At 60.1% G+C, this 57,671-nt stretch carries 48 protein-coding genes and 5 pseudogenes (1 of these 53 running past the window's edge); 29 read left to right on the top strand and 24 right to left on the bottom strand.

The annotated features are described in order from the left end of the window. From ADIAG_RS21170 to ADIAG_RS21165, 3 genes are all read left to right on the top strand, one after another. Nucleotides 1–243, top strand: the 3' end of a protein-coding gene (locus ADIAG_RS21170; protein WP_007273177.1) for an IS481 family transposase. The gene continues 1,143 nt to the left of window position 1, outside the view; the window shows 243 of its 1,386 coding nt (coding positions 1,144–1,386); the start codon falls outside the window, past its left edge; it ends in the stop codon at nucleotides 241–243. A gap of 341 nt (nucleotides 244–584) precedes the next feature. Next, a complete protein-coding gene (locus ADIAG_RS19485) occupies nucleotides 585–1,223 on the top strand; it encodes an IS1595 family transposase (RefSeq protein WP_235045973.1) in 639 nt (212 codons plus the stop codon). 565 nt (nucleotides 1,224–1,788) lie between these two features. After that, nucleotides 1,789–3,342 carry a glycosyltransferase family 61 protein gene (locus ADIAG_RS21165; protein ID WP_235045972.1) on the top strand — a complete coding sequence of 518 codons (1,554 nt, stop codon included), beginning with the start codon at nucleotides 1,789–1,791 and terminating at the stop codon, nucleotides 3,340–3,342. Nucleotides 3,343–3,519: 177 nt separating this feature from the next. Here the strand turns inward: ADIAG_RS21165 and ADIAG_RS21525 are convergent, their stop codons facing one another. From ADIAG_RS21525 to ADIAG_RS19470, 3 genes are all read right to left on the bottom strand, one after another. Beyond that, entirely contained in the window at nucleotides 3,520–4,002 is a 483-nt protein-coding gene (locus tag ADIAG_RS21525; protein ID WP_152426239.1) for a hypothetical protein, read from the bottom strand. A gap of 164 nt (nucleotides 4,003–4,166) precedes the next feature. After that, a complete protein-coding gene (locus ADIAG_RS19475) occupies nucleotides 4,167–4,457 on the bottom strand; it encodes a hypothetical protein (protein WP_007273173.1) in 291 nt (96 codons plus the stop codon). A 403-nt stretch (nucleotides 4,458–4,860) separates the two neighbouring features. Next, the gene (locus tag ADIAG_RS19470) at nucleotides 4,861–6,045 is read right to left on the bottom strand and encodes an integrase catalytic domain-containing protein (RefSeq protein ID WP_007273172.1); all 1,185 of its coding nucleotides are present in this window, start codon (nucleotides 6,043–6,045) and stop codon (nucleotides 4,861–4,863) included. A gap of 301 nt (nucleotides 6,046–6,346) precedes the next feature. On the opposite strand from ADIAG_RS19470, the gene ADIAG_RS20595 reads away from it, so the two are divergent. The 8 genes from ADIAG_RS20595 to mutM all read left to right on the top strand — a co-directional run bounded on the left by ADIAG_RS20595 (nucleotide 6,347) and on the right by mutM (nucleotide 16,182). After that, nucleotides 6,347–6,991 carry a helix-turn-helix domain-containing protein gene (locus ADIAG_RS20595; protein ID WP_007273171.1) on the top strand — a complete coding sequence of 215 codons (645 nt, stop codon included), beginning with the start codon at nucleotides 6,347–6,349 and terminating at the stop codon, nucleotides 6,989–6,991. Between the two features lie 402 nt (nucleotides 6,992–7,393). Further along, nucleotides 7,394–10,288, top strand: a complete 2,895-nt coding sequence (locus tag ADIAG_RS20590) for a bifunctional glycosyltransferase/CDP-glycerol:glycerophosphate glycerophosphotransferase (RefSeq protein WP_007273170.1) — start codon at nucleotides 7,394–7,396, stop codon at nucleotides 10,286–10,288. 227 nt (nucleotides 10,289–10,515) lie between these two features. After that, entirely contained in the window at nucleotides 10,516–11,964 is a 1,449-nt protein-coding gene (locus ADIAG_RS19455; protein WP_007273169.1) for a stealth family protein, read from the top strand. 62 nt (nucleotides 11,965–12,026) lie between these two features. Then, nucleotides 12,027–13,637: a class I SAM-dependent methyltransferase gene (locus ADIAG_RS19450; protein ID WP_007273168.1), complete on the top strand. Its 1,611-nt coding sequence runs from the start codon at nucleotides 12,027–12,029 to the stop codon at nucleotides 13,635–13,637. Between the two features lie 185 nt (nucleotides 13,638–13,822). Further along, complete coding sequence (locus tag ADIAG_RS21160) at nucleotides 13,823–14,344, top strand: YceD family protein (protein WP_407636059.1); 522 nt, start codon at nucleotides 13,823–13,825, stop codon at nucleotides 14,342–14,344. Between the two features lie 2 nt (nucleotides 14,345–14,346). Continuing rightward, the gene (rpmF, locus tag ADIAG_RS19440) at nucleotides 14,347–14,550 is read left to right on the top strand and encodes a 50S ribosomal protein L32 (RefSeq protein ID WP_007273166.1); all 204 of its coding nucleotides are present in this window, start codon (nucleotides 14,347–14,349) and stop codon (nucleotides 14,548–14,550) included. A 9-nt stretch (nucleotides 14,551–14,559) separates the two neighbouring features. Next, nucleotides 14,560–15,261 (top strand): ribonuclease III, encoded by a 702-nt coding sequence (gene rnc / locus ADIAG_RS19435; protein ID WP_043476196.1) that lies wholly within the window; start codon nucleotides 14,560–14,562, stop codon nucleotides 15,259–15,261. A gap of 3 nt (nucleotides 15,262–15,264) precedes the next feature. Further along, complete coding sequence (gene mutM / locus ADIAG_RS19430; RefSeq protein ID WP_007273164.1) at nucleotides 15,265–16,182, top strand: bifunctional DNA-formamidopyrimidine glycosylase/DNA-(apurinic or apyrimidinic site) lyase; 918 nt, start codon at nucleotides 15,265–15,267, stop codon at nucleotides 16,180–16,182. Nucleotides 16,183–16,209: 27 nt separating this feature from the next. Here the strand turns inward: mutM and ADIAG_RS19425 are convergent, their stop codons facing one another. Then, nucleotides 16,210–17,028, bottom strand: coding sequence for a serine hydrolase domain-containing protein (locus ADIAG_RS19425; protein WP_007273163.1), 819 nt, complete (start codon nucleotides 17,026–17,028; stop codon nucleotides 16,210–16,212). Between the two features lie 137 nt (nucleotides 17,029–17,165). Between ADIAG_RS19425 and smc the strand changes: the two genes are divergently transcribed. Both smc and ADIAG_RS20585 read left to right on the top strand, forming a co-directional pair. Further along, a complete protein-coding gene (gene smc, locus ADIAG_RS19420) occupies nucleotides 17,166–20,750 on the top strand; it encodes a chromosome segregation protein SMC (RefSeq protein ID WP_007273162.1) in 3,585 nt (1,194 codons plus the stop codon). Between the two features lie 148 nt (nucleotides 20,751–20,898). After that, nucleotides 20,899–22,311, top strand: coding sequence for a glycosyltransferase family 2 protein (locus ADIAG_RS20585; protein ID WP_007273161.1), 1,413 nt, complete (start codon nucleotides 20,899–20,901; stop codon nucleotides 22,309–22,311). Between the two features lie 83 nt (nucleotides 22,312–22,394). Here the strand turns inward: ADIAG_RS20585 and ADIAG_RS19410 are convergent, their stop codons facing one another. Beyond that, a complete protein-coding gene (locus ADIAG_RS19410) occupies nucleotides 22,395–23,654 on the bottom strand; it encodes an MFS transporter (RefSeq protein ID WP_007273160.1) in 1,260 nt (419 codons plus the stop codon). Nucleotides 23,655–23,690: 36 nt separating this feature from the next. Here ADIAG_RS19410 and ftsY point away from each other — a divergent pair, with 36 nt between their 5' ends. The 3 genes from ftsY (at nucleotide 23,691) to ADIAG_RS19395 (ending at nucleotide 26,788) form a co-directional block, all read left to right on the top strand. Further along, nucleotides 23,691–24,878, top strand: a complete 1,188-nt coding sequence (ftsY, locus tag ADIAG_RS19405) for a signal recognition particle-docking protein FtsY (protein ID WP_007273159.1) — start codon at nucleotides 23,691–23,693, stop codon at nucleotides 24,876–24,878. A 243-nt stretch (nucleotides 24,879–25,121) separates the two neighbouring features. Continuing rightward, nucleotides 25,122–26,453, top strand: coding sequence for an ammonium transporter (locus tag ADIAG_RS19400; RefSeq protein ID WP_007273158.1), 1,332 nt, complete (start codon nucleotides 25,122–25,124; stop codon nucleotides 26,451–26,453). Continuing rightward, nucleotides 26,450–26,788 (top strand): P-II family nitrogen regulator, encoded by a 339-nt coding sequence (locus ADIAG_RS19395; RefSeq protein ID WP_007273157.1) that lies wholly within the window; start codon nucleotides 26,450–26,452, stop codon nucleotides 26,786–26,788. Before ADIAG_RS19400 ends, ADIAG_RS19395 begins: the two co-directional genes overlap by 4 nt. 315 nt (nucleotides 26,789–27,103) lie before the next feature. Here the strand turns inward: ADIAG_RS19395 and ADIAG_RS19390 are convergent, their stop codons facing one another. The 5 genes from ADIAG_RS19390 to ADIAG_RS19370 form a co-directional block, all read right to left on the bottom strand. Continuing rightward, nucleotides 27,104–28,147: an NAD-dependent epimerase/dehydratase family protein gene (locus ADIAG_RS19390; protein WP_007273156.1), complete on the bottom strand. Its 1,044-nt coding sequence runs from the start codon at nucleotides 28,145–28,147 to the stop codon at nucleotides 27,104–27,106. Continuing rightward, nucleotides 28,144–30,732, bottom strand: coding sequence for an alpha/beta fold hydrolase (locus ADIAG_RS19385; protein ID WP_007273155.1), 2,589 nt, complete (start codon nucleotides 30,730–30,732; stop codon nucleotides 28,144–28,146). Before ADIAG_RS19385 ends, ADIAG_RS19390 begins: the two co-directional genes overlap by 4 nt. Further along, nucleotides 30,729–31,754 carry a 3-oxoacyl-ACP synthase III gene (locus tag ADIAG_RS19380; protein ID WP_007273154.1) on the bottom strand — a complete coding sequence of 342 codons (1,026 nt, stop codon included), beginning with the start codon at nucleotides 31,752–31,754 and terminating at the stop codon, nucleotides 30,729–30,731. The genes ADIAG_RS19385 and ADIAG_RS19380 overlap by 4 nt, the downstream gene beginning before the upstream one ends. A 399-nt stretch (nucleotides 31,755–32,153) precedes the next feature. Next, the gene (locus ADIAG_RS19375) at nucleotides 32,154–32,906 is read right to left on the bottom strand and encodes a hypothetical protein (RefSeq protein WP_007273152.1); all 753 of its coding nucleotides are present in this window, start codon (nucleotides 32,904–32,906) and stop codon (nucleotides 32,154–32,156) included. 176 nt (nucleotides 32,907–33,082) lie between these two features. After that, a complete protein-coding gene (locus ADIAG_RS19370; protein ID WP_007273151.1) occupies nucleotides 33,083–34,501 on the bottom strand; it encodes a glucose-6-phosphate dehydrogenase in 1,419 nt (472 codons plus the stop codon). A gap of 115 nt (nucleotides 34,502–34,616) precedes the next feature. Here ADIAG_RS19370 and ffh point away from each other — a divergent pair, with 115 nt between their 5' ends. The 3 genes from ffh (at nucleotide 34,617) to ADIAG_RS21745 (ending at nucleotide 37,773) form a co-directional block, all read left to right on the top strand. Then, entirely contained in the window at nucleotides 34,617–36,167 is a 1,551-nt protein-coding gene (ffh, locus tag ADIAG_RS19365; protein ID WP_007273150.1) for a signal recognition particle protein, read from the top strand. Beyond that, a complete protein-coding gene (locus ADIAG_RS19360; RefSeq protein ID WP_007273149.1) occupies nucleotides 36,157–37,374 on the top strand; it encodes a hypothetical protein in 1,218 nt (405 codons plus the stop codon). The genes ffh and ADIAG_RS19360 overlap by 11 nt, the downstream gene beginning before the upstream one ends. A gap of 234 nt (nucleotides 37,375–37,608) precedes the next feature. Beyond that, complete coding sequence (locus tag ADIAG_RS21745) at nucleotides 37,609–37,773, top strand: hypothetical protein (protein WP_161623982.1); 165 nt, start codon at nucleotides 37,609–37,611, stop codon at nucleotides 37,771–37,773. A gap of 209 nt (nucleotides 37,774–37,982) precedes the next feature. Here the strand turns inward: ADIAG_RS21745 and ADIAG_RS19355 are convergent, their stop codons facing one another. The 6 genes and pseudogenes from ADIAG_RS19355 to ADIAG_RS21140 form a co-directional block, all read right to left on the bottom strand. Continuing rightward, entirely contained in the window at nucleotides 37,983–38,285 is a 303-nt protein-coding gene (locus tag ADIAG_RS19355; RefSeq protein ID WP_007273147.1) for a DUF4193 family protein, read from the bottom strand. Between the two features lie 217 nt (nucleotides 38,286–38,502). Beyond that, complete coding sequence (locus ADIAG_RS19350; RefSeq protein ID WP_007273146.1) at nucleotides 38,503–39,627, bottom strand: glutamate--cysteine ligase; 1,125 nt, start codon at nucleotides 39,625–39,627, stop codon at nucleotides 38,503–38,505. A gap of 1,308 nt (nucleotides 39,628–40,935) precedes the next feature. Then, nucleotides 40,936–41,820 carry a DUF2382 domain-containing protein gene (locus tag ADIAG_RS19345; RefSeq protein WP_007273144.1) on the bottom strand — a complete coding sequence of 295 codons (885 nt, stop codon included), beginning with the start codon at nucleotides 41,818–41,820 and terminating at the stop codon, nucleotides 40,936–40,938. Nucleotides 41,821–41,969: 149 nt separating this feature from the next. After that, nucleotides 41,970–42,509, bottom strand: a pseudogene (locus ADIAG_RS21520) (hypothetical protein). A gap of 244 nt (nucleotides 42,510–42,753) precedes the next feature. After that, complete coding sequence (locus ADIAG_RS19335) at nucleotides 42,754–42,951, bottom strand: hypothetical protein (protein ID WP_007273141.1); 198 nt, start codon at nucleotides 42,949–42,951, stop codon at nucleotides 42,754–42,756. A gap of 217 nt (nucleotides 42,952–43,168) precedes the next feature. Then, nucleotides 43,169–43,553: pseudogene (locus ADIAG_RS21140) on the bottom strand (manganese catalase family protein); the annotation flags it as partial. A 449-nt stretch (nucleotides 43,554–44,002) separates the two neighbouring features. Here ADIAG_RS21140 and ADIAG_RS19325 point away from each other — a divergent pair. Further along, entirely contained in the window at nucleotides 44,003–44,320 is a 318-nt protein-coding gene (locus tag ADIAG_RS19325) for a DUF6457 domain-containing protein (RefSeq protein ID WP_007273139.1), read from the top strand. A 62-nt stretch (nucleotides 44,321–44,382) separates the two neighbouring features. On the opposite strand, the gene ADIAG_RS19320 is transcribed toward ADIAG_RS19325, so the two are convergent. Then, nucleotides 44,383–46,716, bottom strand: a complete 2,334-nt coding sequence (locus ADIAG_RS19320) for an FdhF/YdeP family oxidoreductase (protein ID WP_007273138.1) — start codon at nucleotides 46,714–46,716, stop codon at nucleotides 44,383–44,385. A 947-nt stretch (nucleotides 46,717–47,663) separates the two neighbouring features. Between ADIAG_RS19320 and ADIAG_RS19315 the strand changes: the two genes are divergently transcribed. The 4 genes and pseudogenes from ADIAG_RS19315 to ADIAG_RS22715 form a co-directional block, all read left to right on the top strand. After that, nucleotides 47,664–48,395: a GAF and ANTAR domain-containing protein gene (locus ADIAG_RS19315; protein WP_007273137.1), complete on the top strand. Its 732-nt coding sequence runs from the start codon at nucleotides 47,664–47,666 to the stop codon at nucleotides 48,393–48,395. 17 nt (nucleotides 48,396–48,412) lie between these two features. Next, nucleotides 48,413–48,688, top strand: coding sequence for a hypothetical protein (locus ADIAG_RS19310; protein WP_007273136.1), 276 nt, complete (start codon nucleotides 48,413–48,415; stop codon nucleotides 48,686–48,688). Then, a complete protein-coding gene (locus tag ADIAG_RS19305) occupies nucleotides 48,689–49,408 on the top strand; it encodes a GAF and ANTAR domain-containing protein (protein ID WP_007273135.1) in 720 nt (239 codons plus the stop codon). Between the two features lie 522 nt (nucleotides 49,409–49,930). After that, nucleotides 49,931–50,509, top strand: a pseudogene (locus ADIAG_RS22715) (GAF and ANTAR domain-containing protein); the annotation flags it as partial. A gap of 214 nt (nucleotides 50,510–50,723) precedes the next feature. Here ADIAG_RS22715 and ADIAG_RS19300 read toward each other — a convergent pair. From ADIAG_RS19300 to ADIAG_RS19295, 3 genes are all read right to left on the bottom strand, one after another. Continuing rightward, a complete protein-coding gene (locus ADIAG_RS19300) occupies nucleotides 50,724–50,948 on the bottom strand; it encodes a helix-turn-helix domain-containing protein (RefSeq protein ID WP_007273131.1) in 225 nt (74 codons plus the stop codon). A gap of 187 nt (nucleotides 50,949–51,135) precedes the next feature. Beyond that, nucleotides 51,136–51,312, bottom strand: coding sequence for a hypothetical protein (locus ADIAG_RS21740; RefSeq protein ID WP_007273130.1), 177 nt, complete (start codon nucleotides 51,310–51,312; stop codon nucleotides 51,136–51,138). Nucleotides 51,313–51,350: 38 nt separating this feature from the next. Next, nucleotides 51,351–52,196 carry a manganese catalase family protein gene (locus ADIAG_RS19295; RefSeq protein WP_007273129.1) on the bottom strand — a complete coding sequence of 282 codons (846 nt, stop codon included), beginning with the start codon at nucleotides 52,194–52,196 and terminating at the stop codon, nucleotides 51,351–51,353. Nucleotides 52,197–52,526: 330 nt separating this feature from the next. Between ADIAG_RS19295 and ADIAG_RS21735 the strand changes: the two genes are divergently transcribed. Further along, entirely contained in the window at nucleotides 52,527–52,682 is a 156-nt protein-coding gene (locus ADIAG_RS21735; protein WP_007273128.1) for a hypothetical protein, read from the top strand. 463 nt (nucleotides 52,683–53,145) lie between these two features. Here the strand turns inward: ADIAG_RS21735 and ADIAG_RS20575 are convergent. Beyond that, nucleotides 53,146–53,463 (bottom strand): annotated as a pseudogene (locus ADIAG_RS20575) (hypothetical protein); the annotation flags it as partial. An 86-nt stretch (nucleotides 53,464–53,549) separates the two neighbouring features. Between ADIAG_RS20575 and ADIAG_RS19285 the strand changes: the two are divergent. Continuing rightward, a pseudogene (locus ADIAG_RS19285) lies at nucleotides 53,550–53,855 on the top strand (recombinase family protein); the annotation flags it as partial. A 126-nt stretch (nucleotides 53,856–53,981) separates the two neighbouring features. Here the strand turns inward: ADIAG_RS19285 and ADIAG_RS19280 are convergent. Together ADIAG_RS19280 and ADIAG_RS19275 are read right to left on the bottom strand one after the other, a co-directional pair. Continuing rightward, nucleotides 53,982–54,236: a hypothetical protein gene (locus ADIAG_RS19280; RefSeq protein WP_007273125.1), complete on the bottom strand. Its 255-nt coding sequence runs from the start codon at nucleotides 54,234–54,236 to the stop codon at nucleotides 53,982–53,984. Between the two features lie 113 nt (nucleotides 54,237–54,349). Further along, complete coding sequence (locus tag ADIAG_RS19275) at nucleotides 54,350–54,670, bottom strand: MerR family transcriptional regulator (protein WP_007273124.1); 321 nt, start codon at nucleotides 54,668–54,670, stop codon at nucleotides 54,350–54,352. Nucleotides 54,671–54,837: 167 nt separating this feature from the next. Here ADIAG_RS19275 and ADIAG_RS19270 point away from each other — a divergent pair, with 167 nt between their 5' ends. From ADIAG_RS19270 to ADIAG_RS19265, 3 genes are all read left to right on the top strand, one after another. Continuing rightward, nucleotides 54,838–55,260 carry an Hsp20/alpha crystallin family protein gene (locus tag ADIAG_RS19270; RefSeq protein WP_007273123.1) on the top strand — a complete coding sequence of 141 codons (423 nt, stop codon included), beginning with the start codon at nucleotides 54,838–54,840 and terminating at the stop codon, nucleotides 55,258–55,260. Between the two features lie 247 nt (nucleotides 55,261–55,507). Then, nucleotides 55,508–55,897 carry a J domain-containing protein gene (locus tag ADIAG_RS22710; RefSeq protein ID WP_083874325.1) on the top strand — a complete coding sequence of 130 codons (390 nt, stop codon included), beginning with the start codon at nucleotides 55,508–55,510 and terminating at the stop codon, nucleotides 55,895–55,897. Nucleotides 55,898–55,910: 13 nt separating this feature from the next. Then, on the top strand, nucleotides 55,911–56,276 hold the full coding sequence (locus tag ADIAG_RS19265) for a hypothetical protein (RefSeq protein ID WP_007273122.1): 366 nt from the start codon (nucleotides 55,911–55,913) through the stop codon (nucleotides 56,274–56,276). Between the two features lie 436 nt (nucleotides 56,277–56,712). Here the strand turns inward: ADIAG_RS19265 and ADIAG_RS22480 are convergent, their stop codons facing one another. Continuing rightward, a complete protein-coding gene (locus tag ADIAG_RS22480; protein WP_268744260.1) occupies nucleotides 56,713–57,063 on the bottom strand; it encodes an ice-binding family protein in 351 nt (116 codons plus the stop codon). Nucleotides 57,064–57,671: the final 608 nt, after the last annotated feature.

Below are 57,671 nucleotides of genomic sequence, written 5' to 3'. Positions count from 1 at the left end.
AAGGCCTATTCCAACGGTGTCGTCAACATCGGACGAACCATATTCTCCCTGACCGCATCGATGAGCGGACGAACCGTCATCGCGAGCTGGGATGAGGACGGCGTCATCTTCGCCAACACCGAAGGGGAAGTCGTTGCCGATTATGCCTGGCCGCCGAAAGGCACGGCCTACGTCGGCATCTCCAAGTCCCGCCCGGTCTTTGGCAAGGACCAGAACCTCGGGCAACTGTCACCGAAGTCCTGATACATCAACCGTCACCGGTGTCCTGAGGCAGAACTGTCACCGATCTCCTGAGACATCACATTTCGGGACCCGTCTCACATTTTAAGACAAACTCCCGTGTCCAGGGCCTTGCCGCTTCCCAACACGCCATAAGCCACCGATTGCCAACCGCCGACAAGGGCTTGACGTCGACGGCGGAAGCTTAACTTCACGGCATTGGGGATAGTTCCAATCGTGGTTCAGTTCGGAGGAAGACTGCCGGGACTACCTGGAATGTGCGGCTGGCCCGAGGGATTCGTGTGCCTGAGATGCTCGAATTTAGGTGGCTGGCGCCTGTGCGATGGACGCTTTCGGTGCATGACATGCTAGAACTGCTGCTCCGTGACCGCCGGAACCATTTTCGACAAGACACGGACGCCGTTGACACTCTGGTTCCGTGTCTGCTGGGAATTCGCGACGGCGAAGAACGGTGTCTCAGCGCTGGCCGTGCAGCGGGAACCGGGATCGGCTCCTACCAAACCTCTTGGGCGATGCTGCACCGGCTGAGGCAGGCCCTGGACCCTCCCGGGTGGGACCTGCTGTCGGGCACCGTCGAGGATGATGAGACGTTCATCGGCGGCATGGAGCCGGTCCTGACCGGCGGGCGCGCCCGAGGGAAGTCACTGGTGTGTGTCGCGGTCGAGGTGACACCACCGAAGGGGGCTGGTCGATGCCCGATGGCAATGATCGAGGATGCATCGGCACGGACTCTTCGCCACTTCATCACGGCCCGTGTCGAATCCGGGGCCACGGTGATCACCGACGGTTGGACCGGATACCTGGGCATCGGGAGTATGGGACACGTTCAGGTCCGCCGCAGCCAGCATGCGGCAACGGTATGCGGTGAATACCCCGGTGGCCTCCTGCCCTGCGTCCATCGGGTCGACGCGAGCGGGTCAAGCGGTGGCTGCTTGGCACGCATCAGGGAGCGGTCGAGCCGGCGCACCTTGTCAGCTATCTGAACGAAATCGTGTTTCGGTTCAATCGCCGGACTTCCCGCAGCCGGGCTCCTGTTCTCGCGCGTTCTGGAATTTACCGTCGAGCATGATCCAGTCCGCTATCGGAAGCTTGTCCAGCACCAGCGGTCCCTCGATATTTCACCACTGCAGTCGCATGCCACTGGTCATCCGCCGAGCCCGGATCGCTCGGCTATCCGCAGGCCCTGGAGAACCGAGTCTGTCAGAGTGGAGAGCCCAGAACATTCTAACCAAGAGACGAATTCACCGATTCAACTTGAAGCAACCTAACCGCTCGGTGGTCATCTGCACTCTGTCAAGGAGCCGGCTCAGGGTTCCTCAACCGACAGTCTTGGACTTCTTGGGTGACCTCAGAATCACCGTTGTGGTGTAGGAATCGAGTAGCCACAGAAGGGTACCGGACATATATTCCAGACGTCAGGCCACGCTAATCCGAACTGGGTGAAACGCGAAACTGCGCGTCATCCGATAAGCTGGACCGGTGATCGATTTATTACCAAATGGAAACTTGTCCAGAGTGGTTATCGTAGGCGTACCAGACGCAGACTCGATGGCCAACGTCATTGGTCATCGATGGCCGGCCACGGAAATCATAATCCTCAGGACAAGTGATAAAACCGAGATTCGGCAAGTGGCGAGCAATATCTGGCATGCTACTGCGGAGTCAATCAGGGAAATGCATCACATCTTGGCGAACCGAGGGAAGGCTCAAGCAATAGTCGACTTCACTACGGATCGCTCCACGTTCAAGAATCTTTTCTTTCACTTGAACGATGGCGGTCACTATATCTTGGGAAACACGGAGTCTGTCATTCCCGGGAATCGTGAGACCGCGGCTCATTACCTAGCCGCCACACTAAGGCTAAATATCGCCAGTCGGAACCGAAATATTGGTTTTTTTAATGACGAGATTGGTATATCCAAATCGTTTAAATCCATATCACTCCACGACGATTGTTGGGTTGTGAAAAAATCTGGCAACCATCTTTATAAAATCCGAGATAGCGATGCCAACTATATATTTGATGGACCAAGATTCGGAACGGACGTAAGTGTCCTTGAAGTTATTGAGGGCGGAACATTCGAATCCGAAGCCGATCTTATAACCAATAATGTGTCTTTGTCTAAAAGGTTTCTTCGTAAAATTGAATATCCGTCATTAAGTCTGAGATCCTATCACTCTGTCGTTTGCGGTCCGGGGCAGGTCTACTGGAAAGACGGTGTCGTTCTTCCAGATAGTTTCCGACAGATAAAGGCTCATCGTCTACGTAGTCGCACGATACTGGAGGCCGGTCAGTGGTTCGCTGAAGACCCGGGTGCAACTGCCGTGTGCAAAGAAGGTACTTATTTTGCCTTGGACAGTGAAGTCCCTGGACATTTTGGACACTTTACGAGCGAGATAGTAGCTCGAATATGGGGTTGGAAGCTAGCGAAAGTACGCTTTCCAGAGCTAAAGGCGCTCATATCTTTTGATGGAAAACAAGGCGACCTTTACAACTGGCAATATGAAATATTAGCCGCAGCGGGAGTCGAACGAAAAGATGTCGAAATAATCCATCAACCTACTTTGGTGGAAAGATTGATTGGCGCGACGCCAATGTTCAGCAATCCAAAGTTCGTCCATCCGAATCTGAAGGAAGTATGGAATGATATAGGGCGAAATCTTTATTGTCCTATGACTAAGTATGACAAAATATTCGTTAGTCGAAGACCAGAAATCGGTCGAGGTTGTTCGAACTCAGACGAAGTTGAAGATTTCTTCAATAGCCAAGGTTTTAAGATAATATATCCGGAAGACTATTCGGTATCAGAGCAAGTTTCTTTGTTTAACAATGCCTCGACAATCGCAGGATATGCCGGAAGTGGCATGTTTAGTCTAATGTTCACTCTTGAGCCAAAAAAAGTGATTGTGATTGGATCGGAATCTTATGATGCGATTAACGAATATCTAATCGGATCTCTCCTGAAGGCAAAAATTACCTATATTTGGTGTAAACCGAAAATTTCACATCCGGAAGGAACGTGGACTTTAGAGGCCTTCATGTCTGAATACTTCGTTGATTTACCCGCCAACAGCAAACTCCTCTCAGATGCTTTAGCCTAGGCATTTACCGCAGGCTCCTTCGGAGTACCCGATGGCGCTCAATAATGGGGTTTGAATCTATGTGCAGTCTGCACATTTGGTTCATGGTCCCTCAGCTTATCCGGCAGCCCCGATTCTTGATCGGGTGCCGTCGGCCTGCTGGTTCCAGGGGTCTGAACATGGGCGGTCTCAGCCAGGTTAATTCGGGTCGACTCCCAGTCGTTCCTTAATGCCGAATCGCAGGATGAGTTCGGTACCCGGGTAGCGGGTTTCGGTTTCGGTGAGGCTCTGGCAAAGTTCGGCCACCGCTCGGGTTTCGCGTTTGGTCGGCATCGGATCCAGGGTGATGCCCAGGAAGCCCGTGACGGTGGGGTCGATTACCGGGCGGGGATGTCGTGGTGGGCACGCTGCGCCGGGCGTGGGACCTGGCCTGGGTGCCGCATCCGCGGCACCATGCGGTGCGTTCGGGGGTTTCCACGGCCACGACGAGCCGGGCAGGATCCCGGCGGTCCACCTCGAGCACGTGCAGGCCTTCGATGCCCAGGAGGGCGTCGGCCCGGTCGCACCACGGCCCGGTCCCGCAGAGTTGGCCATCGGATTCGCGTCCACGTCCAGGTGGAAAGGTTCCTCGGGTTTGCTCGATGCTGCGGGCAGCACGCAAGCAGAGCTAGAATGGTTCACTGTCAGGGTCTTTCTTGCGGTTCTCTTGGTCGATAACCATTCAAGAAGGCCCTGACGCATATCCGGGTAACGGCACGCCGAACGCCCCGAAAGCAGCTCCCCAGATTACGGTCTCAAAGCAGGCACACCACGCTCAATTCCGTAGAGCCGGTATACCCATCGACTTAGAGCACGCCGATGCATCCGGACTCCGAGCCCTTCAATGCTTCGAAGCGTTCAAAAGCGATCATCGACATCAACTCGGGCACCTTTCCGGTGTCCACCAGCCCGTGATGTTGCCGGCGGATGGTCTTGACCTCCGCGGACCGGTCCGTCCCCAGGAAGCGGCCGAAGGCGACAGGGTCCAGACGCGTGACGCCCTCGGCGCGGGATTCGGTGATCCAAGGCCAATGCAAAGCCGCTGACCGGGTCACGAACCCGACGCGTTCCAGCCGGCGTGCGGGGTGTTTGGCCATGTCGGGGGTGGCCTTCGATGTTGCTGCTGTGGTTGAGGCGGAGCAGGCTGATGGCCAGGTTACGCAAGCTCGCCATCACCCGTGGCGCGACACCTGGCCGGGTTTGGCTCGCGTCCTCCTGGAACGTGACGTCCCGGCACCAGTGGAGGGAATTTTCTATTTTCCAGTGGCCCCGGATCCATGTGTTCAGCTGTTGGGGACTTGCCTGGTGTTAGGCGTCGCATTGGATGACCGCGAGTAGCCGCGTTGCCTGGCGACGAGGCATTTGCCTTCGGGTTTCCCGGTCGCGCCCCCTGTTGCGTCATGTCAATACCTCCGGGAAGGTTGATACGTTGCCTCGGAAAGGAACCTCCGCGCAGGCCGATACGTTGCCCCAGAAAGAAACCTCCGGGAAATGACTGCTTCATGACCGGACCTCCTTGAGGTGGTTGGTGGCGGTGCCGCTCTTGGCCTTGGACAGGGTTTCCAGGCGTCCGGTCAGGGTGAGGATCTGGCGCGAGAGCGCCATGACCCGGATTTTCTTGAAGGCCGCGTTCATGCGGATGATCGGCATCTTCTTCACCTTCGGGTGGACGGTGGCTCGCTGGTGCGGGGTGGCCGGCTTGTCATGGACCTTGGTGACCTTGGCCCCGACCCTGGTCTTCTTCACAAGCTTCTGCTGGGGCAGCAGGTAGTTGGTGAAGACACGGTCCAACTCCCATATCTCGTTGAGCAGTTCCAACTCGGCCGGGGTGTCGTAGCGCAGGTAGCCGACCAGCTCACGGACCCGTGACCAGTTCTTTTGCTCCACGTGGGCGCCGTCGTTCTTGTTCCCGGAGCGGGAGCGGGTGAAGGTGATATGTTGCTCGTCGCAGTAGTTCTTCAATTCGTAATTGATGAATTCACTGCCGTTGTCCGAGTCGATTCCAATGATGGGAAACGGGAAGACACCGGTGATGTATTGCAGGGCCTCGAACACCCATTTCTGGGCCTTGTTCTTGACGGCCCGGTTCACCGTCCACCCGGTGGAAATGTCGGTCAACGTGAGGGTGAAGCAGAACTCCCCGCTGTTGTTCCCGCCTTCGTGTCCAACCAGGTCGATCTCGACGAAGCCGGGCACCGCATCGTCCCATTCGGCCCAGGTGCGTATCGGGATCTGGGACTTGAGCAGGGAGCCTGGCTTGGTGTGTGAGCGTCCGCGCAGGCGCATCTTGGCCCGCTCACCGGCCAGCCGGCGGTCGATGGTCGAGGCGCTCATGCGCATCAGCAGCGCGGCCTGCGCCTCGGTGACGTCCAGGGCCTTCTCGGTGCGCAGCATCGGTACGAGGTAGTGCATGGAGGCGGCCAGCAGCTTCGAGGCCGGCGCCCGCAGCACCGCCCAGCAGAGAACGAGCCCGGGTTGCAGGTCTGCCGGGTAGGTCGGCTTGCGCCCGGCCGGGGCCTTGCGTGGCCGCTCTGGCAGCAGGGCCTGGCGCAGGGCGGCACGTGCGTGGTCCCGGTGCCATCCGGTCAGGGCTACCAGCTCGTCGAGCAGGTTGCCCTTGGCCTTGCGATTGGCGGCGCGGTAGCGCATCGCCATCTGCTTGGAGACAGCCTTGCGAGCCCTCATATTCAGTCCCATGTCGACGACGAAATACGGTGCAAATCCAAAAATCAAGAGCCATGGAAGCGGAGGTTTCCTTCTGGGGCAACGAATCGGCCTGCGCGGAGGTTTCTTTCTGAGGCAACGTATCAACCTTCGCGGAGGTTTTTTATGAGTCAACGCGCGCCCTTGACGTTCCTCGTCGGCGGCGTCAGGCTGACGACAGACCCTCGTTCCCGGAATTCCGCCCGGGCACTTAAAAACGAACGACCCGGTGCCAGTTTCGAAGCCGCACCAGGTCGTTCTGACGCGAAATCGAGTCGCGCTGATGCTTACGGTAAGCCACGATCCGGCCGCTGTCGAATCCCAGCTCCTGGGCCGCGAACTTCCCTGCCCGCGTTGCGAGGGCCGGCTGCGGCCCTGGGGCTTCGGGACTGCACGGGTTATCCGCTGCGGAACACCGGTAGAAAGCCGCTGGTTCACCCCGCGCCGGGCCCGGTGCCGCGGCTGCGAGGCCACGCATATCCTGTTGCCCGCGGAGTTTGCCTGCCGCCGGGCCGACCACGCGGACGTGATCGCACAGGCCGTGGAACTTGGCGCCGCCCAGGGACTGAGGCACCGGAAGATCGCCGCGATCCTGAAACGTCCCGAGTCCACGGTGCGGGACTGGATCCGCACCTTCAAGACCAACGCCCCGGCCATCACCGAAGCATTCACCGCCCGGGTGCACCGGGCGACCGCCGAGGCCCTGGAATTCTGGCCGGCACCGGCAAAGACCGCCGTGGCCAATGCGTGGGGAATGCTGATGGCCCACGCCCGGGTCCTGTCCCAGCTGCACGGCACGGCCGCCGGCACCGTGGTCACCATGACGTGGCACCAGGCCGCCCTGTTCGCGCATGGTCCGTGGTTCTTCAGCCCGGCCGGGTGGCCCGACAGCGTGCAACACCAGCCCGCCCTGCCGCGACAGCGGTAAGTGGACAAAGGTGGGATTCACGTGTCGTTTCCGGATGCCCGGAGGCTTCGAACAGCTTGCCGTACCTTACCAACTTCGTGAATTGCTGATAACGATCTGACTGAGGGCACTCCGTCGCTCCTTTGAATTGGTAGCCAACGCGATGTCGTGTTCTCTTGTATACACTAGAGGGCGAGGTGGGCAGGCCCCGTCCGGATGCCTGCCCATACGGCTGATAGCATAAGGCAGAATTCTCCAACAATGGGTGCAGGCCTGTGGCCGACCTACTGGAAGCGTGATGCTAGACACTGATTATCTGGATTAAAACTGGTCTCACCCTGTGCTGAGGCATAATGGAATACTGCCAATTTCTCGATTTGTAACTGTGAGCCGACGATTGCTCACGTTGGAGGTTCTCTGTACATGAAACATGCCGTTCAGGAAAAGCTGCTCTCGTTCGTCGTCTCTGTGTACGACGTTGACGAGTACCTGCCGGCTTTTCTCCAGTCACTTTTAGATCAATCGGCAGGACTAGACAATCTGGAGCTGATTTTCGTCATCGATGGGTCTCCCGATGGGTCCGCAGATATCATCAATGAGTGGAAGGTAAGGCATCTGCCTAGTGCGATAGTCCATGAGCAGGCGAATGCTGGACCGAGCGCCGCACGCAATTCAGGGCTGGAATACGTGACCACCGAGTGGGTTTCATTTCCGGATCCAGATGACGTACTAAGATCCGACTACTTGGCCACAGTGTTGTCGTTTTTGGAAACGAAACCTGCAAAGTCCGTAGATCTCCTGGTGACGAATCTTCTGAGTCTCAATGATTCCACTGGTGAAGTAACTAACGGCCACCCCCTGAGAGTCCGATTTAACAAAAAGCTTCAGATAGTCGACTTAAACAGGCACCCCAACTACATACATCTTTCAGCGGCAACGGGTTTCTATAGGACTGGAGTAGTCAGTGGAACAGAGCTCCGGTTTGACGAGAGAGTCAAACCGAATTTCGAAGATGCTCATTTCACGGCTCGCTACCTTTTCAAGTCTCTGAACCCGCGAATAGCTTTTCTGCGTGACGCTGAATATTTATACCGTAAGCGCGAAGACGGAAGTTCACTCGTCCAAACGAGCTGGCAGAAACCCGAAAAGTATGTCGACCTGCCCAAATTTGGGTATCTAGACTTGCTCCAGAAGGCTAATGACGATCTGGGATACATACCAGAATGGACGCAGAATCTAGTACTTTATGACATTTTCTGGTTCATGCGGGAAGACGATCGCATGCACTCTGCCACGGCAAACATCGCTCCCGGACTAGCCGACGCCTTTCATCGCACATTAAGCGATATTGTCGAACATATCGACGAGCATGTCATTGCAGATTTTAGAGTTATTAAAACGAACTGGTATCACCGGCAACAACTGATTCACAAATTTAAAAGAAAACCTGTTCAGTTTACTCATGTCTCTGTAAATGCTTTAGAAAAAGACAAACAAATGATTCGGCTGCGTTATTACTTTTCCGGAAAATTACCGCGAGAGGAATATCGTGCCCGTGGCTACATCATTGAACCCGTCCATGCCAAGGTTCAGACGTACAGGCTGTTCGGGCACGAGATGATGTGCGAACGCATTGTTTGGTTGCCCGCCACAGGTACGATTTCCTTGGCATTGAATGGCCATCGTATTCCCTTGAGTCCGGGTGACTTTCCGGATACACCGTATCTGCTAGCACCGTCTCGAATGTGGAAATCACTGGCTGGGACATCGGTTCCTCCGATGGGCCCTGCACCGATTGAAGAAGCTGCTAACAATCAGAGTGTCTCATTTAGTGCCCGGGTTAAGGCGGGTTTGAAAGACGGTCAACGCCTCGTAAATGAACAGATTAGTAGAGCTGAAACCCGCTCAGTTGCCTCTACTGCACGTAAATTAGTGCTTGGATTGGTGGCGTCTCAGCAACGCGAGCCGAATGGAACAGTTAGTTTACGTGGGTTTGGGCCGCGGAGAACTCGATCTTATATGGGAGCTTTACCCGCGGAATTCGAGGACTACAGTGCCTTCGATGTCCGTGTTATCAAGGAAATAGCGCGGTCGAAAGAAGTTCGTCAATTATTCGCTCGCGCATGGGTCCTGATGGATCGGGATTCTGAAGCACACGACAACGCAGAACACCTATATCTTTATCTCAATACAAACCGCCAGGATATTAATTCCTGGTTCGTTTTGTCTCGAGATTCCAAGGACTGGGGGAGGCTGCAAGCAAGCGGTGCGAGACTTATCGAACATGGATCACCTGAACACCTCATCCTACTCATGAATTGCGAGCATTTAGTTTCTTCTCAGGTGGATCACTATGTTGTCCACCCTTACGCACCGCGGATGTTCGGCCGGTTCTCTTGGAAATTTACATTTTTGCAGCATGGCGTCTCGAAGGATGACGTTTCTAGATGGCTCAATAGGAAGCCTATCGATCTGCTAATCACCGCATCCAAGCTTGAATACGAAGAATTCATAGAAAACGGCGGACCATACAGGTTTAGCTCAAAGGACACCGTTCTCACGGGGATGCCGCGCTTTGACCGTCTTCAAGAATTGGCGAAAGGTCAGGGCCCAGGAAAATCTAGGCAGCTCTTGCTTATGCCAACGTGGCGTCGATGGCTTCTTGGCGAAACGATTTCTGGAGGGAACCTGCGGGAAACCAAGAAAGAATTTTGGGATTCCGCCTATGCAAAGGCTTGGATAGGTTTGCTTGAGTCGGAGGAATTGAGGGATTTTGCCTCGATTCACAATCTTGATGTCGCCTTCATGCCACATCCAAATATGAGACCTTATCTGTCGGATTTCCCTTGCCCGAGTCATGTCTCTATACACAGCTACGAGGACACAGATGTCCAAGCGCTCCTTGCTAATGGGGCTGCATTGATCACGGATTACTCGTCTGTGGCATTCGACGGTGCATATATCGATATCCCTGTCATTTATTATCAATTTGATAAGAGCGATTTCTTTTCTGGTAATCACGTATTTAGGGCAGGTGAATGGAGCTACGACACCAATGGGCTTGGGCCTGTGGTTGAGGAAGAAGATAAGGTGCTCGAGGCCCTCAGGGATATTGCATGCAACGACTTCCTCCCCGATGCCGTCTATGCGGAACGCATTTCTGAAACTTTTCCACTGCGAGATAGCAATTCCTGTGAGCGAGTGGTCAACGCGATCGAGGAGCTTAGTCGCCCGTTGACTTACGCGGAGGCATATCAGAGGGTCGTAGCGCCCGCTCCAACTGCTCAGGATGAGGGCGCGGTGACTGCGGTCAAATGAGAATTCTCCTTAGACGTGATCCTAAGCAAATCGTTCTCGGACCACTTAAAAGAGTTCTTGGGGGGAAAGTCTATCGTCGCCTACGCGCTCGTGCTTTACATTTACTTCAAGGCACCGTTCCCGTTAATGGGCAGCTTGGAAGGGTAATAGGCGAGGCACGGCTAAGTGGGCTCAAAAGTGTACGAATTTTTAGTGGTCGTTCTTTGGCAAGATCGTCAGAAGCGCGAATGCCCTGGGAGATTGCGCAAGCCAACTTCTTCGAGCTGACAACGATCCTCGATCGTGCTGAAATCGATTGGTTTCTGGTTAGGAGCGTTCAAGTCAAAAGGCTGGTCGTTGCCGTTGATCAAGAGGACAAGTATTCGCTGGCCCTCGCATTAGCTTCATCCGAAGGTTCTGCAGATTGCTACATCGTTGGTGCCACGAATCCGCGATTGGTGGCAGTGTTGTCTAAGCAGGTGGTTGCCCTTAGAGCATATCTTGCCGAGAGTGTCTGGACATTCGGGGCCCGCTATGAAGATTCAAAAAGTGGCGCAATGCTCGGCCTAGATTATGGTTGTGACATAGAATTTTGGGATTACTCCGAAATGCACTCGAGCGGTCTGGTGACCGCCCCCAGAGAAAATGTGGCGGCAAGGATCCTTTCCGTCAATGAATTGTTGCCTGCCACTACAGAAGTAGCTGGCCGAACGGTACCCAGTCGAAGTGTTTTTCATCGACGCATGCTCGATGACATCGTTTTTCCTATTGATGCCGTCTATACCTGGGTTGATGGAGAGGACCCGGATTGGGTTGATTCCAAGCGTCGAACGGAAGCGGAAATCACCGGTATTGCTTACCACGGAGAAGCTAATCACGTAGCGCGCTTTCGGTCCCGAGATGAACTCAAATACTCTTTGCGTTCGCTGGAGATGTATGCACCGTGGTTCAGACACATATACATTGTCACGGCTGGGCAGATCCCAGAATGGTTGAACACCGATCACCCGAAGGTCAAGCTCATTGATCATCACCACATCTATCCAGATTCCAGCTACCTGCCGACGTTCAACAGCAATTCCATCATCTCGCGGCTCCATCACATTGAGGGGCTTAGCGAGCACTACGTCTATATAAATGATGATGTGTTTTTTGGTAGGCCTCTAGCGAAGGACCGGTTCTTCTTGCCGAGTGGAATCGCGAAAGTGTCGCCGTCCAGAAATCGTCGTCCCTTCGGAGCCCCAACGGCTCTCGACGAGCCACACTTGAATCTGACCCGCAATATGCGGGCCTTACTCGAAGAAGAATTTAGTGTGACTATTTCGCGGGCCATCAAGCATACGCCGCATCCTCAATTACGCAGCGTCCATTTTGAAATGGAAGCAAAATTCGCAGACGCCTATGAACGGACCTGGTCAAGCCGTTTCCGCCACCACCAAGACATTGTGGCGGACCAGCTCCACCATTACTATGCCCAGATCGTGGGTAAGGCAGTGCCCACCAATTTGCGATACAACTACATCAATATCCTCGATGACCAGTATCGGGGAACCATGGAAAGCACGCTTCGGTTACGTCACCGAGATACTTTCTGCATTAACGATGCGCCAGTGGATGGGGCCGTACCGATCCCCGAAGACGAAGTCAACAACTTCTTAACAAATTACTTTCCTGTGAAGTCGACATTTGAAAAGTAGAAATATGTTTCGGTTCATTGCAAGAAGCAGGTACTTGTGGAAAATATGTAAAGGATTGTCGCATGCGTAGTTTATTGAAGTCGCTGAAGAAGGTTCAAGCGTCGAGAAAGGTCGGCTCCGTAGCACGTTATGAAAAGCAGGTGATCGATGGACGCGTCAGGTTACCCAAGGGCGTAGAGCCCCCTATATATGTTGAGCTTTTCATCAATGAAACGCTGGTGCTGAAGTCACCAGTGGTTCAAGATGGACGTGATTTTGGAACCTTCAAGATAGGCGTCTACGATGTTTGGCGTTTTGCGAAGCGCGCCGACCACGTATCGGTGAGATATAGAGGCCAATCCTTGGTGATGCCGAATGGCCAGTTATCTAGCCACCCCGCCAAAGATGGCAAAGAAGACGAAACCGCGCTCAAGAGAAGGCTTGCATCAGGCCAGGCCTTTGACGCAGATGGCAAGATTACACACCTCCCCAAGGACCTGGATCTGACGTGGCAGGATGGAGTGCTCTCACTATATCAAGCAGTGGATGGCGTCATAGAGGATGTCACAGGTTGCAAATCGTTCATTTATAGCGGCACGTTGCTCGGTTATGTGAGGAACAGCGGCTTCATTCCGCACGACAAGGATATGGACTGCGCATATGTCAGCAAGGCAAGAACCCCGCAAGACGCGGCAAATGAATTTGCGGCGTTGGGTGAGGCCCTGATTGCGGCTGGATATCAAGTGACCCCAAAGGCCTCCTGCATTTCGGTGAGGGAATCGACTGGCTCGAAAGTCATGGTGGATATTGCGCATCTTTTTGTCAAGGCAGACGGTTACGTCGGATTCCCCTTTGGGACGGTCGGGGTGGAAGCAGTGTCACCAGAAACCTTCGAACCTGTTGGGACAGGTCAACTGAGTGGATTCAACGTCGGGATCCCCGCAAGCCCCACGGAAGTCGTGGCGCACGTTTATGGAGATGATTGGGGAATTCCCGATCCGGACTTCAAATGGTCGGTGCGGAGGCAACGACGCGACGCACAAGCCCTGCTTTCCTATTCTCAGAGATCACGAATTGCCATGGATGATTTCTATTCACGTCCGGTGGACCAAGCGGCGTCAACTTTCGCGCAGTGGTTAGTGGGTTCGGGCTTGGTGCCACGACTTGTTCGTGTCCTGGACGTCGGGTGCGGTAACGGGCGTGATTTGTTCCACTTGCAGGGGCTTGCTGACGAAATTGTGGGGCTTGATCGGAGTAGCTACGCAGTGCAGGCTGCGCGAACGCATGTCCATTCAGCCAGCGGCATCGTTGTCGAACAGGGCGACGCGCTGGTGCCCGGCACGATAAAGGAACTGGCCACCAAGCGCCGCAGCGAAGCACCAGGTGGTGTGCTGTACTACAACCGTTTCATTCTCAATGGACTCACCACTTCGGAAGAAGATGTCCTATTCGCTGAACTTGCTGCTTCGTCCGAACCGGGCGATTACGTTGCCTTCGAGCATCGGACGGATCAGGACAAGGACCTAAAGAAGGCACTGTTTCGGTCATATCGACGATTTGCTTCCCCGGCCGCGACCGTTGCATCCCTCGAAGCGCATGGATTGACCATCGTTTACTGCGAAGCGGGCCAAGGGCTTGCGCCGTTCGGTCGCGAGGACCCCCACGTTGTGAGGATCATCGCAAAACGCGCCTGATTCCACGCGCCAAGTGCTTCCCGTTTGGGATCTCATGTTCGATCAGGCTAAGATGTAATGTCGGTCTATGTTCTACAGGAGTCATCATTAGCGAAAAGCGTTCAGATCGTTCGTCGTCACACGGCATCGATCGCAGTTCGCCCCTGGTTTTTCTAACCAAGGATCTCGGGCGTAGCCCGGGAAACATGACGAGGGTTGACGAAGTAGTTGCCGCACCAGCAGAAATGGGTGTTGCACTTATTGGAGTCCGTGAAGGATCAGAAATTGATTTGGATCTGAGATTCGAAGCCGTGCACGAGGGTATTCTAGTATCCGGAGAAGCAACCGTTGATATCAACGGTGAATGCGGCCGTTGCTTGGAAGCCATCGCGTATGACTTCGAAGCCGATATTCAAGAACTTTTCTACTACGAGGGCTTGCATGAGTTCTCGGAGGACGAAGAGCTCGATCAGTACCAGGTTATCGACGATCGGATTGATCTCGAGCCGGTACTCCGGAATGCAGTGGTGACCGCGCTGCCGTTCCAACCGGTATGCCGGGAAGACTGTGCAGGGCTTTGCTCCGAATGTGGAAAAAGCCTGAATGAGGATCCTGAGCATCACCATGAGGTCTTGGATCCTCGTTGGGCAGCTCTTGCCGGGCTGACCGACATCGTCGCAGAGGACGCGACACAGAGTACACATTCAGTCGAGAGAGAAGAGAAGTAGCCGTGGCTGTCCCGAAGAGGAAGATGTCCCGCTCAAACACTCGCGCCCGTCGCGCCCAGTGGAAGGCAACCGCGCCTACCCTGGTGAAGACCATGGAAAACGGTCGCGTCACCTACAGCTTGCCGCACCAGGCCAAGGTTGTCACGGATTCCGCTGGCACCGAGCTGTTCCTTGAGTACAAGGGCCGCAAGGTCGCAGACGCTTAAGTCCGTCTGATGCCTTCAACAGAAGAGCTTTTGAAGCGTCTCGGGGTCGTAATCGACCCCGAGACGCTTCGTCTTGCCCTCACGCACCGTTCCTATGCCTACGAGCATGGTGGAATCCCCACCAACGAACGCCTGGAATTTTTGGGTGACTCGGTCCTCGGTTTTGCCGTCACCGACCACCTCTACAAGAATTACCCCGATTTGCCCGAAGGGGATCTGGCCAAGCGCCGATCGGCCGTGGTCAGCACCCGTGCACTTGCCGCCATCGCCCGTTCCTTGGGTCTGGGTGAATTCATTTTGTTGGGTCAAGGTGAGATTCTCACCAATGGCAAGGACAAATCGTCCATCCTTGCTGACACCATGGAATCGCTCATCGGCGCCACGTTCCTGACCCATGGCATCGAAGTTGCCACCGAGATGGTTATGACCTTGATCCTGCCGTTGCTCCACGACGTTGACGTCTTGGGAGCCGGCACCGACTGGAAAACCGCCATCCAGGAAATCGCAGCAGCCGAAAAAATGGGTGCCATCGAATACCGGGTGACCGGTTCCGGACCTGACCATGCCCGCACCTACGTCGCCTTACTTCACATTGGCGGTACCGCATACGGCGAAGGATCAGGCCCGTCGAAGAAAGAAGCCGAGCAGGTATCGGCTGCCATCAGCTGGAAGATGCTGCGCCCGCGGGACGACTCGGCGAAGGCCAAATAGTCCATGCCCGAACTGCCTGAAGTCGAGGTGGTACGCCGAGGCCTGGACGACTGGGTCGTCGGCCGGACGGTGGAATCCGTCCAAGTCATCGACCCACGCTCGGTACGACGACATCTAGAAGGCCCGGCCGATTTTTCCGCAAGCGTTGCCCACACGAGCATTTCCGCCGCAGTGCGCCGCGGAAAATTCCTGTGGATGCCCTTGGAAGGTCTGCCCACCCCAGTAGCCCTCGTGGCGCATCTGGGCATGAGCGGCCAACTGCTGGTCGAAGAACCAGATGCCCCCGATGAAAAGCACCTCAAGGTCCGTCTTGAGTTATCCGCCGAGCCGGGTAAACCTGGCGAATTACGGTTCATTGATCAACGGATCTTTGGCGGAATGTTTCTCTCGCACCTGATACCGTCGGGCGACGGATTCCCCGGCGGAACGGGATCCTCGCTCCCCGTGGTTCCCGAGGCTGCGGCACATATTGCCCGCGACATCCTGGATCCGGCAGCAACGCCAGAGCGGCTCTATGCGGCGCTGCGCAAACGAAACACCCAGATCAAGCGAGCGATACTTGACCAACAGGTGATCTCCGGGGTCGGGAACATCTACGCCGACGAAGCCTTGTGGGCCGCGAAGCTCCACGGACTGCGTTCCACCGCAACGATCAGCCGCCCGGCCGTCAACCGGCTCCATGCAGCCCTGGTGGATGTCATGGGCAGGGCACTGGAAGCTGGAGGCACCAGTTTCGATGCCCTCTATGTCAACGTCAATGGTGCCTCGGGGTACTTCGATAGGTCGCTGAACGCCTACGGACGCGAAGGCAAGGAATGCTACCGCTGCGCTGAGCAAGGACTGCTCTCACTGATCCGCCGGGACCGTTTCATGGGGCGTTCCTCATACAGCTGCCCCAGCTGCCAACGCAAGCCTCGCTAGGCAGCTTGGCCGGCTCATGCCACGCCGTCAGCCTCCTGTAAGCTCCGCGATAACGTCGTCATTGAATGGTGTCCACGCGTCAACGGCCCATGGGCCGAATGGCTTATCGGTCAGCGTCACGCAGGCCGCACCCAATTCCGGATCAACCCACAGGAATGTTCCTGCCTGACCAAAATGGCCGTAGGTTGCCGGGGAATTCTGCTTACCGGTCCAGTGTGGCGATTTTTCGGAGCGAATCTCGAACCCCAAGCCCCAGGTATTGTTCTTCTGGCGCCCATAGCCTGGAAGGATTCCGGGAAGGTCTGGGAAGACCACGTGTGTGGCCTGGGAATGTGTTTGCACATCCAAAAGTGTTGGACTCTGCAATTCGGTGGCAAAAGCCACTAAGTCCTTAAGCGTTGAGACTCCGTCTGCGGCAGGGCTCCCATCCAAGGATGTGGAAATCATCCCTAGGGGTTGGAACACGGCCTCGGCCAAATAATCGGCAAAGCGCATCTGTGTGGCTTGCTCAAGGGTTTCGGCCAGGACGTCAAAGCCGACATTCGAATACAGTCGACGCTCGCCCGGTGCAAAGCGCACTTTTCGTTCGGCAAAGTCGTAGCCGGAGCTGTGCGCCAACAGATGTTTGACGGTAGAGCCCTCGGGTCCGGCCGGGGTGTCCAGTTCAAAGGCGCCCTCCTCGAGAGCGACCAGGAACGCGTAGGAACTCATCAGTTTGGTGACCGAAGCCAACGCGAAGCGGTGATCGGCCTCGCCATGAGTGCCCAAGATGGCACCGTCCTCAGCAACCACCGCAGCGGCGGCATGTGTCGAAGGCCATGAATCAATGGCCAAAAGACTCTTCAAAGGGTCTCCTCCTAGCGTTCTTCGATGAATATGGCTCTGCGCCGGGCTAGCCTTGCCGCATCGAGACGTGGTGGCTCGATAAGATGGGAGGCAACCCACCGACCACTTTAGCCACCAAATAGCCAGGACGCCCCCACGTGCATTTGAAATCACTCACCGTTCGCGGATTCAAGTCGTTTGCCTCGGCGACGACCTTTGAATTCGAGCCGGGCGTTACCGCGGTGGTTGGGCCCAACGGTTCAGGCAAATCAAATGTCGTGGACGCGTTGGCTTGGGTCATGGGGGAGCAGGGCGCAAAGACCCTACGCGGGGGCAAAATGGAAGACGTCATTTTTGCCGGTACCTCCGGACGGGCCCCGCTCGGGCGTGCCCACGTCTCGCTGACAATCGACAACGCCGACGGGGCGTTGCCCATTGAATACGCCGAAGTCACCATCTCCCGGACCTTGTTCCGTGCCGGAGGCTCCGAATACGCCATCAACGGCACTTCTTGCCGACTGCTCGATATTCAAGAGCTGCTCTCCGATTCCGGGCTCGGCCGGGAAATGCACGTGATTGTCGGCCAGGGGCAATTGGACCGGATCCTGCACGCGACACCCGAAGATCGGCGCGGCTTCATCGAAGAAGCAGCAGGTGTGCTCAAACACCGGCGGCGCAAGGAAAAGACCGTACGAAAACTCGATGCCATGCAGGGGAACCTGAACCGGCTCGAGGACCTGACCAGCGAAATTCGCCGTCAACTTACACCCCTGGGCAAGCAGGCCAAGATCGCACGCCGGGCCCAGACGGTCCAATTTGATGTGCGTGATGCCAAGTCGCGGTTGATGGCAGATGACCTGGTGACGCTGCGCGCTGCCCTAGACAGAGAGATCGCCGATGAGGAAGCCCAGAGGGCCAGCCGAAAACTGGTCCAAGACAGGCTCGAGGAAACGCGAGCCGAACTCACCACCCTCGAAGTCGCCGCCGCGCACGCCACCCCTGCACTGAATAAGTCACGGGATCTCTGGTTCGGGTTGACTTCCACCCGCGAACGCTTCAGATCCTTAGGAGCACTTTCCGGTGAACGCTCACGCCTGTTGGGAACTGACGGCCCGGACTTCGACCCGGGGCGTGATCCGGACCGCCTTGACGCGCAAGCGGAACGACTGGCCGACGAGCTGGAGGAACTCGAGGAAAATCTTGAGATGCGCCGCGAGCTGCTGGAAGAAGCCCTCGAGGCGAAGCGCGAGGCCGAGGAGGCCGCACACGCCGAGCAGCAGCGGCTGACCAACGAACTGCGGGTGGCCGCCGACCGCCGCGAGGGATTGGCACGCCTGGCCGGGCAAGTTGGTGGCTCCCGCAGCAAGGTCGAGTCCGTGGAAGGCGAACTGGGACGGTTGCGCGAGTCGCTCCAAGGCTGGGCGGCACGCCGTGAAGGCACGGCCAACGAATTCGCAGCCTTGGAACAGCAGGCAGCTTCGGTCCAAGACGGCGAAGAAGATCTGGACACCGCGTACGAGAATGCCGCGGATCGCCACGAAGCGCTCGTGGGCACCATGGACGCGCAACGCCGAGGCGAACAAGAACTGTCCACACAGTTGGGTGCCTTGCGTGGCCGGCTTGAGGCCTTGCGCATGGGGGCGGCCCGTAAAGATGCCTCGGAAGACGTCTTGGCCGGTGGTCATGAAGGGCTGCTTGGTCGCCTCTCGCAGCACCTCCGTGTAGAAGCCGGTTACGAAGTGGCTGTCGCCGCGGCCTTGGGCTCGGCTGCCGAGGCTATCGCCGTGGAAGAACGCGGCCATGCCCTGGCCATTCTGGGAAACCTGCGTGAAAGCGACGGCGGCCGTGTCCACCTGGTCACCGGAAACCTCGAAAGAACTAACCACAGCACACCCCCAGTCACTATCGGAAAGCACGCCCTTGAGGTCACGGGTGTCACCGAAGAGCTGATAGGCACGGTCTCCCACCTCCTGCACGCCACCGTGGTCGTCGCAGACCTTGCCGAGGCACGCCAGCTGCTGGAGCGCGATCCTAGCCTCCGTGCCGTGACTCTAGCCGGCGACATCCTGACTGCCGGGACTGCCAGCGGCGGCACCACTGCGGCGCCTTCGCTGATTGAACAGAATGCGGCAATCACCGAGACCGAAACCGAGCTGGCCGCAGTGGAAGAAAAACTGGCCTCCATGAGATTGGATGCGGCCGAGCTCACCACATCTCTCATGGCGGCAGAGGAGGCCGCTGATGCGGCTCTGAGCCGGCTGCACGAATCCGATGCCAGGATCTCCGCTGTCGCCCAGCGCATGGAACATCTTGGTTCGTTGTTGCGTCAGGGGCATGGGGAACGCGATCGACTGGAGCAGCAAATCGCTGCCGCCCAGGAAAAGCTCGAGATCGAGCAGGAAAAACTTGCGGCACTGATCGAACGCCTCGACATGGCCCAGGAAGCGCCCGAGGAACACGAACCCGAGACCGATCAGCGCGATGAACTGGCTGCCGCGGCCTCGGCGGCCCGGCAAAAGGAGCTTGATGCCCGTCTGGCGCTGCGCAGCGCGGAGGAACGCGCCAACGCCCTGCGCGGCCGCGTGGAGTCCCTGAAGCGGGCCGCGGAGACCGAACGCCGCGCGCGTGCGGAGGCGCAACGTCGGGCGGAGCTTCGCAGGCGGCAGGCGCAAGCGGCCAGCGATGTCTCGGCCAAGGTCGAACGCATCATCTCGTTGATGAACGTCTCCATCGATCTGGCTGATCAGGAAAGGGAGCAGTTCCAGCTCAAGCGCGAGGAACTTGAAGGTGAACTCTCGCTGGTCAGGGCCAGGGGCGAGAAGCTGAGCCACGAATTGGCAGAGTTGACCAACTCGGTGCACCGCGATGAGTTGGCACGGGCAGAACAGCGTATGCGTATCGAAACCCTCGAAAATAGGTCCATCGAAGAGCTGGGACTCACCACAGAGCACCTGATAGAGAACTTCGGGCCCCACCTTCCGGTGCCCATGGCACCGTCGGATGGCGACAAATGGGCAGCACTGCGCCAGGAAGTCGACGAGGATGGCAACACGGTTCCCGAAGGCGTGCCTTTTGACCGCATCGAGCAGGAAAAACGCCTGAAGACGGCCGAAAGGGACCTTTCTGCCTTGGGCAGGGTCAACCCCCTAGCCCTGGAGGAATTCGCAGCCCTCGAGGAACGGCACAAGTTCCTCACCTCCCAACTGGAGGACCTGAAGAATAGCCGCAAGGACCTCTTGGACATCATCAAAGATGTCGATGACCGGGTGGAACGTGCCTTCACGGAGGCCTACAACGACACCGCGGCCCAATTCGAGCGGGTTTTCGGACGGCTTTTCCCCGGGGGAGACGGACGTCTGGTGCTCACAGATCCGGAAAATATGCTCACCTCTGGCATCGAGGTCGAGGCCCGTCCGGCCGGCAAGAAGATCAAGCGACTTTCGCTGCTCTCCGGTGGCGAGCGCTCACTGACAGCTGTTGCACTCCTGGTGGCCATCTTCAAGGCCAGGCCTTCGCCCTTCTACGTCATGGACGAAGTTGAGGCGGCGCTGGATGACACCAACCTGGGCCGCCTCATCACGATCTTTGAGGAACTACGCGAATCAAGCCAGCTGATCGTGATCACCCACCAGAAGCGGACCATGGAAGTTGCCGACGCCCTCTATGGCGTCACCATGCAGGGGGATGGCGTGTCGAGGGTGATCAGTCAGAAGCTTGATCGGGACGCAGTACATAGCAGTTAGTGCGATTCCCAAGTGAGCACGCGGGAAATAAGTCCGTGGGTACAACACGTACGCTTTCATGTTTTCGTTGTGATTCAACTACTGTTGGCTTCTACTGCAAAGTGGGGGCCAATGCTTGCCCGTCACGGAGATGAGGCGTAGCTCGGCGATGAAAAGGTTAATTGGCAAGGGAACACGGGTCTTGTCCCGGTTGGCGGCCCGGCGGGTGACAAGGATCAAGGGAATCGCCGTCAGCGTGATTGTCCCGGTCTACAACACCGAGACCTACCTTGGGCCAATGCTGGACAGCGTCGTGGCACAGGATCTTGCGACGGAGAACTTTGAAGTCATTGCAGTGGACGACGGTTCGACAGACACCAGCGGAAGGATCCTGGATGAATACGCGGCGCGCTTCAGCAACTTTCGCGTGGTCCATCAGGAGAACAGCGGGTGGGCAGGAAAACCCAGGAACGTCGCCCTAGGACTCAGCCAAGGAAAGTTTGTCTTTTTCGCAGACGCCGACGACCTTTTGGAACCACATGCATTGCGCAGAATGGTTGAATTCGCCGAGCAGCATCGACTGGATGTGGTCTTGCCCAAGGTCGTGGGCATTGGCGGACGCAAACAAACATCGAGCCTTTACGCCAAGACCAATCCGTCCATTACTCCTTTGCAGGCATTAAAGTCGTTGACACCGCAGAAACTGGTGGCGCGTTCCCTCATCGAATCCAACCACCTCCGCTTCGCCGAGGAACCTATCCGGCTTGAGGACGGTATCTTCATGGTTGCTTGTTACCTTCTTGCCAATGGCATCGGTGTCATCGCAGACAGCGATTTCTATAGCCTTCGTCAGCGCGCGGACGGCTCCAACATCAGTTACCGACCACTTGTTCCACACGAATACACCAGTTCGATTGCCAAGATTGCGGTCGTCATCAAGGCCATGGCCACGGAACAGGATCTGGCTGAATCAATGATTATGGCCTTGTGGAGGCGCAAAGGGCTGAAAATCTATGAGCCACCGCGTTTTAAACGATATTCCGAAAAAGTCCAGGACCAGTGGTTGGAGGCACATTCGAATTTTCTGGAGGAATTCATGCCAGTTGAACATTCAGGACGGATGAGCGCCATCCATCATCGGAAGACCGAGGCCATTCGCCGTAAAGACAAGACAGCGGTTTTGGAAACCAATGCGTTGGAAGCGATCCTCACACAACCGGCAACTGTTACGAGCGCAGCGGTGAGCGACGGATGCCTGAAGATCGCAGGCAAGGTCGCCGCCCCGGGAATCGACACTATCAGCCTCTCGGCCGAGGCGCGTGGCAATCGTGACAAGATCCTTGCCGGGATCGTTCTGCCGGTGAAAGACGGCATGTTCGTTGGTGATATGTCCGGGCTCGTCGGCGGAGAAGTTGCTTTAGACTTTTTTGCGCAGACATCCGCTGGAGGACTGCCGGGTCCGAATCGACGACTGGCTGCGGAAGACAGTGGCTTCGCAACCAACGGGTTGTTCGAACCTTACCGTACGAAGAACGGCTACCTCAGCGTGCGCAACATCGGGGAAGAAGCCACAAGGTCCTGATGACGGGCATTCCCTCGCCGGCCTTGAGCCGTCCGCGTTTCCACTGGTGACTCGAAGTGCGGCCCACACCATCCTGCACGAGGTTAGCCCACGACCCCCGCAGGGCGTTTCTCCTTGACGAACAGCCACGCGAGGACACCGAAGAGCCCCAAAGTGCCGCTGACGGTGAATGCCCAACCGAACCCAACCTGGTCGGCAATGAGACCTGCAAGGATGGGGCCGATGATGGAACCGAAGTCGGTGGCCATTTGGAACGTGGCAAGGACCTTGCCGCCGTTGCGGCCTTGGCCCACAACGTCGGCGATTGCCGCCTGTTGGGCCGGGCCCATGAGTCCGGTCCCGATCCCGCCAATCACCGACAAGGCAATGAACCACGGGATGTTATCCACCCAGCCGATAGCGGCCGTGGAGAGCGAAGCTATGGTTAGGCCTATGAGGATCGGCACCCGACGCCCGTAGGTGTCGGTCAGGCGTCCGGCCACGGTCAAGGCGGCACCGTTGCCCACAGCGAAAATCGCCAACGCCAAACCCGCCAACAAGGTCCCTCTTGACGCGAATGCAGCGACGGCAAAGAGTGGGATCAGTGACATCCTGACACCGAAGGCCATCCAACCGTTGGTGAACCCGGAAACCAGAGCAGCCTTGAAGGATGCAGCACCCCAAGCTTCGGATAGCGGGATGCGATCCACCACGACAGCGGTTTCGGTGGCGCTCTTCTGCGTGGCACGCCGCGAATGCGACAGGGAGAAGTAGACGATGGCTGCGGCAACGATGAGGGCCCCGCCGTAAATAAAGAACGGGATACGGAAGCCCATGCCCGCGGCAAACGAACCGAGCACCGGGCCCGCGACGTTGCCCAGCAGGAAGGAACCGGAATACAGTCCGGCAATGCGCCCACGGATCTCCCGCGGCGACATGCGGGCAATCAAGGCCATGGCGGAGACGGTGAACATGGTGGATCCCAGGCCACCCAAGCCACGGAAAATCAGCAGCTGGGTGTAGGACTGGGCGAAGCCGCACAGGATGGTGGAGAGGGCCACGATCAGCACACCTGTGACGTAGACGGTTGGTTCGCCCAACCTGTCGGTGAGCTTGCCGCTGACCGGTGCGAAGATCAGCCGGGCAAAGGCAAAGATGCTGACAATAACGCTCGCCGCGGCAACGCCGACGTTAAAGCTTGTCGCAAACTGGGGGAGGATCGGGGCAATGAGCCCGAACCCGAGGGCAACAACGAAGGCGGCCGCAACGAGGACGCGGATTTCCCGGGGTACCGACGGTAATGAACGAGGTTCCGGATTACCCGGCTTTTCTGGTTCATTGAAAGTCGAAGCATTCTTAGTCATAGGTAAGTCAAGTTTAGTCTGTGAGAAGCTTAGACAGTGTCAGAACAACTTACTTTGATCATTGTCCTCGTCGCAGTGGTTGCCGTCATCGGTATTGGTGCTGCTTTCTTCCTCGTACGGGGCCGCAAGGCACCCAAGGGAACGTACACCGGTCCGCGTGATGCCAACGACCCAGCGCCCACGCTCACCACAGATGCACCATCCACCGAAGCCTCCGGCCCGGTGGCCACGACCGAGACCCCGGAAACCGGTGTTGTTGACGAGAGTGCCGGTACGGTCCTCGTCCCCACGGACGTACCCGATCCGGTCCAGGGACGGTTGGCGCGCCTGCGTGCCCGCCTGGCCAAGTCGAACAACGCCCTGGGCAAGGGCCTACTGGCCCTCCTGAGCCAGGACAAGATCGACGAAGACGTTTGGGATGAAATCGAAGAGACGCTGCTCTTGGCAGACTTGGGAACCGAACCCACTCTGGAACTCGTTGATGCCCTGCGCGAACGCGTCAAAATCGAAGGCAGTCGTGATCCGAAACAGGTCCACGACATGCTGCGTGAAGAACTCATCAAGCTTGTTGATCCCACGATGGATCGCAACTTCATCCCGACCCGCCATGCGGATCGTCCCAACGTGATCATGGTCGTCGGCGTCAATGGCGTCGGCAAGACCACGACCATCGGCAAGCTCGCACGTGTGCTGGTTGCCGAGGACAAGGACGTGATCTTGGGGGCTGCGGATACGTTCCGTGCCGCCGCCGCCGAGCAGCTGGCCACCTGGGGTGACCGTGTTGGTGTCCCCACCGTGAAATCCGACATCGACGGTGCCGACCCGGCATCTGTTGCCTTCGAGGCAGTGACCGCGGGGATCGACCAGGAAGTCGATATCGTCATGATCGACACCGCCGGGCGCCTGCAGAACAAGGTTGGCCTCATGGACGAGCTTGGCAAGATCAAGCGAGTGATTGAAAAGAAGGCCACGGTTGACGAGGTCCTGCTGGTACTGGACGCTACCACCGGGCAGAACGGCCTGAACCAGGCCAAGGTCTTCTCCGAGGTCGTCAACGTCACCGGTATCGTGCTGACCAAGCTCGACGGAACCGCCAAGGGTGGGATCGTTGTTGCCATCCAGCGCCAGCTCGGCGTGCCAGTCAAGCTCATCGGACTGGGTGAAGGACCGGACGACTTGGCACCGTTTGATGCCGAGGCGTTTGTCGACGCCCTGCTCGACTAATAAGTTCCACCGGGCCATCGATCCCGATAGGTGATTCAAGGCGGCTGCGTGAAAACGTGGCCGCCTTTTCCATGCTATGTCTAGACATGGAAACATCCACGCAATATTGCCGACCCAAACCTGTTACCTCAATGATCGTTTGGTAACAACCACGAAACCACCACAGGTACGCGTCGTAACACCACCACGGAATTCTTGAATCAGGCGAGAAAGACTCGCAAGGAATTCAGGGAGGCGTTAGACATGGAGCTAACAACGACTCAGGTATGGATGATGGTGTGTGCCGCATTGGTCCTGCTGATGACTCCGGCGCTGGCATTCTTCTACGGGGGCATGACCCGAGCCAAGAGCGTGCTGAACATGATGATGATGAGTTTCTCGGCCATCGCCCTGGTGACCGTGGTGTGGGTGCTATGGGGCAATTCCATGGCAGGTGGAGGGGCAAACCTCGGTGGGCTGATCGGCAACCCCGCGGATGGCTTCGGCATGGTTGATTTGATCGGGACCGATGGCCTGATTACCGCAGGATACGGGGCCACCTTTGCCATCATCACCGTCGCGCTAATTTCCGGGGCCGTGGCCGATCGCGCCAAGTTCAGTGCGTGGATGGTTTTTGTGCCTGTCTGGGTGACGGTAGTTTACGCTCCCATTGCCTTCTGGATCTGGGGTGGAGGCATCCTGGGTGCAGATGGCGCCATCGGTTCTGTGGTCGGTGAGGCCATCGACTTCGCCGGGGGCACCGTAGTGCACATCAACGCCGGTGTCGCAGGATTGGTGCTCGCGCTGATCCTGGGCAAACGCCGCGGTTTCGGCAAGGACCCGAGCCAGCGCCCGCACAACATCCCGTTCGTGATGCTGGGAGCCGCGCTGCTCTGGTTCGGATGGTTCGGGTTCAATGGCGGTGCTGCAAGCACCGCGGAGGAAGCCGGACTGATCTGGGTCAATACCCTTGCTGCGCCCGCTGCTGCTCTCCTGGGCTGGATCCTGGTCGAACGCCTCAGGGACGGCCACAGCACCTCGCTGGGTGCGGCATCAGGCATCGTCGCAGGGTTGGTGGCCATTACCCCGGCCTGTGCAAACATCACCCCTGTCGCAGCCATCGGGCTGGGCATCGTTGCGGGTGTCGCTTCGGCGCTGGCCGTGGGCCTGAAGTACCGCTGGGGCTATGACGACTCGTTGGACGTGGTCGGCGTGCACCTGGTCTCGGGAATCATCGGGACCGTGGCCCTGGGGTTCATCGCACTCCCGGTTGACGGGGTTGGCGGTGGCTTGTTCTACGGTGGCGGCTTCGGCCAGCTCTGGGCGCAGATCGTTGCCTGTGTCATCGTGATGGCGTTCACCGCCATCATGACGGGCATCATTGGCCTGGCCATCCACAAGACCATGGGCTTCCGCATCACCACCGAGCACGAGGTCGCAGGCATCGACTTGATGCAGCACGCCGAGACCGGTTACGAGTTCGGCGGACTGGGCACCGGTGGCACCTTCGTTCCGCACCCGGCCACCTCCGCACACCTGAAATCCGCCGCAACCTCCACGGACGCGGAACGAGCCAAGGAAGAGGTCAGCGCATGAAATTGGTGACAGCCATCATTCGGCCCGAAAAGACCGACCTGATCCGCGATGCCCTAGAGTCCTACGGGGTCCAAGGGATGACCATCAGCCAAGCCAGCGGCTACGGTCGGCAACGCGGACACACGCAGGTCTACCGCGGAGCGGAGTACACGGTCGACCTATTGCCCAAGGTACGCCTCGAGATCCTGGTGGATGATAATTCCTGCGACGACATCTTGGACGTCCTGATCTCCACCGCGAACACAGGCATCGCCGGCGACGGGAAGATCTGGGTCACCCAGGTGGAGGAAGTGATCCGGGTGCGCACCGGGGAACGAGGCCTAGCCGCCGTGTAACTGAGAAGTTTCGCTCGAGTTCGTAATGCCGGGTGCTTCCTGTCAACAGGAAGCACCCGGCGAAGTCTTGCAGTGATCTATCCTTGCCGAGAGACAATGGGGAGTAACGGAACGCAATCGTGACGATTCTGATGACCTGAGAGTCTTTTGGCACCTGGATTTGGTGTTATTTCGGTAAAGGCAGGAAACGGACCGGCATTGGACGAGTACGGCTCGTGTCACGCAATCGAAGCAGCGGCTATGGGTGCATTCTATGCGTTGCCTGATCAAGATCCCTGACACGAGCAATCCACGCTAGGGTCGACGAACATTGTGTCACCTGACCTGTGTCCGATTGGCCTTCCGTGGTCGTACGCCGCCATAGTGGGCTGCAAGTCGGTGGAGTCCCTCGTCAATGCTGACCTCTGGGGCCCAGTCCAGCACCTCGCGGGTCTCGCGCTGATCGAACCAATGCGCCGTGGAGAGCTGCTCGGCCAGGAAACGGGTCATGGGTGGCTCGTCGTGCACCAGGTTCCTGGCCCCGGCCGCCAACCACACACGCTCGATGACCGAGCCCGCGCCGCGGGCCAACCATCCCGGGACGTTCAAGCGTGGGGCGGGGGCGCCGCCGGCCGCACAGATCCCGGAGATCAGCTCACCGACGGGCCGTGGTTCCCCATTGCTCACCACCAGGGCGCGACCGTGGGCGAATTCCATGCGTTCGAGCCCGCGGACAATCGCCGCGGCGGCATTGTCGATGTAGGTGGTGTCGATCAGCGCGGCGCCGTGGTCCAGCAATGGAAGCCTGCCGCCCTTGGCGCGTTCGATCACGCGCTCGACCAGCTGGGTGTCGCCCGGACCCCAGACCACGTGCGGCCTGATCGCCGCAACATGGAAGTCTGGTGCATCCTGGGCCAGCGCGTTGAGTTCGGCCGTGGCCTTGGACTTGGCATAGTTTCCGCGGGCCCGCTCCGGATCGGCGGTACCGGCCCCGGAGCCGGCCAACGGTTCGCCGAAGTGCGCGACCGACGGGGAGGAGACAAACACGAAGTCCTTGACCCCTGCATGTTTGGAAGCCTCGAGCAGCGTATGGGTGCCGGTGATGTTGGTGGAGACAAAGTCATGCCAGGAGCCGGTGAAGGAAACCTTGGCCGCCAGGTGGATGACGGCGTCCATGCCTTCGGTCGCACGTCGCATCGCGGCAGGGTCGATCAGCGAGCCCAGGACCTCGTCCGTGGCCCCGGCGGAGGGCCGACGTTGGAAGGTGCGCACGTGGTGGCCCTTGGCGCGCAGCAGGGCAGCCACGGCCCCGCCCAGGAGGCCGCTGGCCCCGGTGACCAGCACCTTACGGGTTATCTCTGGATTCTGCTGGGGGCTCACGGTTTGCCGATCCTTCCGCCGGCCAAGGTGATGGCGGCCCACGACGCCAGCTTGGCCCGGTCGATCTTGGAGTTGTGGCGGATATCGGTGGGCAAATCAGGGACCACCAACACCGCCGACACTTCGGTGCCGGTGGGTGCCACCGCGGCGCGTACGGCCCGGGCCAAGGCCTCGGGTGCGGGGCCCGCACGGCGGGCAGACGGTACCGACTCCATGACGATGACCGCGGCCTGGGTACCTGCGGGGCCCACTCCGACCAGCGCTGCGCGTCCGGCGCCGTGTACTGATTCGGCGGCCTGCTCGGCGGCCACCGGAGTCGTGGGACCGGCTGGGGTGCGCAGCACGTGGCCCATCCTGCCCTCGACCCACAGGCGTCCGCTCTCGTCGAGGTGCCCCACGTCTCCGGTGCGGTGCCAGCCGGGAATGGAGGTGCTCAGTTGCTCGGTGATCCAGAGCCTGTCGTAGCGCTCCTTCACATGCGGGGCGCGTACCAGGATTTCCCCGGTGAGATTGGGCGTCTGTAGCGGTTCGCTGCCTGCGGTGCCCTCGGCGTCCAGGACGGCGATCGCCACCCGGGCGCCTGCCACGGGTGTGCCCACGCAGACACCGTTGCCGGAACCCGCGGCACGAATGCCGTCCAGGTCGATGTCGGTGACCGGGAGCGCCTCGGTCATTCCGTAGGGGGTGTGGACCCGGGCCTGGGGGACCAGCTCCTGGACCTTGGCCAGCAAGGGCTCGGGGATCGGTGCCCCTGCAGACATCATCAGCGAGACGCCTGCAAGGACCTTGAGCTGAGAGGCATTCAAGGAATCCTTGGTGTCCAGGACGTTGGCCAGGGCGGCGGGGGAGGCGAACACCGTGGTGGCATCCACCGCCGCCGCAGCGTCGGCCAACGCCGACGCGGTGAGCGTGCGCGGGGCCGTGACATCCATATCCGGGGTCACCGAGGTGGCACCCAGTGCCGGGCCGAGCAGCGCGAACGGGGCGAAGCCCGCCACGAGTGCCGATCCGGCCTTCAAGTTATAGGTTTCCCGCAGCGTGTCACGCATGGCCGCCAATTGGCGGTGGGTGTACACGACGCCCTTGGCCGGTCCGGTGGAGCCGGAAGTGAAGAGCACCGCGGCATCGGCATCGGGATCTGCAGGGGTGAAGTCGGTGCCTCCGGCAGCTGCGCCGGCACCCGATTCGAGCAGCTCGCCAATGGTGTGCTGGACACCGAGCAGTTTGCGTTTGGCAGCCGACATGTCGCCTGCGGCAATACGGGTCCCTGGCCAGTTCAGGACCCGGGCGCCGGTCAGGGCGCGGTCGATTCCGATGAGGTAGCTCGGGCCCGCGCCGCGGATGGCACGGCCCAGCCCCTTGGTGCCCAGCCCGGCGTCGGCCACGACGATCACGGCCCCCAGACGTAGGCAGGCGTAGATCAGTGCGGTCAGTTCGATGCCCGGGGGCACCAGCAGGTTGACTCGGTCTCCGGGCTTGACTCCGATCTGTGCCAGGCCGGCGGCCAGGTCGTTGACCCGTGTGCCCAACTGAGCCCAGGAGAGTGTTTGGGCAGGGTTGATATCCACCACGGCGGCGCTGTGGTCTGTGGTGCGCGAATCAAGTTCGGCGAGCATCGGACTGTAGGCGGTCAGTGCCTCGGCGCGACCTATATTCCCGGTGCTGTTCTCTGCGGCCAGCCAGTCAAAGACCGGGACGGCAATGTCTCGGTCCTCCGGCAGCAGGTGCCCTGCACCCTCAAACCTATGCACATCGGCGTGGGGCAGACGGAAGATCAAATCGCGCAGGTAGCGATCGGAGAAGACCGGGTCCTTCGGGCCCCAGAGCAGCAGGGTCGGGACCTTGAGCGAGCGGACGGACTCGGAGATGGCATCCAGTGCGGGCCGGCTCGGGTGTTCTTCGGTGAAGGGGATGTCAGCTACGAAGTTTGCTACGCCCGTGCGCCGTGAGGCCTGGGTGTAGGGAGCCATGAAGGCCTTGCGTACCTCGGGTGCCAGAGCGGGTTGGGCCAGGGAGTGGGTGGTGCGCAGGAATGCGTCGGTACTCTTGGTGCCCCAGGAATGCACGGCCGGGTGGGAAGCCAGGCGCAGGGCTGCAGGCAGTTCAAAGCCGGCCGGGTGCACCGCGGTGTTGGTCAGGACCACGTTGGCCAGTTGGTGCTGGTGGGCTACGGCCCAGCCCAGGGAAATGATTCCGCCCCAGTCATGGCCGACAGTTGTCACGGCCCCAGTGATCTCCAAGGTGTTGGTCAAATCGCCCAGATCATTGACCCGGTCGGCGAGCCGGCGGAAGACCCCGGTGCGGGCGGAGAAGCCCATGTCCAGCTGGTCGACGGCGATGACGCGCCAGGGCAGGTCGTTCTCCGACACATGGTTCAGCAGTCCGCGCCACAGGTAGGACCAGGTCGGGTTGCCGTGCACACACAGCAACGTTCCTACCGGAGTGATGCCCTTCTCTGCCAACTCGGATTCGTTGTCTAGCAGGTGCCATTGATGGCTGGTGCCGGTCTGGTCCACGGTTGAAGTGGAGGCCACCTGGACATAGCGAGAGTACTGACGATCAACGCCGGGGAAGAGCTCGGTCACCAGGCAAGCTCCATCATGGCGGTGTTCAATCCGGAACCGACACCCATGCACAACACACGGTCACCGGGCTTGAGCGTCTTGGATTCCTGGGCCAGGGTCATCGGCAGCGAGGCCGGGCCCACGTTGCCCCACTTCGGGAACGTGATCGGCACCCGGTCGCGGACCAGGTCCACGGCCTTGATAATGGCATTGGTATAGGAATTGGAAACCTGGTGGGTCACATAGCGATCCATGGACTTCCAGTTCCAACCCGATTGGTGCGCCTCATCCCAGGCGTCCACCACCAATTCAAGTCCATTGTCCAGCAGTCCCTTGGTGTCGGTGTACATGCCGTTCAAGCCCCCCACACACAGCTCATGGTGTTCGGTCCCGGCACGGGAGACACCACCCACGATCCGGTGGGCACCGGGGTGCGCGTCGGCCGGACCGATCACCGCTGCCGCGGCACCCGAGCCCAGGGTCAGGGTGGCGAACTGGTTCAGGTAATCCTCGCGGGTCGAATCCTCCGCGTTGAGTCGCGCAAAGGTCGTTTCCTGGGTGGGTTGGGCGTCCTCGCCGGCCACCACCAGCGCATACTTGATCTGCCCGGCGTCGATCATGTTCGCGGCCAGGGTCATGCCGTTGACAAAGCCCAGGCACGCATTGGTGATGTCAAAGTTCATGGCCGAGGAAGGTAGCCCCAGATCGTTGTGGACCTTCGAGGCCACCGATGGCTCGAGGTTGCGGCGGGTCACCGAGGTGTTGATCAGCAGACCGATCTGGCCCGGCTCGATGCCGGCCTCAGCCATGGCCTTGCCGCCGGCCTCCACCGCTGCGTCATCGAAGCTCGTTCCTTCGGACCACCAGCGACGTTCCATGACACCTGACACACGTTCAAGCAGCTTCTTGGACAGGCGCAGTCGCTTGAGGCTGGGAGCGAGTCGTTCGTCGAACTCCGCTGAACTCAGGACCCGGGGAGCCTGCACGCTCGTGACAGCCAAAAGGGCCGCGTTGTCGTGCCTAAACGTTGCATTGCCGTTCAAAATCTAGCCTTTGTGTCGGGGCTGTCGTGCCGATGCCGGCCGCGCAGAAACAGGGGTCGCGGGATCCGTCAGGGGTCCCAACGATAAAACATCTCCCCCTACCGTATTCCCTGCCGGTCCGAACGAGGCACACGGGCGCGCCATATTCTTCCCGTGGTACGAGACACCTTTGCCATCGTCCCGCCAGGAACCGCACCGATCCGGGGCAGATTGTCCCGGGTGCTCCACAACAAGCTGGCAGTGAATTCACAGCGACGATTACCCTAAGAGCCAAGGATTGCCGGTGCCGTGTGCTGCAGCAGGCCGTGCAGCGAGCTTCGGTCGGTGCGGGACTTGGTCGGTGCGGGACTTGGTGTTTTTCCGTGCTGCACCTCGAGGAGGGGCAACCGGAGTGCTTCTTCAATTCGAAGCGGCTCCGCGACGCATCGACGACCCGACGGTGAAGATCATGCAAATCGCCGCGATGGCCGTCGAGGCCGCGACAACCGTCTCGAACCACGGGGTCGTGTCGTGGGAACCGTAGCCGGCGAACAACGGTGCGATCATGTAGTTGGCTAGGATCTCGCCCACCACGGTCGACCTGAGCAGGAACATACACGCGGCCATGGCCGCTGGAAACCGCGGCCGCCAAAGTGCCGCAAGGGCAATCAGGCCGGCAAGCTCGAGGAGCAAAAGCGTCCGGACCAGCCATACGTTCTCTTGGAGTCCGGAGGGAACGCCGTCGACCCCGGAGATCAGCGCATGTGCTCCCTTGATACCGAACGCGGCAGCGACGAGGACGGCGAAGAGGACCCCTGCGAGCCCGAGGTTGACATTGCGACCTGCAGCCGCGCCCGGGCGAACCAGGACGCCGACCACCATGGCCAAGACGCCAAGGGCCTGGATCAAGGTGGCGGCCCCGAAGAGCTGAGCGGCTGTCCCGATGGGCTCCCAGGGAGCAACCGGGAACGAGTAATCAAACCTGTGGTCTTCGATCCACACATCGCCGGGTATCTGGGTTCCGGCCAGTACGACCCAACGCTGGAGCGAGGCGAGATGCTGCAGCACGGCCGAGACCAGAAACAGTACGGAGGCCGCGAGCAGCCCCGCGATCGAAGCACGATGGAGCCGCACAATCTCCTTGCGCCCAGTGGCATCGCCGATGGCTGACATGGCCCCACAATATCAACGCCGGGCGGCGAGTCAATCCAACTGGAACACCGTCATGGCGGGCCGTGGTTGCCTCCATGGATCAAAAATGACTACGCCTCGCCGGGCTCGTGCATAACCCACACCACTCGCCGGGCTCGTGCATAACCCACACCAGGGGTACAGCCGTGGTCATGCTGCTATAACGTGCAGTTGGTGTCCCAACCATGTGGCCCGTTGCCGCCCGCCGGGTACTCATCCAACGGCACCTCGTCATCGGCCCACGCCGTGAGGATCGGATCCACGATCCGCCAGCATTCCTCCGCGGTATCACCGCGCACCGAGAGCGTCGGATCCCCGGAGAGCACCCCGAGCAGTACTTCGCCGTAGGGCAAAAGATCGGGGGAGTTCAGTTCCGCGGCCATGGTGACCCGGTCCAGGGTGTAGAGGTCTCCCGGGCCGTTGACATCCAGGTCCAAGGAAAGGGTGTCGGGGCCAAATCCGATCCGCAGCTTGGTGGGGGCATCGGTTCCCTTGAAGCCCATGGGCAGGTGGGAGACCGGGCGGAAAGTGATGATCGCTTCCTTGCGCGCGGTACCCAGCGCCTTGCCGGCGCGCAGGATGAACGGAACCCCGGCCCAGCGCGAGTTATTAATGCTCAGGGTGACTTCGGCCAGCGTTTCGGTCTTCAAGGCCGGCTCCACGCCCTGTTCGGTGGCGTAGTCCGGCACCGGGCGTCCCTTGGAGGTGCCGGCGGTGTACCTGGCCCGGCGGGTGGAGGCCTTGGGATCTCCGGCAAGCGCCGTGGCACGCAGCACCGAGCCTAAGTGGTCACGTACATCGCGTTCGCCCAGGGTCGCCGGGGCATTCATGGCCAGCAGCCCCAAAATCTGCAGCAGGTGCGACTGGATCATGTCTCGCAGGGCCCCTGCCCCGTCGTAGTACCCGGCCCGGTTCTCCAGGGCGAGTTCCTCGTCATAGAAGATCTCGATCTTCTCCACGTGCTCGGACGTGAACAAGGGCTCGAGCAGCCGGTTGGCGAAGCGCAGGCCCAGGATGTTGAACACCGTGCCCTTGCCCAGGAAGTGGTCGACCCGGTGGATATTCTCCTCGGGCACCAGTCTGATCAGCGTACGGTTCAGTTCTTGGGCCGATTGCTGGTTGGAGCCAAAGGGCTTTTCCATAACCAAAAGTGTGGTCTCGGGCAGTTGCCCGGGTTCGAGGATCTCGCAGGCCCGCTGGCTCACGGCCGGGGGAAGGGCGAAGTACACGGCCACCGGACCCTCCAAGGAGTTGACCAGCTGGGCCAGTTCCTGGGGCTTGGTGACATCCAATTCGGTGAAGGTGGTGTGCGCAGCAAGAGCCTCGAGCTGCGCCTTGCCTTCAACGGTGGCGGTGGGGGCCGCGTCGGTGCAGGTCTCGGTGACGCGTTGGCTCCACCGCTCCTGGCTGTAGCCCGGAGCTCCGGCCCCGGCCAGCTTCAGGCCTGCCGCCCGGCCGGAGCCGATCAGCCTGGCCAGACCCGGAAGTAGCAGCCTCCCGGTGAGGTCCCCGGAGGCGCCGAGGATCAATAATGTACGTACATGGGTGTCGGCATGGATGTCCGTTTGAATGCTCACCTCTCAAGACTGCCACGTCTTGGGCACAACCATCAGTCTTTATTGGTAATCTTGGATGTTGAGTCCAGCGGGTTAGACCGCGCCTGAATCCCACAACGAAAGAAGTGCACGGCACGTGTTCAATTCACTCTCCGACCGCCTGACATCCACCTTCAAGAACCTGCGCGGAAAAGGCAGGCTCACCGAAGCCCAAATCGACGGCACCGTCCGGGAGATCCGCCGTGCCCTGTTGGACGCCGACGTCGCCGTCGCCGTGGTCCGCGCGTTCGTGGCGCAGGTCAAGGAACGCGCCCTGGGCGAGGAGGTTTCCGGTTCGTTGAACCCGGGCCAGCAGATCGTCAAGATCGTCAACGAGGAACTCGTGGGCATCCTGGGAGGGGAGACCCGCCGGCTGAACCTGGCCAAGACCGCCCCCACGGTGATCATGCTCGCCGGCCTGCAGGGCGCAGGTAAGACCACCCTGGCCGGCAAGCTGGCCAAGCACCTCAAGGCCCAGGGCCACACCCCGTTGCTGGTGGCCTGTGACCTTCAGCGCCCCAACGCCGTCAAGCAGCTGCAGGTCAACGGCGAACGTGCCGGCGTGCCGGTGTACGCACCGCACCCAGGGGTCTCCTCTGAATTTGAATCCGCCACGGGCGATCCGGTCGCGGTGGCCCGCGACGGTGTGGCCGAGGCGAAGTCCAAGCTGCACGACATCGTCATCGTTGATACCGCCGGACGCTTGGGCATCGATACGGAAATGATGCAGCAGGCAGCGGACATCCGTGCTGCCGTCAACCCGGACGAAGTCCTCTTTGTCATCGACGCGATGATCGGCCAGGACGCGGTGAACACCGCCCAAGCGTTCAACGAGGGCGTCGGGGTCACCGGCGTGGTGCTGACCAAGCTGGACGGCGACGCGCGCGGCGGCGCGGCCCTGTCGGTTGCCTCGGTGACCGGCAAGCCGGTCATGTACGCCTCCACCGGTGAGAACCTCGATGACTTCGAGATCTTCCACCCGGACCGCATGGCCTCGCGGATCCTGGACATGGGCGATGTGCTGACCCTGATCGAGCAGGCCGAGGCGAACTGGGACAAGGGCGAAGCCGAGCGGATGGCGAAGAAGTTCGCCGATCGCGAAGACTTCACCCTCGATGACTTCCTGGCCCAGATGGCCCAGATCCGCAAGATGGGCTCGATGAAGAAGATCTTGGGCATGATGCCCGGATCGCAGATCTCCCGCCAGCAGCTCGAGCAGTTCGACGAGTCGCAGATGGACCGGATCGAGGCCATCGTGCGCTCGATGACCCAGCACGAGCGTGTGGCCCCGAAGATCATTAACGGTTCGCGCCGCGCGCGTATCGCCAAGGGCTCGGGCGTGCACGTCTCCGAGGTCAACTCGATGCTTGAGCGCTTCGGCGAGGCGCAGAAGATGATGAAGAAGCTGGCCTCCGGCGGAGCCATCCCGGGCATGCCCGGCGGCCGCGGAGGAGCCAAGAAGGGTGCCAAGGGCGGGAAGAAGAAGCCGGCGAAGTTCGGCAACCCGGCCAAGGCCGCCCAGCTGGCTGCCGCCGAGGCCAACAAGGCCAAGGCCCCTTCGGGTGCCGCCTTCGGCGCCGGGGCCAAGGACTTTGACCCCGCGGACCTGAACCTGCCCAAGGGGTTTGAGAAGTTCCTTGGCAAGTAGTCCCACGGGGGACGTTGAAGGCGATGGGCCGGGATGGCTCATCGCCTCCATGGCGCTGATCTTTGACGAGCCCCTGGGCCTCGAGGCGCACCGGCGGATCTTGGCCACGCTGCGCGCCAGGCAGAGTATTTCCTTGCTGGCGACCCCGGTGCCCTGGGGCGAGCTCAGCGTCATCGAGCTGGTCATTGCCGTGAACCCGGAAGGCTTCATCGTGATGGCCGATGAGGAGGGGAACCTTTCGAATGGGCAACAGATCGAGGGCTTTGCCATTGCCCTGAAGCGGGGGACCGGGGCCAAATACGCGGACCTCGATGGTGTGGATGCCGAAAGCGGCGAGACTATCACCGACAAGGCCCTGGAATACCCCACTGGCGGGATCTCGGTATTGCTCGGTTCCTTCAAGGAATCCGAGGTAGCACTCTTTGCCGGGGAAAGTGGCACCAGCTGGAGTTACTTCACCACCGAGCACGGAGATGTGGCGGTGCATGATGGCTACATGCCCGAGATCATGGTCTCGCGATCCAGCTTTCCGGCGATCATGCTCTCCAGGTTGGGTCCGCGCTTCTCGATGGTCTTCTGGTTTCAGGACCAAAACAAGAAGCTGCGTGGCCACCCCGGCTTCGGCCACGGCTGGTCAGTTGCCGCCGAACCCGTGCTGGAGGCGTTGCCCGGAACCCCTGCTGCGGAAGTCAATGACTTCCTCACCGATCAGTGGGCGGCCCCTGACCTTGACTCCATTGCGGAGCTGACGCAATACGGGATCTCTGCGGAGATCATCGGTGCACTTGAGCAGGCGCTGGCCGGCAGCGGCTCGGTGCAGAAGCTGCGCGAGGTGCTGGAGATCTTTGGCACGGACCCGTCGCAGGCCGACTACGTCGAGGAAGGCTCCCTGCCGGCAACTGCCCGGCCGGTTGAGCAGCGCGGGCTGGGCGGCGCGATTGCCCACAGCATGCGTGCCGAGGCGAAGGATGCCACAGGGGTTCGCAAGTTCTTCAACGTGATTGCCTGGCGTCCGGGGTCCCAAATCCTCTGGGGCTTCCTCCAAGCGGTCATTGCAGTGGCCCTGGTGGTGCTCACCGACTGGGACCAAACCCGGTTGCCGTTCTGGGTGATCGTGGTGGTCGCGGCGCTCTGGGGCGTTGACGCGTTGACGAACCTCTGGGTGGGCGGTTGGCGCCTGGCCAGGGCGCGGCAGTCTCGCGACTGACAGGTAGGAAACCCGCCCCTCCAATTCCGTGCCGATTGCTTCAATGCCCCATCGGTTCCCCCCCCCCCCCGACCAGGCGTCATCCGGCCCCGAACGTAGTCTTGAAAAGGATACCGTGTCGGTCTCCGCCAGGCAGGCGCTGGCATGTTTCGGGAAACCGGTTCCGCTGGCGGAAGGGGTGGATGCCGTCGCCGTGAGTGCCACGGGAATGCTGCCATCTCAAAAATCATGGCCGTGAAATCAAGCGATCGCTTGGCTCCCGGCACCGGGGCCAGACTTATCGAAGTCAATGTCTGTCCGCTTGGTGCCGCGGCCTCGGACAAACTCGTCGAGCGGACCGATGCCCTGCAATCCGGCCTTGGAAACGGGCCGAGCCACGCGGCTTGGTCGACCGGGTAGGTCATCATTGCCAAGACAATGACACGGACGAACGCTGGCCTCAATGTTCCAGGGCCATGGCCTTGCTGGAATTCGTCTCCTCCATCAGCGTCCCGCTAAAATCCTCCTCCGAGTCCTTCGAGGGTCAAGCGGCGAAGGCATTCGGTTCTTCAATGGCCGCGTCGACATGAGTCGGTGTGGGTTGGATCGTTGCTATGAGTCAGGGGTTCCTAAAGTTCGGCACAATCGCGACAGAGCTTCACGCCCTTGAACTCGTGGGTGATTTGGCTCCGGTGCCGAAGGGCGAAGCATTCCCCGCAGACAAACTCATCCGGTCCCTGGGGAACGACCTGGACCACGAGCTCATCGAGCACCATCGCACCGGGAAGCTCGGTGCCCTCCGAAAGGTCCGCTTCCTCCAGGTCCGTTTGGACGCTCATGGCGCTGGGCGCATCCATTTGCTGCACGGCTTTCAAGGTGCGTTGGGAAGCTTCGGCCACCTCGGGGCGGGCTTCATCGTAGTCCTGGGCCATGATTAATCCTTCCGCAGGCTCCGGGCGACGCCGAAATTGTAGATCTACGCGAGCTGATGGGACAAGCAGGATCCAAACCAATGTGGATGCAGCCATACATTCATCCGCTGGAACCTGTTGAGGTGCTCAAACATGGTTCCCGGACAGCAGCGGAACACCCTGCACATTATTGCCATGCGCACTATGCGCACTGCCTCAAGCCCGTCATCCAGGCCACTTAGGGAACGAAGCTCTGGGTCCGTTCCACGGCATCAAAAATGGTGTCCCGAAGACTTTCGTTGTTTCTGAAGGACCTGCGTTGGCGCTCGGCGCCCGTCCCCGCCAGTCTGATCCGGTGAATCGCCTCGAGAACGAAGGGCAAGTCGCCATATTCCTCCAGGACCGGGCGTACGTGCGCCACCAACGCCGCCAGCGCGGTGTCGACGGAACAGGGACGGTTTTCCTGCGGGTGAAGCAGCGATCCATGCAGACCTGCACTGCTGGCCTTCCACGATGCCAGACGCAGCACCTCGGTGGGGCAGACAGGCGGGAGGTTGCCTGCTTCCCAGTCCCTGGCGGCGCTTTCCACCAACGCCCGGACCAGGGAGGCGATGGCCGCCCCGTCACCTGCTTCGAGGCAGACATCCGCTACCCGCACTTCAACGGTGGGGTGACGGGCAGCAAGTCGTGCGTCGAAATACACCATGGCCTCATCGAGCAGGACATCGCACTGCAGCAGCGTCTCGACCAATTCTCGATACGCATCGGCGGAACCAAAAATGTCCGTGGGACCGGCCGTCGGCCATCGCCGCCACGCCTGGTACCTGAAACTCGCATACCCGCTATCTGTTCCCTGCCAGTAGGGAGAGTTGCTGCTCAGCGCCAGCAGCACCGGAAGCCAGATGCGGATGCGATCCAGCACGGCCACCGCCTCTTCATCCGAAACCACCGACACATGCACATGGAACCCGCAGGTGAGCTGCTCCTTCAGGGTCACCCCAAATTTCTTCTCCATGGCCACATAGCGTGGCAAGCGCACCAAGCGGGAGGCCGCGCGCATCGGATAGGTTCCCAGCGCCACCGCACGGGCCCCTGACAGCGCGGCCAAACGGTCCGCTTCTTGCCGTCCCTGGAGCATGGCGGTGCTCAAGGCGGACAGCTCGGTGTAGGGGGCGGAAACCAATTCGACCTGTTCCTGCTTGAGTTCGTGCGTCATCGAGGCGGCATCGACGCTTGCGGCAGGGCCATCGATGAAATGGGTGGAACCTTCAGAATTGCGCAGGACCTCTGCCGCCGCCGGGGCAAGCATCCCGGTGGCGGCATCAATGAGCAACAGCTCTTCTTCGACCCCGAAAGTGCGCATAGGCCAAGTGTTCCCGACGTCCGGGCAAAAGAGAACAATTTAGCAACCAGGTGAAAAGCTGAGATTTCCACAGGCAAGACCCGTGCCGCGTCATCGGGAGCGACAAAATTTTGGACCGTGGAAATCACCCCCCATGGACCGAAGTGACTTCGGCGAGGGAGACGAGGGAAAGCATGAGGGACCGCAGCGCATTATTCTACGATCAGGTACTGCCTCACGGCCTGTGCGGGGACCCGGCAAGACCGCCCGGAGCGCACCGTCGGCAGGTCCCCCTCCTGGACCACACCGGAGGGAGGTGGCACCTTCAAGGTCCGGACGTATGCTCCCGCACTGACCTCCACGCCGCAGCCATCCCGCAGCTCGGCTTTGCCCTATAAAAAAGTCCGGGGCGGACTTACGCAGGGTTCATCAAAGTCGTTCGCGCCTCGCGCGCATCCAGTCAGCCGTGACGCGATGGCTCGATGCGCTTCGGTGACCGGCACGTTGAGCCATATTTCGATGACCCCATGGGATAGGGACACGGCGTGGCCGAGAAAAGCGCAGCGGGGCAATCACCCCCAACGGACGCAGGAATGACATGGTCATTGCAGAAAGGAATGCTACGGCGGCATCGAATGGGGCACGGCGTCCTCCCGCTGGCTGACGCCCATCGGGATGATGGTCCTGCTCAGTGCGCTGGCCACCGCTATCGGCGTCGGCCTCGGGGCCGCGAAACACCACGAATGCCGAGGAAGTGGCAAAGCAGGCAACGCGGAACTCGCAATCATTCGGGATCGCCGACGGTATCGTGCTGGGCCTGATACTTCTGCTCACCTACTATTACCGAGGATACGTGGCAGGTTGCATGGCACGATTGGGCGGCTTCAAGCAAGGTGCCGCTGCATGGCTGTGGGGCATTGTCATCGTGGCAATCCTCGCCAATCTGGGAGGGGTACCGCAGATTCCGGTCGAGGGCAGCCTCCCGACCACCAGCGGCCTGATCGGTTGTCCATCGCCCGTCTTGGTCCCCTGCTTGGGGCGATCCTTGGCGGCAAGGCAGGGACGCGCTTCCATCGCAAGGAAGGATAGCTCCGAGCGGGGTGCCCCTTCCGTTTTCGGCATGCATGGCTCCAGGCGGACACCTGGCGTGGGCAGCGTTGCCTCCGACTGGATTTCCTTGTCTTGCGAATTCCACGTCCTGCGGTCCCGGCTCCGGACCGACCAAACCAGGCATGGGTCCACCGCGGGAGGGCATGAGAAAAGCGGCTCCCGGAAAGCATGCTTCCGGAAGCCGCCAGGCCCTGACCATGGGCAGGCCCCTGCCACCTCTCAGTGCTTGCGCGGTCGGGAATCGGTGCCGGTATCGGTGTCTGGTGTGATTTCCTCCCGGCTAATCTCTTCGTTGACGGTTTCCTGCTCCGTGACGGTTTCGGTGTCAAGCCGGACCCGTTCCACCGGAACGGTCTCCTTTTCCACCACCGGGTGCTCGGCATGAAGAGTAACTTCTTGTTCCTCTTCGCGCAGGTTCGCGCCCGCCAGTGCATCATCGCGGGTGCCGTCGGTGATGGGTTCGCGTTCGATCCTCACCTCTTCGTGGCTGACCGGAACCGTGCGGGTTTCGTTTTCCGTCACCACGTACTTGCGTAGCCTGGCCCGGCCGGCCTCCTGGGTCTCGGTGCCCACGTGCAGACGTTCCTCGGAACGGGTCATGGCATCGTCGGTGTTGTATCCCTCGGTGTCCCGGTCGGCAGAGCCGGCGCCGGATTCGGTGTCCGTTCGGGCATACCCGGCGGTCTGCTCGCTGTCCGTTGCGGCATAACCGGTGGTGTCGGCCTCGGAGAACCCGGGTTGTTCGCTGCCGGTGTCCGTACCGGTACCTACTACGGTCTCTGCATCGCCGGAAAGTCCGTAGTGGCGGTAGAGTCGTTCCTCGTCCTCCGGTTCCAGATGGCCGTCCGGATCGATCCGGGGGGCGTCCTTGACCTGTTCCTTGGTGTATGGCACGCGGATGTCATCTCCCTCGACGGTGGCCTCGTCGAGGGGAACGAAGCTTTGGGACATGCCGAACAGCCCGGTCTTGACCGACGCCCAGCTCGGGTCCTGGGACCGGTCATCGAGGTAGAGCTCCCCGACGGCGCCGATCTTGTCTCCCTCGGAGTCCAGGACGGTGGCCTTGGAATCGAGCAGACGGTTGAGTTGTTCCTTGACGATCATTGTTCCTCCTTGATGGGTGGCCGGACGCCGCGGCATCCTACATGGCCCGTCTTATCTGTGTGTTGTTGGCGAACCTGCCCGGTGTGGTGGGTCGGCTCACCGGCATGCCCGGCGACGGCCGGAGAGGATACAGGAAGGGCTGAATGTTCCTAGTCCTTCAGGAGCCCGAGCTTGACGTTCTTGGGCCGCTGCATCTCGCCGTGCCAGGCCCCTAGGACGATGACGGTGGCGGCGACGCCCGGGATGACCCACTGCAACAGCTTCAGCTGCTTCTGGGCCTTGGCCAGGTCCGCGGAGGTTTCCGCCCCGGGTTCCGTGGCGCCCCTTGCCCCTTCGGCCGCCAGCTCATCGACCTTCTTGCCCAGGATCGCGGCGTAAAGGGTGACCGCCGCCCCGGCGGCGGTCACAGCGGTCTTGATCCAAGTGGCGGCCATGACGCCGTCCTGTGCCGTGTAGCGGCCCTTGTTCTCCTAGAGAATGGGTCCCAGTGAGGCCAGGTGCGCTGCGAAGGCCCCGGTTTGGACCGGCACCCATTTCTTCCATCCCAGACTGGAGAGCCTGGTTCTTTCGGTGGCGTCCTTGGCTTGCGAGGTGGCGCCATTGAGGCCGATCGCTCCCATGAGAGAGCCTCCGAACCATGCGGCAACCGAGAGGTCATGGATCGAACGGGCAAACAGGTTTCCGGACACGGGACACCTTGCCTTTCGTTTCGAGGATGGGATGGACCCCACGATTCCTCATGGGAGGACCAGAAGTAAAGGGTTTTGCGTACCATCGACACTTTGGCAACAACGTCGGTCCCCAAAGGCAACCGGGCGCAGTGGGGGACCCCGTTGATGCCGGATTCATCGGTTCGCTGGTGACCAGCATCCTCCAGGCGCCCCATACGCCGGCCCCGAGTGGAGGACGGCTTGGTTCCTGATACGCCTCGTCTTAGTCGGTGGGCTCCCCGGGCGGCGCCGAATCCAGATCCTCTTGGAGTTCTTCCGGAGCCGATTCGTCGGGGAAAGTATCGTGCTCTCGACTTTCTTCAAGGGGGGCCGGCTTGTTGGCCGTGTCCATTTCCCGGGTTTCCTGCATCCTCTGGTCTTCCGGGTTCTGGCCGGAGCTGGTGTGAGCGTTTTTGTTCATCAGGGTTTCCTTAAAGGGGAGATGTCGGGTTTTTATTCAGGGGTGGAAGCCAAGCGGCGGAACAACGCCGCCCTGGGCCCGGGGCTTCACTCGCCCATGGATTTCATGAGGGGCTTGGGGGCGGTCCGCGGATTTGAGTTCGACCTCGGTCGTGGTCTGGATCAGGAGGAAGTTCTTGAGCGGGTCTCTTGTTGTCCGTCACCTCGATGATGGGTCACTTCTGGGGCTTGCCGGTGGATTCGAGCATCATGTTGCATAGCAAATCCAGGACCAGGTTTCCGCTGGTGTAGACGTAGCTGCCCAGCCACGGGTTTCCTGCCGCATCGGCCGGCATCGAGCCCTTGGGCGGCGACCAGGTCATCGTGGATGTTGCTGGTGTCGACGAGTTCGACGGCGCTGATTTCTTCGGTGCCGATGCCCTGGAGCAGGTCCTTGTAGGGTTTGGCTGCCGCATCGCCTCGGAAGTTCGTGCTTTGGAAGAGGTACTGCATCATGGTGCGCAGTCCGCCGGATTGTCCGCCCAAGCCTTCCTGGAGGACGGCGGCGGGGTCGGGTTCGTCGACGGAGATTTCGTTGATGAGTAGCTGGGTGTGCGAATACATTTTGGGCTCCTGACTGAGAAGGAAGGACCAATCCGTGAAGCTTTTTCCGAGCGACAATTAACCACACCCTCATAGCAGGGTCAATAGTCTTTAAGCCATCCAGGACCGTCGGCCCCCGGGAACCGTGAAACTGACCTCTCGCGTTTCGATTCACGGCTTTGGAAGCCGGAGGGGCCCCAACCGGCGGCAGTGGCCCCAAGGCTCGCGGTAGGGCCGGCCTGGCCCTACGGATGGATAATTTCCGGGGCCCGCAAATCTCTGCATCCTTTGGCCGATGGTTCATGGCGGTCCCGTTAGTGGCCGCGGGTAGACGGTGCGCCCGGGCACCATCGGCCGTTGTCTGGGAGATGGAAACATTGCTTTGGACCGCTGCCCCTGCTAAACGTTGGAGGTGGGTGGAATGCCGGCTCGGCCGAATCGGGACCCCCACCCAGACCCTAGGATCACCCATGACCGAGCGTGAAAATGAAAAGCACTCCTTGGACCGCTGGAGCCAGAAGCTCTCCAATGCCCTGCACATCCTGGACCTGAAACCCGACAACCCCTTGATCCTGGACCTGGCCGCGCAGTCGGCCCGTTCGGTGGACCCCTCCGCCGGCCCGATCAGTGCCTTCTATGTCGGCTATGCTGCGGCCCTGGCAGCGTCCAGCGGACAGGTGGATGCGCAGGAAGCGATGCGATCCGCGGCGCAGACGGCCATGACGCTGTGTCAGGACGGCAACGATCAGGACCCCGGCAGCGGCGGATGGGCGGAAACCGCCCAGTAGCCGGAACCCGGTTGCCAGCACCGTCGCCCGGATGGCCACGGTTCACCGGGGGGACGCAGCAGCTAGGTGGTAGCGGGGGAAGCGGTGGGCACAGTGTTGTCCCGAGCCGGTTCCAGGCGCACCACCACATGCTTGGACACCGGCGTATTGCTACCCTCCGCGACGGATTCCAACGGGATCAACACATTTGCCTCCGGGTAGTACGCCGCCGCGCAGCCGCGGGCGCTGGGATAGGCCACCACGCGGTAGCCGCGCAACACACGTTCCCGGCCATCGGCATGCTCCGAGTGGACATCGACGAATTGGCCGTCCGCCAGTCCCAGCTCGGCAAGGTCCTCGGGGTTCACGAAGACCACGTGGCGGCCCTTCTTGATCCCGCGATACCTGTCATTGTGCCCGTAGATCGTGGTGTTGAACTGGTCGTGGGAACGCAGGGTCTGCAGGACCAGCCGCCCCGGAGGGCACTGCACATGCTCCAGCTCATTGACCGTGAACATCGCCTTGCCGGTGGGTGTGTGGAAGGTGCGTGAATCCCGCGGACCATTGGCCAGCACAAAACCGCCTTCCTGCCGGATGCGCTGGTTGTAGTCTTCGCAACCTTCCACCACGCGGGAGATGTGGTCGCGGATGGTGTCGTAGTCGTTCTCGAACCCTTCCCAGTCCACGTTGGCCTTGTCGCTCAGGGTGGCCCGCGCCAGCCGGGAGACGATGGCGACCTCCGAGAGGAGGTTCGGTCCCACCGGTTCCACTTTTCCCCAGGACGGATGCACGGCGCAGACGGTGTCTTCCACCGAGACGAATTGGATGCCTCCTTCCTGCCTGTCGATTTCCGTGCGGCCCAGAGTAGGCAGGATCAGCGCTTCGTCGCCCACCACGGTGTGCGAGCGGTTCAGCTTCGTGGAGATTTGTACGGACATCTCCAGCTTTTCCATCGCGGCCTCGGCCACGTGGGTGTCGGAGACCGCCGCGACCAGGTTCCCACCCATGGCCAGGAACACTTTCAACGTGCCCTCGCGCATTTTCTCGATGGTCTGCACCGCATCGGCACCGTGCGCACGGGGCGGATCGAAACCGAACTCCTTCTCGATCGCATCCAGGAAGGCCGGGGGCATCTGTTCCCAGATCCCCATGGTGCGGTCCCCTTGGACATTGGAGTGTCCGCGGATGGGGCAGGCCCCGGCGCCGGGCTTGCCGATGTTGCCGCGCAGCAGCAGCAGGTTGATGATCTCCTTGATCGCGGCCACACCCTTCTTCTGCTGGGTCAGGCCCATCGCCCAGGTGATGATGACCTTCTGGGCCTTGATATAGCGGGCTGCCAGCTCGTCGATCTCCTCGGTGCGCAGGCCCGTGGCTTCGCGTACCTCGTCCTCGTCGAGATTGGCAAGATGCGCCTTGAGCTCCTTCAATCCCTCGCAGTGCTCCTGGATGAACCGGGCGTCGAGCACGGTCCCGGGGTTCGCCTCTTCGGCGTCCAGCACCCGCTTGCTCACGGCCTGCATCAGTGCCATGTCCCCGCCAAGGCGTATTTGCAGGTATTGGTCGGCGATTTCGGTGCCGCGCCCGATGACGCCCTTGACCTCCTGCGGGTTCTTGTAGCGGATCAGTCCGGCCTCGGGCAGCGGATTGACGGCGACAATCTCAGCTCCATTGTTCTTGGCACCCTCAAGGGCGGTGAGCATCCGGGGATGATTGGTGCCCGGGTTCTGGCCCATGATAATGATCAAGTCGGACTTGGCGAAGTCGTCGTAGGTGATGGTGCTTTTGCCGATGCCCAGGGTCTGGCCCATGGCCCAGCCGGTGGACTCATGGCACATGTTGGAGCAATCAGGAAGGTTGTTGGTGCCGTAGGCCCGCACGAACAACTGGTAAATGAAGGCAGCCTCATTGGAGGTCCTGCCGCTGGTGTAGAAGACGGCCTCGTCGGGCGACGCCAAGGAATTGAGCTTTTCGGCAATGATGGTAAAAGCCTTGCCCCAGCGCACGGGCCGATAATGGTCCTCGCCGGCGGGCTTGTACACCGGCTCGGTGAGCCGGCCTTGCTGGCCCAGCCAGTATTCGGAGCGTTGACGCAAGTCGCTGACGGAGTGTTCCGTCCAGAAGCTTGAATCCACGGTGACGGGGGTGGCCTCCCAATTCACCGCCTTGGCCCCGTTCTCGCAGAACTCGAAGGTGCTTCGGTGGCTCGGGTCCGGCCATGCGCAGCTCATGCAATCGAAGCCGTCCTTCTGGTTCATGGCCAGCAGTGTCTTGCGGCTTCTGTTCACCCCCATGTCCCGTAGGGCTGGAGCCATGGAGTGCACGACCCCGGGAATGCCGGCCGCCCAAGATTTGGGTTTGCCGACCTCGATGTCTTGCTGGCTGGGTTCCTCTACGTCGGGAGGATTCTTGCGTGTCATGGTTGGCTGCCCTTCAGTCGCCGTATCGGGCGCCGGCCATGGGTTGCTGTTGCCCGCGTCGCGCGCCTACCTCAGGCCTAACAGGTATTCCCTGCCGCCGCAAGCAAAACGGGAGGTCCACACGGCTGGATTCCCCGCGTTGACGGACACCGCACAGCGATCGGCTGATGATCAGGCGGAGCAGGTTTGGGGTTCCTGCTTTTTGATACTTGGGCGCCCCCCAAACGAACACCCAAGTGGTCTCGGGGATATCTGTGACATTCATTCCCGCCGCGAAACGGACAAGCGTTGTGCCGTCCTCAACGCCAGCAAGTGATTCCCCACTGATCGTCCGCGCGCCAAACAAGAATTCAGGCGTCCCGACTGTGAGGTTCCCATCCTGGGCGCGCCTGTTGAGTAGCTGCGCATTCGATGAAAAAGACAGCTGACATGGCTTGGACGACCTCGACGTTTAGATGGGTGTAGGGCCACCAATCGACGGCGCGTGTGGCGCGGGCCGGCGGCATGCCCCGGTGGATGCGCAACTAGCCGCGCAGGTGTGTCTTGACCCTGTCCTCGCTCCTGTTGGTCGTCGAGTCGACGCCGATATCGGCCAGCTCCGGGTGTAGTTAGTTTAACTGCCGGCCCTGGTGCCAGCTTGAGTTCTAGCGATCGTTGCAACGCGCCCGAAATTCGGGAGTATCAACGACCATGGATCCACTTTCAAATAAAGATCTTTCCTTACGGAAAAAATCGGACTCCACGCCGGCGCCCGCACCGGGCCGGAGGTACCGCAAGTATTCACCCCAAGACATGGGGGAGCGCTTTGGATCGGGGGGGCTATCGCTGTCGGCCGGACCCGTGAAGTGTCTTTCGCAACGAAGCAACGATCCGGCGCTTTGTGGCCCGGGGATGTGTAGGCTTGGAGCAGGATATTGCTGGTGTTTCCGAGACAGAAAGGCACCTTCATGGCCCAGATGGGGAAGTCGCTCCCGATTGCGGACGAGTTGGCCGCGGCGGCGGCGAATGCCGCCGGGTTGCTCATGTCCGAGGCCACCGTGGCCGAAACGCTGAAACTCATCACCGCCGCGGCGAAAACCAGTGTCCCCTTTGCCCTTGGCGCCGGAGCGACGCTGATTGACGCCAATGCCCGACCCACCAGCGCTGCCGCCTCGGACCAGATTGTCGAGCAGGCCGACGCTCTGCAATACGACCTCGAACAGGGCCCCTGCCTCTCGGCCTGGGCCACCGGAGAAACCATAGTCGTCCAAGACATTGCCGGCGATGAGCGCTGGCCGGAATGGTCCCGGGTCGTAGGGCCGCTTGCCGTCGCCTCGTCCATCAGCGTTCCGCTGAAATCCTCCTCCGAGTCCTTTGGTGCGGTGAAAGTCTATGCCGCCGAGTCCCAGGCCTTCACTGAACGCTCCCGCGCAGTCCTGGAACTGCTAGCCAAGCAAGCCTCCGTGCTGCTGGAACATGCCATCACCGCGGAACAGGCCAAGAAGGTCAGTGACGAGTTGCGCAACACCCTGCATTCGCGCGACGTCATCGGCATGGCCAAGGGCATCATCATGGAGCGCCACGGCGTTGCCGCCGAGGATGCGGTGCGGCTGTTGATGAAGCAAGCCGTCGCGGAGGGCCGGACCCTGGGCGAGCTTGCTGCCCGGTTAGTCGAGGCACCCACCCCGCAAGGTGCTTAGCGACGGGGGAACAAGCCATGGATAATGATGAGGATGATCTGCAGCTGAAGCAGCTGCGCCAGGCACTGCCGCTTGCGGGCCTGACGGTGGGCGAGTTGTGGCTGAGGTACTTCGGCATTGGCGGTTCGGCCGGCCAGTTCGAAATGGAGGCGTACCTCCATGCCGCCCATGCGCTGCCGACATTGGAACGAGATCTAGTGGCGCACGCGATCAATGAACGCTTCATGGACCTGGACATTGATTTCAGGGTCCCCTACTCCACGGACATTGACCCGGGAAAGACGGAAACCTAAATGGGCACGCCGGGTCAGGATTCGCGCAGCCCGGACGAGCTGCAAGACCTGCTGCTGGACAGCGAGGGCTTCAGCGATTTCATGCTGGAGCTGGTGCTGATTGCCGCAGCGGGACTGGGAAGCGGCAAGCCGGTGCTGTGTTCCATCACGGTGGAGCGCGAAGGTTTCCCGCTCACAGTGGCCAGCAGCGAGCTCGATGCCATGTTCTTGGATGAACGCCAGTACGCCTTTGACAATGGTCCCTGCCTGACCGCGCTGCGTCAGCAGCGCACGGTCTTCATCCCGGAGCTGGCAGAGTCGAGGAATTGGGAGGATTACGCGCGAGAAATCGCCTCCAGCGGGGTGCGCACCATCCTCGCGGTCCCCGTGGAAGCCGGCAGCGGTACTCAGGCCGCACTGAACTGCTACTCCCGTGAACCTGGAATAATGGATGCGACCTTTATCTCCGCCGTGCAGGCCTTCGCCGGATCTATCTCGCGCATTCTGCGCCTGGCCCTGCGATTCCACCTGCCTGCCCTGGCCGGCGCCGACCTGAGCTCCGAGTTGCGGGCCCGAGGGCTAGTTGACGCAGCCGTGGCGGTGATTATGATCGAAGACAAGTGCAGTCGGGCCGAGGCCTTCGCGCAATTGGGTCGTTCGGCATTCTCGGGGAACGTGCGCGTCGGCGACAGGGCGATCGAAGTTCTGCGTGAGGCACGACGCGCCCAGGGGATGGAATAGGCCAGTTCCCTTGCCCTGGCTCGTGGCAGCGTGGCGGTGGCCGGGCCAGGGGTGCCGCGAAATGGGCAAGCCCCGGGTATTGACTGCACCGGCGACAATCTCCTGCAGGAATCGCCGATCTGACATGCACCGCGAGGAGACGTGGAACCGGGGATTTTCCGCCCCCCCTTTGCCGAACAACTCCAGGGCTTCGTTCTGGAGCTGTTCGGTCCACGAGGACTACGTGGAGCGGCTAGATCTCTGTGCCGCAGCCTCGAAGCAGAACAGCCTGCGTCGCGCTCTCGTGCGTCTGTTGGTGAGACCAAGGTGACTGTGGCGGGGGCGGGCGGCGCGTTGCGACGTTGGGGGAGGGGACAAACAGCCATGGTGAGGGTGCTTTTGCCGAACGGCTGCGCACGACCGGGAGTCAGAGGGCCAGCGATGGATGACGGCCAGCTGACCAGCGTCTGCGAGTATCTCTATGCGAAGGTGCTGGAGACCGACTAGATCGGGTCGGTCTTCAACGCGTTGACGCACCTAGCAGTGCGGGAACTGTCCGGCGGGGACCCATGGCGGATACGGTCCGGAATCACGACAGTTAGCAGCAGGCGTGCGGGCACGGCGGCCAGCAGCAGCAGCCTCGAGGCCCAGGAGCTGGACGAGGTCCAGTACGGCCTGGGTGAGGACTCATGCCTCACCGCTGCCCGGGACCGTGCCCTTGTCCTGTTCCCGGACCTACGCGTGGAACCACGCTGGCCGCGACATGCCGGGCACATGGTGTCCCGGGACATCGGCTCGGTGCTGGCGGTGCCATTCGAGCTTCAGGACGGGGACTGCGCCGCATTGAACCTGTCTTCGCGCGATGTCCACGAGTTCGACCCCAGGCGAGTCGATACTGCGCAGGGATATGCGGACCAAGCGTCCAGCGCGCTGGCACTGGCGCTCAAGGTGCCCGGGCCCCGAGAGGAAGCCACACAGTCACTGGAGACGATGAAGGTGCGCGCCCCGATGGATTTGGCCGCCGGCGTCGTCGTGGGGCAAAGCCAGTGCTCCCCGGAGGAAGCCGTAGGCATCCTGCGGGCCGCGTCCAATTGCCGCAACAGCAAACTACGCGACGTGACGGCCGCCGTGGTCGGCCCGCGAGCCCCGATACCCCCACGGCCCATTTCGCCGCGGAGTCATCGACACCGCCGCGAAGACCCCTACGGCGTTCACCCCTGGGCGGCCGCGCCCGCCCGGGGAGGGGCTGTCAAGGATTTTCGCCACCGGGGAGCAGGAACAGCACGCCATGGCCGGCAGCCATGGCGGACCTCGTTCGGGTGCCTGCCGCTCTTAGCTAGGTCGGCGTGTGCAGGTGCGCAGCTGCCGATGTGTGCTGGTCGGCGGCCAGGTACTCCTGCACGGCCCGGGCTGGAATCCGGTACAACTTGCCGAAGCTCACCGCAGGAAGCTTGCCCTCCTTCACCAGATCGTACACGGTCATCCGCGGTAGGTTCATCGCCGCGGCGGCCTCGGCCACCCTCAGGTAGTCGCTGTCTGCGGCGTCCTGTGGCTCAAGCATGTCATCCCTCCATTCAGGTGTCCCTCATTCCCGGCCGAACGACAGTTTCGGCCGGCACCCCGTTCCCGGGTCCTGGATGGTTCCCATGGTAAGTGCCCGTTCGACAATGCTTCAAGGTTTTGCGCATCCGCCCGGCGCGAGGCTTTCTTCCCCTGACGGATGGGTGGTTCGCGGGTGACCCAAGATCTCAGTGCTGGTCATGAAAGCCGCAGACGATGAGCTGAACTCGTACCGCACCGGCGAGTCCGCCAGCCCAGTTTGAAACGAGGCACAGAAAAGAATTGTCGCCGCCATGAGCAGCAACGTGAACAAGCTGCAGATAGAGGACTTCCAGGTAGGAAACCTGAAAAATTCCCAGCAGCATTCAAGCGACGGTCCTCTGGCGAGGCTTATCCGCAGGATTTACTCCTTGTGGAGTTTGTCCTGCACGGCACTGGCGGTTTTCTCCACGATGTTGGGCAGCTCGGTAGTCCCAAAGAGCCTGCTGTCCGGGTGCGTTGGAGCTGGCATCGGTGCCGAGGTATCCGGGGCGGAGAGGTAGGTGAATTCTCCTTTTCCATCCGGGGCCTCTCCCTTGGCCCATGTTCCCTCTGCTGCCGCGGCTCCATCGGAGAAGATGATGTATTGGTAGGAAACCGGGGTGTGTTCCTTGGATTGCGGGAAGTTGCTGGGAACTGGTAGCGATTCGGCGTTCTCGGCCTGGAGTTCTCGTGCGGCGGCGATCCACTGGTTCTGGTGCATGGTGTCCCGGGCCAACAGGAATGAGAGCATGTCTCGTACCCCGTGGTCATCCGTCATGTGATAAAGCCGGGCGACCTGCAAGCGCCCTTGCATTTCGGCATTCGCATTGGACATGAAGTCGGCTAGGAGGTTGCCGCTAGCAGTGACGTAGGACCCGGACCACGGGTTGCCCATGCTGTCCACCGGCCGGGCCCCCGCTCCAGCTACGATGGCATGTTGGACATCGGTGCCCCCGATTATCGCGGCGACAGCGGGATCGGACTGGACATCTTTATCTGTAATGCCCATCGGCGACTTTTCCAACAGCTGCGCGATCATCTTGGCAAGCATTTCAACATGCCCGAACTCCTCCGCCGCGATCCCGTAGAGCAAGTCCTTGTACTTGCCAGGAATGTGGATATTCCACGCCTGAAAACCGTATTGCATGGCGACGGTGATTTCGTCGTACTGTCCGCCCAGGACCTCCTGAAGCTTGCGCGCGTAGACGGCGTCCGGCTGGTCCGGCACCGAGCTCTATTGCAATTCCTGCTTATGGAAAAACATGAGTTTCCTCCGCCAAGGGATGCGCGGGTGGGGATGCAGCGGACTCTTCTGTCTGGGTCGACTCGTCACCCACGCTGTGTGTTTCGACTCTAACGGGGGGCCTGGATTTATGGAAGGATTCAACAAGGCTCTCTAAAGTACAGTTGAAGACGAACGTTGCAAACGGCCCCGAAACCTGTATAAAACGCGGAACCCCGTTCCTGAAGTGCAGGTCAGGGGCGGAACGCTCCGGCAACAGATCCCGTCCACCACTGCATGCCTCGTCGAGAAGAACGCTAAGGAGCTGGGCAACACATGGATATCAATGACGTACGCAAGCGACAAACAGAACTGGTGCAGATACTTGCTTCCGAGTCCTCCACGGTGACGTTGGCACAAGCCAGCAACGAGCTGGAGGAACTGGCGAGATGGATGGAGGAACACAAGGAAACGGGTACCAAAGGCACGTGATGTGTTCGCTTGTTGCCTGAAGGACCTAGATGCCGTTCGCATAGGATCTTTTTTTGGAACCGAGAACTGTCACTTGAATGAGAAGGTCCTTCATCAGGCGTTGCCGTTGATGTGCGCTTGCCGCAAAAACCGTTTTCGTGTTTGATTCCGGCGCCTAGATAAAGCTGCGTCTTGGGCCATTGCCGATTTGATACGTAGGGACGACATCATCCCGCTTCGATAGCAAGTGATCTTCCGTGGAAGCAGAAAAGCGCTTGAGGATCAGCATGTTTCCGCGGCAGGTCCGAAGTAGCAAAGCCCTGGTTCGCTGGTCCACAAAGCGGCCATGGCAGCACCTTGAGGTGCAGCAGACCGAACGAGGATGCGTCTCAATCGGCTCGAAAGATGCTGAGTTCCTCTGATATAACGCCACGGGAGCACTCCTGGTGTATCCCGTAAGGCAATGCCGTCGTCCAGGATGCTCTTAGTTTTTCACGAGACCGAGCTTGACATTTTTCGGTCGCTGCATTTCGCCATGTTTGGCCCCCAGCACGATGACCAGTGCTGCGAAGCCCGGAATCAACCACTGCAATTGGCGCAGCTGCTTCTGGGCCTTGGCAAGTTCGCCGGACGCGGTGGCATTGGGTTCTGTTTCCCCCTTGGACCCTTCATCCGCCAGCTCATCCACTTTCTTGCCCAGGACACTCGCATAGAGAGTAACAGCTGCTCCAGCTACCTTCACTCCCGTCTAGATCCAAGTTGCCGCCATGACACCGTCCTGGGCGGCGTATCGACCCTTATTTCAAGACGCGTTCGGCGGCTTCGGCTATATCCGGCCGGCTTCATCGTAATCCTGAGCCATAGTCCTTCCTCTGCCTTGAAATGGGTGTTTCCCGAAAGCTGGTGTTCACGGGGGAAGATTCCCCGATGGCGAACCTGATGCTCTCGGTCATGGGCGTGTTCGCCGAGTTTGAACGGTCGCTGATCGCGGAACGCCAGCGCGAAGGCATCGCCTTGGCGAAGACCCGCGGGATCTACAAGCAGCGCAAACGCGCCTTGGATCCCGACAAGGTTAGCGGGCTGGTGGTTCGGGCGGCTGCCGGGGTTCCCACGGTCCGGCTTGCGAGGGAATACGGATTGAGTCGGGAAACGGTGTATCAGTACCTTCGACGCTCCGGCACATCCACCCTCTGAAGGAGTTGGTGGAGGGGTTCACTTGGGACGTTCGAGGCAACGACGGAATCAGCTGACTTCACTGCAAGTGACCCAGCACCCCGGTGGGGTGGCCGGTGCCATTGGACTCAGGGCCGGCCATCCTGCTTACGGTTCACCGGGTATCGGGAGATCCTCTCTAATGGGTAGATCATCGAGGTACGGTTCGATTCCCGGCTCTTCCTCAGGCTCCATGTCACTGTCGTGCACCTCGTCCCAGACCACCAGCCGTTCACTGTCCGGACCGCTTTGGGGGTGGAGGTCATCGTCGGCCTCCAAGGGCCGGGCATCATCGAAGGTGATAGCACCTTCGGCGATGGCTGCGGTATCAGCAATGTCTAGGGGTTCAATAACCTCACTCATTAATCTGCCTCCTGTTTACCGTGGTTCCTCGATCGGGATCCCAAGGTAGGACATGCTTGTCAAAGAATCAAGACCACGGGTCGCTTGGATCCAACGGGGATGCTCGTCGGGGGTTAGCTTTCCGAGGCTTTTTGTTTCTTGCCCTGCTGTGAATCTTGCCGCTCAAGTTCGCTCCTCAGGGACGCGTTTTCTGCCTCCAAGGACAAGACAAGGCCGATTCCCGATAAGTTCAGCCCCTGGGCGAGGAGGTGGGAGATGCGGCGCAAGATATCCAGGTCCTCCTCGCTGTAGCGGCGAGTTCCGCCCTCGGTGCGCTGGGGGTCCAAAAGTCCCTTGCGTTCATAGAGGCGCAGGTTCTGTTGTCCGGTGCCTACCAGCTCGGCGGCAACCGAAATCCCATACACGGCAAGGTCTCTCGATCTTTTCTGAGTCATCTTCCCGTCCTTTCCTTATCCCTGGCTCGATCAATGCGGGGGAGTTTGACAGGCTTGCGACCCCATAGTGATTGTGCTATAAAAATTGTATCCGCTGATACAGATTATCGCGGATGCGACAAATTGGAAATGGCATATCAGAGACACTGTGAAGGAGTGCAACTGCCATGTTGATGCGTACAGACCCGTTCCGTGATCTTGACCGGATCGCTCAGCAGGTTTTCGGAACCCCGGCTCGCCCGGCAGCGATGAGCATGGATGCTTGGCGTAATGGGGACACTTTCGAGGTTGAGTTCGATTTGCCCGGGATCAAACCGGATTCGATCGACTTGGACGTTGAACGCAACGTGGTGACCGTGAAGGCGGAGCGTCCTGCCCTGGACAAGGATTTGGAAATGCTCGCTTCGGAACGTCCCCGGGGCGTGTTCAGCCGTCAGCTGGTCTTGGGAGAGAACTTGGATACCGAAAACATCGAAGCCAGCTACGAAGCCGGTGTGCTACGTTTGCGCATTCCGGTGGCTGAGAAGGCCAAGCCTCGCAAGATCTCCATTACCGCCCCAAGCCAGGATCGCGAGGCGATCGACCCATAGGGACACCCAAACCGGGCAGTAACCGCGTGGTGATCCCCAGGCACCATGGAATCGCAGATAACTCGACACCCGAGGTGGCGTGAGTTTCCTGAAGACCAGCCATTGCGTCGAAAACACCACAATATCGGTTCTCTCCCGCGGTTTCTTGGAGTCGGTGGGTTCCGGGCCCTGACGTCCCGGGGCCCACCGACACCCCTAACTATGCCTCGGGCGGTGAAGCCCAAAGGTTAGCGAAAGAGGTGAGAACGTGGCCGAAGCTACCAATCCCTACCGCGTACTAGGTCTGAACATGGGGGCCACACCGCGTGAGATCGCTAGGGCCTACAGGTCAGAAGTTCGCCGCTACCACCCAGATACCATGTCTGCTGAGGCCTCCTCCTCGGGATTCCGGATGACCGCCGAGAAGTCATTGGCGCAGGTGATGGAAGCCTACGAAACATTATCTCGTCCCTCCGCCGGCACTAAAAGTGAGCGTGCCGGAGACACCCCGTCACCCCACCAAGCGCCATCGGTTCAAACACCATTCGATCGATCGCAGTCCGATCACGTGACGGTGCGCCGCCACGAACCGCGGCTTTTGGCTCAAGACACTCCACCCATCCAGATTTCTCCTCTTCGGTGGGAACCATTTAGCTAGGAGGTGCTTCACGATGAGCGCATGGCGTCGCTACGATTCTCCGTTACTGCCAGTTTTTCATGAACGTTTCGAGCAACGATGGGGTCCGGGCACCGCACCGTTTTTGGATCCTGAAGTCAATGAACAACCGACGCCGCGGGCCCAATGGATCAACATCGATACCGGAGCTGCACTGGCCGTAGTCCCGGTGTGGAGTGATGATGAGGCCCATAGGTCGTTCGCGATATTTTACCTTCCGCCTCAAGGGGATATTTGGTTGTTGCGTCCCGGTCTCACCGATTACATTGAGTCGGGGCAGCTGGAGAAGGTGAGGTTGCGCAATGACGCATTCAAGAAAGCCGTAGAGCATGCCAAGGCCTTCATCGACGGGGCACCCTAAACGAGCTGATTTTTTCAACCAAGAGTGAAAAATCCTCACGTTGCCATTGGGGTATCAGAGGATCCTTTACGGGCGTCGTGCGGTTTGTTCCTCACGGGCGTGTGGTGTTCTGTGCTGAAGTATTTGAGCTACCCGTATGGGAATTTGTCCCGGGCGGGGTCTATGCGAGCCGAGTGGTGTGAATGTCAACGTATTCAACTGTCAAGAATTTGATGTTCAGGCGTTGCGGTGAGGAATCGGATCACGAGACTATGCAGCCGGTCGCAACGCATTTTTTCTGTGTCATTTTCCGGAGACGATTACACTGGCTGTCCAAAGTCCTCTGCAACGCGATTATGCGTCCGCAAGCAGGACTCTTAGCCGGGCCGGAATTCTAGATCCGAGGTCTTCCCTTTCGAAATGGGTCACCATGCCGTTTTCGCGGTCGGTGCAGGCGTTATGAGGGAGAACTGATGGTGGCGCGGGTGACCGTGAGGGAACCGGCGCAGGAATACAGTCTCCCGATGAGTTTGGCGCGAGACTCGACGGAGGCCCCGGTGTTCGCTAGGAAGGTGCCCCGGGCGGTGCTCGAAGCACCCAGCGTGACGTCGCCGGTGCTACGCCAGTAGACGTTCTCGGTCTGGGTCCCGCGCGCGAGCACAATGCTGCTGTCATTGCTGGTGGTGATGGTTCCGGCCCGATGAAGCGGGCGCTGGGGTCTCCTTTGGCATCGAGGGTCACTGTGCCGGTCACAGTAAATTTGCCTGTGGAGCTGGTGTAGACCCCGGGGGAAGGTGCCTGAAAGCACCGGGTTACGGCTAGTCGTGCCCGGATACTTCTCAATCCGTCTAAGTTGAAGGAGAACATCCCGGAACGGTCCCTGTAGTTTTCCTCGGAAGACCTGGGCTGCTTAGGAGTTTTCGGATAGCGGTTTAGTGGTCTATCTGGGGACGGACCAGAAATGGATGGCGACGGAACAGTTCCTCGCAGAACTTGATATCTGCTTGAAGTCGCGCCTGAACCTATAGTCCTACCCAAAATGTAGTGAGCACACCCGGAGACAGACCGGCTCACAGCACCCTGAACACCGGTATCGATCGGTTGTCCAGGGCGCTTCCATGAGATCCTGTGTCGCGGTGACGAGGCGTGGTCTTCATCGCTTCTAGTTTGGCGATCACAGCATTCATCGTCTCGCCATTGTTGCGACTGTTCTGTGCTGGAAAAAGCATGAGCGATTGCGAAAATCGATTCAGGGTGATTCTCTGCAGCCCTGGATGAGTGGACGCGGTGGATTGTTCGTGCCCATACTGGGTGAAGGTGGCCGACTCGCCCCAGGTTGGCATGTGGCTGGCGTGAGTTGTGAACAGTGTCTTGGATGCTGGAGATCTTTGGCCGATGGATGGGAATCACAATGAC

This window comes from Paeniglutamicibacter gangotriensis Lz1y (assembly GCF_000348945.1).
GTDB lineage: Bacteria > Actinomycetota > Actinomycetes > Actinomycetales > Micrococcaceae > Paeniglutamicibacter > Paeniglutamicibacter gangotriensis.
The sequence above is the reverse complement of the archived record's forward strand: the minus strand, read 5'-3'. Positions and strand labels throughout refer to the sequence as shown.

Bases quoted from the DNA above. Each gene is read 5' to 3' on its own strand.
- ADIAG_RS19485 (WP_235045973.1), top strand. From the start codon at position 585: ATGCTAGAACTGCTGCTCCGTGACCGCCGGAACCATTTTCGACAAGAC.
- ADIAG_RS21165 (WP_235045972.1), top strand. From the start codon at position 1,789: ATGGCCAACGTCATTGGTCATCGATGGCCGGCCACGGAAATCATAATC.
- ADIAG_RS19475 (WP_007273173.1), bottom strand. From the start codon at position 4,457: ATGGCCAAACACCCCGCACGCCGGCTGGAACGCGTCGGGTTCGTGACC.
- ADIAG_RS19470 (WP_007273172.1), bottom strand. From the start codon at position 6,045: ATGAGGGCTCGCAAGGCTGTCTCCAAGCAGATGGCGATGCGCTACCGC.
- ADIAG_RS20595 (WP_007273171.1), top strand. From the start codon at position 6,347: ATGCTTACGGTAAGCCACGATCCGGCCGCTGTCGAATCCCAGCTCCTG.
- ADIAG_RS20590 (WP_007273170.1), top strand. From the start codon at position 7,394: ATGAAACATGCCGTTCAGGAAAAGCTGCTCTCGTTCGTCGTCTCTGTG.
- ADIAG_RS19455 (WP_007273169.1), top strand. From the start codon at position 10,516: ATGCCCTGGGAGATTGCGCAAGCCAACTTCTTCGAGCTGACAACGATC.
- ADIAG_RS19450 (WP_007273168.1), top strand. From the start codon at position 12,027: ATGCGTAGTTTATTGAAGTCGCTGAAGAAGGTTCAAGCGTCGAGAAAG.
- ADIAG_RS21160 (WP_407636059.1), top strand. From the start codon at position 13,823: ATGACGAGGGTTGACGAAGTAGTTGCCGCACCAGCAGAAATGGGTGTT.
- rnc (WP_043476196.1), top strand. From the start codon at position 14,560: ATGCCTTCAACAGAAGAGCTTTTGAAGCGTCTCGGGGTCGTAATCGAC.
- mutM (WP_007273164.1), top strand. From the start codon at position 15,265: ATGCCCGAACTGCCTGAAGTCGAGGTGGTACGCCGAGGCCTGGACGAC.
- ADIAG_RS20585 (WP_007273161.1), top strand. From the start codon at position 20,899: ATGAAAAGGTTAATTGGCAAGGGAACACGGGTCTTGTCCCGGTTGGCG.
- ADIAG_RS19410 (WP_007273160.1), bottom strand. From the start codon at position 23,654: ATGACTAAGAATGCTTCGACTTTCAATGAACCAGAAAAGCCGGGTAAT.
- ADIAG_RS19400 (WP_007273158.1), top strand. From the start codon at position 25,122: ATGGAGCTAACAACGACTCAGGTATGGATGATGGTGTGTGCCGCATTG.
- ADIAG_RS19395 (WP_007273157.1), top strand. From the start codon at position 26,450: ATGAAATTGGTGACAGCCATCATTCGGCCCGAAAAGACCGACCTGATC.
- ADIAG_RS19375 (WP_007273152.1), bottom strand. From the start codon at position 32,906: ATGTCAGCCATCGGCGATGCCACTGGGCGCAAGGAGATTGTGCGGCTC.
- ADIAG_RS19355 (WP_007273147.1), bottom strand. From the start codon at position 38,285: ATGGCCCAGGACTACGATGAAGCCCGCCCCGAGGTGGCCGAAGCTTCC.
- ADIAG_RS19350 (WP_007273146.1), bottom strand. From the start codon at position 39,627: ATGCGCACTTTCGGGGTCGAAGAAGAGCTGTTGCTCATTGATGCCGCC.
- ADIAG_RS19345 (WP_007273144.1), bottom strand. From the start codon at position 41,820: ATGATCGTCAAGGAACAACTCAACCGTCTGCTCGATTCCAAGGCCACC.
- ADIAG_RS19335 (WP_007273141.1), bottom strand. From the start codon at position 42,951: ATGAACAAAAACGCTCACACCAGCTCCGGCCAGAACCCGGAAGACCAG.
- ADIAG_RS19325 (WP_007273139.1), top strand. From the start codon at position 44,003: ATGACCGAGCGTGAAAATGAAAAGCACTCCTTGGACCGCTGGAGCCAG.
- ADIAG_RS19320 (WP_007273138.1), bottom strand. From the start codon at position 46,716: ATGACACGCAAGAATCCTCCCGACGTAGAGGAACCCAGCCAGCAAGAC.
- ADIAG_RS19315 (WP_007273137.1), top strand. From the start codon at position 47,664: ATGGCCCAGATGGGGAAGTCGCTCCCGATTGCGGACGAGTTGGCCGCG.
- ADIAG_RS19310 (WP_007273136.1), top strand. From the start codon at position 48,413: ATGGATAATGATGAGGATGATCTGCAGCTGAAGCAGCTGCGCCAGGCA.
- ADIAG_RS19305 (WP_007273135.1), top strand. From the start codon at position 48,689: ATGGGCACGCCGGGTCAGGATTCGCGCAGCCCGGACGAGCTGCAAGAC.
- ADIAG_RS19300 (WP_007273131.1), bottom strand. From the start codon at position 50,948: ATGCTTGAGCCACAGGACGCCGCAGACAGCGACTACCTGAGGGTGGCC.
- ADIAG_RS21740 (WP_007273130.1), bottom strand. From the start codon at position 51,312: ATGCTGCTGGGAATTTTTCAGGTTTCCTACCTGGAAGTCCTCTATCTG.
- ADIAG_RS21735 (WP_007273128.1), top strand. From the start codon at position 52,527: ATGGATATCAATGACGTACGCAAGCGACAAACAGAACTGGTGCAGATA.
- ADIAG_RS19280 (WP_007273125.1), bottom strand. From the start codon at position 54,236: ATGAGTGAGGTTATTGAACCCCTAGACATTGCTGATACCGCAGCCATC.
- ADIAG_RS19275 (WP_007273124.1), bottom strand. From the start codon at position 54,670: ATGACTCAGAAAAGATCGAGAGACCTTGCCGTGTATGGGATTTCGGTT.
- ADIAG_RS19270 (WP_007273123.1), top strand. From the start codon at position 54,838: ATGTTGATGCGTACAGACCCGTTCCGTGATCTTGACCGGATCGCTCAG.
- ADIAG_RS19265 (WP_007273122.1), top strand. From the start codon at position 55,911: ATGAGCGCATGGCGTCGCTACGATTCTCCGTTACTGCCAGTTTTTCAT.